Below are 57671 nucleotides of genomic sequence, written 5' to 3' on the forward strand. Positions count from 1 at the left end.
TGCTCTGTCACGGGCGCCGCACCCGCGCCCTGTGCCGGCTGCTGAGCGCCGCCGGATTTCGCGCGCCGCCGCTTGCGCTTACGCGCCTGTGGGTTGGGTTCCTGGTTATGGGGACGTCCGGCAGGTGCAGTCGTATCGACCGCATCCGAATGGCTTGCAGGCGCCGCGTCACGACGTTTGCCGTTCCGCTTCGCCTTCCGACGCCTCGAGGACTTACCCTCTCCGCGCGGTACCTCCGACGCCCCGCCTTCCGGCGGCTTTGCGCCGCTATCGGGGTCCATCACTTTTATGTCCATCTCGCCGCGCAAAGCCTCTTGAAGGTATGCCGCTGGCGTCTGATTGTTTCGTTGGCGCGAAGATAACAGGCAGCGGCGTTTTCGCCAACGGCTTTTTGCCGCTCACGTCAGGGACGTGTCAGCGGGCAGCTTTCCAGCTTTTCCGCAGCGGCGGCGAGAAAGCTTCCACGGCATCGATTTTTTTCGAAATCGGTATTTGCAATCTGCCCGCTTTTGTTTATAAGCGCCGCACACCGGCCCGGGCATTCACCGGCGCGCCCTGCTGGGGAATAGTTCAACGGTAGAACGACGGACTCTGACTCCGTTAATCTTGGTTCGAATCCAGGTTCCCCAGCCAATCCATCTTTTTTGTTATTTTTCAGCCACTTAGCCGACCGTTGCCAAAGGCGACCGGAACAGTTTCCCGCATCACTTTTCCGGATCTTGCCGGCCCTTAGCCAGTGACTAGACACCCTCTCCATCAGCGCCTTCGCCTCTCAGCCTCTTGAGAGTCCCGATCGAGGCGATTTGCGTCCTTGCCCAAGGTTTCTACCATTAATCGTCCTGTTCGGTTCTTTTTCGTGAAATTATCCAACGATGGCGCTTCAATCATCCCGAAGCAGATGCGCGCCTTTCGCTTGCCGGAGCCCAAGACAAGTTGGCCGTCGCCGTCATCAATGGTCAGATATCGCAGCCCGAGGGCGGAAGGCCGATGACACGCCTTCTGAAGCCGTTCATCGAGGACCTCGATGGGGCGGTGGAGAACAAAGTCTTCTGCATGAGCCTCGGACGCAGTGTTGGCATGTTCCTGCGTATCGAAGGGCACGGCCGGCGAGATGGAGATCGATTTCATCATCGGCACCAAGATCCTCGACGTCGGTGTTGACTGCCCGGCGATCGGCCTGGTGCAGCTCGGAGGTGGAATGAAGGCCGATTTTGAACTTCGTCAGCGGATCGGTCGTGGTCTGCGCTATAAGAAGGTTGGGCCGAACGTCACGTTCATCGCGGACTACACGATCAACCTCAATGGCACGCTGCGCGATCACGCACGCCGTCGCGAGGGGATCGTCAGGGGAACGCCTGGCTTCGTTGAAGGCATTCTGCCCGCTAATCAGAACTTCCCTTGGGAAATCTTCGAACGCAAGGCTGCAGCATGAACGTGAACCCTATCCACCTCTTCAATGAACGCGGACATTCCATCATGTCCGCGGATCACCTGCACGCTGAGCTGAAGCGCCTTCAGAATGAGGTCAATCATCTTGAGCGCGTCAACCGCTCGCTTGCCATGCGCTTGGCTCAGTTGGCAGAGTCAGCCGATGACGATTTGGAAGCAATTTAGAGCTAGTAAGGTGCTATTTCCGGTAGAGAGCGCCCGATGAGCATAATGGAAGTTTCAAAAGTCAAAGCCGCCTTCGACAGGCTGAAGGTGATGTCTGACATTGTTGGCGTATTTACACGTCTCGGATTTGTCGGCGCGGGCTGGATTTGGTTCGCCAAACTAGGCGCGCGACTGATGGCAGATGCGTCTCAGCTCTATCAGCAGACCGGCGTTGATCCCGACTCTGTAAGCGTAATGCGCAACATTGTGGCGATCGGGCACATTTCGTTCGGTCTAATTTTCGCGATGCTGTTTATTCCCTTCGTTCGGTTCGTATGGATTCTTTGTGACACCGCGATCTCCGGTTTGACGAGTAAACCTGGAGTCTCCGAGCCTGAGCCGGACGCGTGGTTGCTCACAGGCATGGCGTTCTTGGCTCTGCTCGGAGTCGTCGGTGTGTTTGGTGCAATTCTGTTCCTGCAGATGGACGAGGCAATCTCGTCTCAGCTCAACGGCTCGATACCTAAATAGCCCAGCAGCTGCATAGCTAAATATGCAGCCAGCAATCGTGTCCCGCTATAAGTAAATAAACACTTACGTAGCAACAGGCGCTTATGAGCATTCCCAAGATCATCGCCCTGTGCGGGCATCCGACCAGCGGCAAGACCACCGCTGCCGAAATCATCAATGAGGTCTACGGCCACGAGTTGGCTGACGACGGCCGCCCTCTCCGGCTGATCGAGGGGCTCGACGGCAGGGTGGACAACGCGGTGTTCTGTATGAGCCTCGCACGCCGTCACGGCGTCGATGTCCCTGCTGTATCGAAGGGCGCGGCTGACAAGATCGATTACTTTATGGTCGAGCCTGTGTTTCGGCGTGCAAATTGGGTCTGACTCATTTCTGATGATCTTTGGGATTCGATTGGCACGGTTTCCGAAGGAGATTCAACGCCATGCGAGCCGAGTTCCGCCTTTCCGACCTGATCCCATCCAAATTTGTAGCCGAGACCGTAAGCGAGGACTCGGATACGATCCTCGTCACCGCGCGAGCGGCTTCGCCGAGCGGGTGTTGTCCGCTGTGCGGCACGACGTCATCCCGCGTTCACAGCCGCTACGGCCGAACAGTCTCCGATCTCCCATGCTGTGGGCGGCGGGTCGAATTGCGCGTTGAGGCTCGGCGCTTTGTCTGTACTGCTTCCCACTGTCGCCAGAAGATTTTCTCTGAGCGTTTCGGCGATAGCGTCTTGCCGGCCCGATCGCGCCGAACTGCCCGCCTGGAATATCTCGTCCATCACCTCGGCCTTGCTCTGGGCGGACGCCCCGCTGCGAGCTTCGCCAAACGGCTGATGTTACCGGTCAGCAATGATACACTGCTCCGCGTGGTGCGCCGCCGCGCCAGGTTACCAATCGAGCCGCTGACGGTCGTGGGCATCGACGATTGGGCGTTCCGCCGCAACTGTCGTTACGGCACCATCGTGTGCGATCTTGAGCGGCACCGGATCGTCAAGCTTCTGCCGGATCGCGAGATCGACACCGTGGCGGCATTCCTGGCGGGGCATACGACGATCAAGGTATTGTCGCGCGACCGTGGCGGCGGCTATGGTGAGGCTGGAATCCGGTCGCTGCCCGGTGTCGTCCAAGTCGCCGATCGCTGGCATCTGATGGAGAACGCCAGCGCCGTCTTCCTCGATGCGGTGCGCAAGTCAATGCACTCCATCCGAGTTGCGATCGGCGCAACCATTGTCGATTCCAAACTTCTGAGCGCAGCCGAATGCCTGCAATATGAAGGCTTTATACGGCGCGAGGAGGCCAATGCGGCCATCGTGGCTCTGCACAAGCAAGGTGTGCCGATCAAGGAGATCGTGCGCCGCGTCGGGCACAGCCGGGGTCTTGTACGCAAAGTGATCCGTGGTTTGCGGTCGGAGGTCTTCCGCACACGCGAAAGCACGCTCGACCGCTTCCTGTCCATTCTCGACGAGGAGTGGTGCAGCGGTTGTCGCAACGGTGCCGAACTGTGGCGTCGGTTGAAGACAAGGGGGTTTAGCGGCTCCCTTCGAGTTGTGACCGAATGGGCAACGCGCCGGCGGCGCTCTGAACAAACGACAGGTCCGCATCTGCAGAAGGTCCCATCTGCTCGGACCATTGCACGAATGCTGACGGTCGGGCGAGATCATCTGACCAAAGCAGAGACGGTGACCGTGACGACGATCGAGCGAGACGTGCCGATGCTCAGCTCGGCGCGCGAGATCATCGATGATTTCCATTCCATAATCCGAACTAGGACCGTTGCGAGACTTGATCCATGGGTCGAGGCCGCAAGCAGCAGCCTGGTCGCCTCATTCGCCCGCGGCATCATAAAAGATCACGACGCTGTCCATGCCGCAGTCACCGAACCTTGGTCGAACGGGCAAACCGAAGGCCACATCAACAGGCTCAAGGTCGTGAAACGCCAGATGTATGGTCGCGCCAAAATCGACCTGCTCGAAGCTCGGCTGATTGGCGCAACTTGAGATGGGCAATGTCATCAGAACTGCGTCAGACCCCAATATTGGACGCCGATAAGGGGTCAACATTCCGAGCCGATTGACACAGTGTGAACTGAAGCCCCGATGCTGTCCGAACATGCCTATGCGCAAAGTACCGCGCGATCTCAACGAGGATGCACGCGATGTCGCCAGAGCGATTGCCAAGACACCCGAATATGAGCAGTCACGGCATCGTCGAAAGAAGGTCGAAATGCTTTTCGCTCACCTCAAGCGCATTCTGCGGATGGCACGGTTACGGCTTCGAGGACCATGTGGCGCGAGAGACGAATTCCTGCTTGCGGCAACGGCACAGAACCTGAGGAGGCTGGCCAAACTCAGGCCTCAGATGCCGCCATGCGGTGCCATTGCCGCCTGAGGGCGGCATCGACCTATACCCTGCGCCAAGGTGCGGGGCAGATCACAGCATAGTTCAGCGTCCGAAAGACCAAAGAGGCGTCTGAGCGGATAATCCGTCGAGTTTTTCAACGATATCGGCCAGAAGCGGTCATCTCAATGTCAGCTACTTTTGAACTTTCTGATGGCTCACTCCCGTGTTGGGAATGGACGATTGGTTGCGTTTGCTTGCAGAGAATGTGACGCGACCATTTCGCTCTTTCTCTATCTCTGATTTTAAAGCGGTCGTAAGATATTCCGTTAGCTGCGCTTCGCGTTGTGGGCTATCTGCCAAGCCTAAGATGACTTCCCTGACGCCTCGTGGATCCCGAGAACGCTCCTGATTGAGCCATGAAAAAAGCCGAGCGGCGAAGCTCGGTGTTTCGAGAGGTGACTCGAGAAGTGCCCGGAACAAGATGCCAACATACGCTTCAGGCCATGCGTCTATCCTGTCGAGAAGCGCCTGGGCCGCCCCGTTAACTGTGCGGCGCCGGATTCCTTTGCGAAGAAGATGAATTGCTTTGCTTCGATGTTTTGGGAGCAATCGAGGCATTGCTGCAAAAACTGTTTCGACCGCCCTGGCAAATGCGACTTCCACCGCAGGAAGGAGTATCTTTTGGCTTCCTCCCCCAAGGACATCCGGAGGGCTGAGCAGCACCTCAATGACCGACACAGGATCACTTGTCTTTTCCAACCAGCGCTGGCAAATTCGGGCGCCGAATGGGGCTCTCTCAAGTCGGAGATGTGCCACGACTCGGGAGACTACAGCCGAGTCATTTGGGTAGGCTGATATCAGACCCATCAATATGGGCGCTCGGAAATTTGCTTTGTCTTCGCCTTCCCAAAGTTCTTCCGCGATTTTGCGAATGTGCGGGTGCGCTCCGACGATCGAAAGAAAACCCTCAACGAATGTTCTGCGCTGCTTGTCCGAGCGGCGCTGTGACACCCAAATCAATAGACGGTTCGTGATGTCATTAGCGTTTTTTGCCGTGTAGCATAGCAATCGAGCGACCTGCTCAGCGCCATCGCGGTGACCAAAAGCGTCGAACCAATCGAGCGCCTGTTTCACAACGCGCGACCGCTCCGCCTCACCCATCTTCTCTAAGACCGAGAGAAGCGATTTGATCACCTCGTGCGCGCCGGGGCGATCCTTTGGTGGTTCACCGAGCCAGTCGAGCACCCGGTTGACAATGCCTGGCCGTTCCGCCTCGCCTATAGCGCCCAACATTGCAAGTAGCACTGCGAGCACTTGATGTGCACCGGAGCGGTCTTTTTGCGGGTCGCAGTACAAGTCGAGCGCCTGGTTGACGACGCGCGACCGTTCCGCTTCATTGATCTTGTCCAATACCGCGAGCAGCGCTGTGAGCACGTGATGTGCACCGGGGCGGTCTGTTTGCGGATCGCAGTACGAGTTGAGCGCCTGGTTGACGACGCGCGACCGTTCCGCTTCATTGATCTTGTCCAATACCGCGAGCAGCGCTGTGAGCACGTGATGTGCACCGGGGCGGTCTGTTTGCGGATCGCAGTACGAGTTGAGCGCCTGGTTGACGACGCGCGACCGTTCCGCTTCATTGATCTTGTCCAATACCGCGATCAGCGCTGCGAGCACTTGGTGTGCACCGGGGTGGTCTTTTGGCGGATCGCCGAACCAGTCGAGCGCCCGTTTGACGACGCGCGATCGTTCCGCTTCAGTGATCTTGTCCAATACCGCGAGCAGGGCTGTGAGCACTTGATCTGCGCCGGGGCGATCTTTTGGCGGGTCGCCAAGCCAGACCAGCGACGGTGCGATAAGGTTCTGATCAAATTGATCATCTCTAGCCAGCCATTGGATAACCAAGGGAAGTGACGACGCGTCCGGGAAGCAATTTAAGAAATCCCGGGGCCATTTAGTCCATTCTTCCTTCATTCCGTCTTTTCGGGTCGCGAGGTATACGACCTCGGTGCCGGCATAGTCTTGCTGCTCCCGATCGAACAATACGTGAAGCACATCATGAACAATGTCGGGCGTTTCCGGGACACGATCTCTACAAGACATATAGAGCAGTTTTGCAGCGAGCGAGCATTTTCGCGCGCTTGGCCCGTCAGACTGCCGCAAAAGCAGCCGCGCACGCGTCAGCAGGTCAGCCGGTAAGGGACCAACAGATTGCTGTGTGCGTAACACAGCTAACCCACTCATCACGGAGACCTCGACATCAGCGTGAGATTTGACGCGGCGGGCGAGGTTTTCCAAGAGTCCGATTGCAGAGCCCTCTCGATTAGACTCCTGAAGCAATGACGGATAGCGCGAATACGCGGCTTGGAGGATGGCACTCATATCAATCAAGCGATCGGCCACCGCCAGGAGACCTGGCGCAAGGGCTTCGGCGAGGCTGTCATTGAGCGGAGTGCGGAGCATCGCCTCATGGGTCCATTCCACGAACAGGCGCCATGCAATCCGTGAATGCGCGAACTTAATCCCCGAGGCCCCAGAAAGCATCTTTGCGTCCAGATCGAAATGCCCCTGATCTTTGTCCGCAAGGCGCTGCAGCCATTTCATGGAATCGCCGCTGGGCACAAGCGAAGGATCGGCCGCTAGGTCGAGCGTGTTGACAGCCAGCACGCGTTTGACGGGCTCAAATGTGCCCTTGCTGTCCAGCCTGTGGCGAAAATTCCGTGCGAAAGCCACAAGTGGCTCGCCAACCTTCAATTCAAACAGGAACTCGACCAGCAAATCGGATTGGAGATCGGCGCCCTGATCCGTGAACTGCAGCCAGGAAATGAACGCCCGGCGCTCATCATCGTCGACAGCAAGCATCGTCCATTTCTCAATTGTAATCGTGTCACGGCAAACGCCACTAAACCTATCCAGTTCGGGGCTTGGTCCGCATGCAAGGATGCCGACGCGCCCGATATCTGAATCCAGCAATCGGGCTAAACGCCCATTGAAGTCATCGAGCGCAAGAGCCTTGTGCAGATCGTCGACCACGAACAGGACAGGCTCCGCCAAGGGCTCCCCGCTCTCGATGCGGTCGAGCAATTGAGCAGGTGAGCAGAGCGCGACGTGAATATTGGAATTTCGACTGATGAATTCTGCAACCAGTTGCAGGAGCAATATGGATTTTCCGTCACCAGACCGACCATCGATCCAGAATGCCGGCAGTCTCGTGTTGTCGAACCAACATTTTCCGAGCCATGTGTCTAGCCTATCGATGGCTTCACGCAGCTTGTCCGGGCGGGGACAATAAACACCCTTTCTGAGAAGGCGCCACGACGGCTCACGCCCCAAAGCGTCGCGCCGCGCCGCCACCGTCATCTCATCGACGATGCCAGGGAGAGATGCGACCAATTCCAGAGGTTGCAGCCAGTCGCCGGCCTTCCTGCCCAAGGCAAGCAAGCGATCGACGTCTCTACGCGGTAGCGAGATGCGCGTCGCTGCGTCGATCAGTACCGGCAAGTCAGCCTTCTTCAGACAGCGGGGCGCTCCCGTTATCGTTGTCTGCAACACTTTCACAATAACGCTTTGCACGAGGCGGGTACCCTCAGCCGCCGGGAGCCTTGATTCATTGAAGCCGAAATGGATGAGCCGGGTTTCAAGCACCTGATGCAATTCGTCGATATTGCCGGTCCCGCAATCCCAATGGATATTGCGGAGCAGATCTGCTCTCAACGCCTCATCATCACGGGCACTCACAAACGCCCTTGCGCGAGAAGAAAGCGTTCCTTCGGCGAGAAGGATATCTCGCAGCGGGGTGACGGGGGCGTCGGAGGCAGCCTTTCGCCAGTATGTCAAGCCCTCAACGCCATCGGGCCGATCCGTAAGCTTCTGCTCCATACCGACTGGCGACGTCGTCAGGAACCGGAGCGTAACGCGTTTATCTTTGTTGCGCTCCACCAGATCGACAAACCCGTCAATGGCCTTTCTCACCGCCTGCGAACGGAGCGTTACCGTTCCGCTTGCAGCCGTATCTTTGACCTGGACGGCACGAATAGCGTTCTGTGCCACCGTTGCGTAGTCCTCGGCGACTTCAAGCCAAAGGGATTCGCCATCCTCCAGTTCGAGCCATGCGATCGCGCTTGCATAGAGCTGGTAAGTATAGCCCCGAAGCGACGCAATAGCTCGTCGTGTTGCGTCTCCGCCCGGCTCGTCTAAAAAAGATAAGTCTACTGCAGAAGGTGGGGTCACAACTGATGGTCTCGTTGCTCACATTATAAATAAATCAGCGGAAAAAGTGTTCATCTTTACTTGTATCCAGACTGCGGCGAAAGACAAGCGAAGAGAATTTCCGCTTGTGGGCAGGTATGGCGAGGATCCCTACGACCGACAAAGAGGTACAGAGCTGCCGGACGCTTTGCGGCCGCCCCACTGCATACTTGACCTCCGAAAGCGGAAATTATTGCCGCCTTACCCGCCCGTTGACTGATGCCCAAAGCCAGGGCACAAGGGTGGCATCCACGGTCGCTCGCGATGGGAAAACAGAGGGAATTTCAAGGATTTTCTTCTAAGCCATTGAAATCATGTGAGAATCCACGGTCCCCAGGCGGCCACATTTCGCCCCCTACAAAACAGCTATAAGACCGGAAACTCTCTTACGAAAATTGTAGCCATTTTCAACTACTTACCGACTTTCGGGGCAAATAGCTCTGCGATTTTATAAGACGGAAAAGATAATCGGATTCGCACGAAAACCGGCTGGGGACCCAATTCTTGCGTTAGTGATCATTCCTTCTTCGTTGCGCGGCAACTCAGTCATTGGCGGTCTTCCAATTTCCCTGTTCGGAACACCAAGAGGCAGTGGCGGATTACGGTTGCAAAAAGTCGGATGATCGACCCATATTTCACGAAGGAGCCCAACGTTGACTCGTCCCACATGTCGAGTGAATAGCGCAGCATCAGTTTTGAACCGAATGCCATCTGGAACGAGCCTCTCACCCTCAGGCGGCGATGTCAAAAGCAACACATCTACCAATGAGAGTCCGGATGGTGCTTTCGCCAATGATCCAGACCATGCTGCGACCCGCTTTAGTTCACCTGGTTCTGATAAGCATCAGACAAGAGAAAACACTCTGAATGGGAATGTCGCTCAAGCTTCCTTAAGACGGGACATCCTCTCCGGTTTCTTTGGAGTTACTCCCAGCATCCTTTACCATCGAGAGTGTTAGCGTCGCCACCGTTTCGCTCGGAGTCCGACCCTACTTCACTCTTTTGAAGATCGCCACTCCGTCCGGCTTTTGCCAGGCGAAGGATAGTTTGCAGCCGACGAATGTCTTATCGACACTATCGAGGCGGAAGGATGCCGAATTCGGAACCTTGAGGCTCCACGATCCGGATGCTGTGAGCGGTCCAGCTAGAATAATGGCAACATGACCATGTGTGTCCCCTGGTTCGATCGCGACGACCGCATCACCTGCCGCCGCGGCATCTGCAGCGCTTTGCAATGTTGCTTGGCTCGATGCATCCCCGATCTTCGTCCAATGTGAACTTGCACCGATCTCCGAAGCAATCGTGTTTGCATCGCGCCAGCCCTGACCTCCTTCTGGCGCGAAGTCGTTGATGTTAAACAAAGCTTGCAGCGCCCTTGCGACGAACCAGTTGCACGCCGTCCTGTCGGATAGCGCGTTTTCGATCTTGTCGCCGTAATCTCTGCACTGCATGAATTGCATCAATTTGTCGTAGGACGAGAGGCGACGAGTCCCCTGCCAGTAAAAGGGATCGGAGTTCATGCAATCCGCATAAGCCACCGCAGTCGTCATTTGAAAAACGCAGGCGGTCACAACGGTAAGAAGAATTTTCTTCATGCTATTCCTCCATGACTTAGCTATTGGATTTGAAGAATTTTTGTGAGCGTCGGTACATCGGCATCCTGCGCTTGCAAAATCGATTTCTCCTCGCCGGCCGCCAGAGTTATGTCCACTACTGACGCGTCACTGCCGACGACTGTCAGCGTAACAGCAAGATCATCGAACACCTCGGCGTTTCCTCTTGGAGCGCTGTCAGCATAGACAAGCGTTAAGCCCCACTCCCCGGAAATTGGTTCGGCGATGGCGAGAGCCCCTTCAAGCGTTCCGTGCTTGGCTTCAGAACCAGGGGCGAGCAGTGTGCAAGCTTCCTGGACCGTCAATTTTGACAGCCGGGCGCATAGGCTGTTCAATTCCGTATCTCCACTGTCTGGCCAAATCATCGTAGGGTCGGTCTTAGGCCCTATTTCCAGCCCGATTATCGAACCCTCAGCCACATTAGCGGACCAATGAACCATCAGGACGTTCTGGTTCCCCGCGGCGGTGCTGCCCGAAGACGAAGCTGGCACAAGGAACATGACAAAAAGCACGGTCGCCGAGATAAAGGCGCAACTCAGCATATCGATCGCAGCAACTCCGAGCGTGATGAAAAAAGAGATTTTGCCCGGTGCGGTCATTGCCGCTCCTCGCAGATTGGGTCCTGTTTCAATGGGTGGTAGTCGTACCCGTGTGCCCACCGGTCTACCGGGACTGCGCATGTATCCAGTCTGGAACTATCATTATCTTGATAGCAACCATACGCCTCGCTCGGAGCCTGCTCATTCGCCGCGATAAATTTCGTCCAATATGTTGTTTCTGCCTCAGCCAGTTCTTCGCCGAAAAGGCACTGGGTTACCTCCGAGCAACTCAATTTGATCGGTTCGTCTGCCTCAGGATCAATGGCAATCTGTCCCTGGCCACCAGTGCCGCAACGGACATCTTGCGTGACGAGATGGCTGTTTACCGCCAAAGCGATGCGAGCCGAGAATTCCCGGTTTGCCCTGGCCGGTTCCAGAATCAATTTGCCAGGCGAAGCGCTCGTTGAAATGAGAATTGCCGTCGCCTGGTTGAGCGCGGAACCGTGGCCCGAGATTGATCTGTACCCGGATTCATCGCTTTTGGGCTTCAAGAGGTCCCCATAGGCTGACTTTACGATGATCATCGTTGGTGCGAGTTGACTGCCCGCACCAGCTTGCACGCCGCTATCGCGGCCGTCTTTCAAGCTGCCAATCATCGCGCTGGAGCGGTCGGATCTTTGCGACGGCTGAAACACGATAAAAAGCATGATCCCAGCAGTCAGGCAGCAGAGGAGAAGATCGATAGCGGAGATGATCAGGAGACCAGCTAAGGGTGAACTGCGGCGTGCCATAGGTCAAAGCCCCGGATCCAATAGTCGCTCGCTTTCTTCAATCACCTGCCTTTCCCGAGTTGCCTGCCATAGGTCTAGGGGAGCAAACACAAGGAGAGCACTAAGCGCCATAAACGTGGTCGAGAAACACAAAGAAAGCGTAGAGGTGACATCGGAAACCGCCGTCACTTGCGATATCGCGTCGCGTGCGCGCGGTATGTTATCGGCTAGCGCAAGCGCTTCGATGAGGCTCCGGACCGTGCCGACGAATCCGATCGTCGGTAGCAATGGAAGCCCTGCCAGAAAGAAAAACCTGCTTCGGTCGACGATTTTCAACTCATGCTCAGCGACGCGCCGCACACGATCGTAGTCTACCGTCTTGTTCGACGACTGCTGCTCTGCCACCTCCACGGCGGCTACCATGATCTCGCGCGGTGCGCTTCGTCCGACACGTCGATTGAGCATCGCGGCCAGGATTTTCAATGGCAATGCGGGTGGCATATTCGTTTCAGCGGCTGCCTCCATTACATCGTTTATCTTCCGGAGATGGCGGATATCAAGGATGTTCATGGCCTGTTGCCACAGCAGGCAGAGGCCCAGAAAAACGGTGACGATGAGGATCGCGAGCCGCTCCCATCCGATGAAGAAGTTGACACCGATCCGGGCGTCTCGCACCTCCGGCGCAGAACCTGCCTCAGATGCGATAGCGCGCATGAAGGCGATAACTGCTGCTTGCTGAGCAGTTTCATTGTCGAAGTCACTTGCTTTCCAGTTCGCCCAGCCGAGTGCCACGCTCACGATTTCGGCATCGTTCAAGCGGTCGTTTGGTTTCTCCAGCAAAGGCCAGATTTTTCCGCTAGCCCTGGCGCGATAATCGGCCCCAAGATGGTGCTGCGTAAGCTCGTCATCACCGTAGCAAACTTCCTTCCGGTTCGGGGAACCGGGTGGGGACAAGACATCTATCAATGGCTTGACCCCTGCCGACCCGAGGACTGTTCGCCCGAGCGAACGAGGCTGCGATTGCTCGACACCTCCCTCATGTGCATCGAGCGGCATTTCAAGATAAGGTTGTTGCGCTGCAATCGCCGACAGGCCTGCAACGCGGCAAGCTAAGCTGCTGTTGACTTCGGTTGAGGCGCCTGCCGGGGGTACATCGAAGTTTGCCTTCAACCGGCCAGCCAGTCTCACCAGCAGTTCTGAGGTTGGCATGCCGGGTAGATAGACATCAGGCCGGACAAGGAGCGCCGCGATCAAGCCGTTTCGGGTGCTCCCAACGCCGGTTGTGGTGTACAGATCCGATGCGGACTTCTCCTTGCTGTCCAATAAACCAAGACTTTGCAACAAAAAGAACACATCTTTCCGAGCAAGGGGTTTTGGAGGGTCTTTGTCTTCAAATGGCTTGCACGCGTCATAGGACCGGCTCTCTGCTGTGAAATTTCGGGAGCCGGATTGTTGAGATAAAACGCGCGTCACGGCATCGGACTGGCAGTGCGCGAGATATAGTCTGCGATACGTCTCCGAGACCATCGGAACATAAAGAAAATAGACGGCGACGATGACTGAGAGCAACAGGGCGAAAATACCTCCGCCGAGAGCGATCGCCCAGCCGGGCAGGAACGACAACCATTTCCGATCCTGCGTGCCTTCCAGCTCCTCCGCCGTGAAATAATCACGCAAATTTAGCTTGCCGACGTCCGGAATAGCAGGCGCGGCAGCACCCGCCACTGCGTTCTGCTCCTGAAGCCTTCGAGCGAGATCGACAACCCTTTTGCCGAGGTCTCCGGCCCGTGCCGACGCGATCGGCAGTCTGGAAATCGCAAAAAGTATCACAGAGAGAAGACCGATCACAAAAACCGGCCAAACTATCACTGCAAGAGCGCTGGAAACGGTGTGCATGAAATCACTTTCTGGTCAGTTGCAGGCATTTCCGAAAAGGCCGAAAACGGGATTGCGACGAAACCCGCGCTGTCGCCAATCACTCGACTCTAGCGAAAGGACATCGCCGAGTTTCGACATCAGGGTATTCCCCTTCGCAAGGCTTAGCTCAGCCTGCCCGGAGATCGCTTGCCGCGATGCCCGGCGTCGGCAACTCTCGTCCAAGGTTCGCGTTATGAGGTATGCGTTGACGTCAGACATCAGAAGCAATCGCTCCCCGCCGGAAACATCGCCCAAGAAGTCGATGGCCCAGTCTGTCTCCTCGAGTGAGCTTTCCATAACCTCAACCGCGTCGTTCATGAGCGCGCTAGTGTTACCGGTTTGCCAGGGTCGCTCCCTTGAATATCTGTCGAGGCGCAACGCGGTGATCGAGACCAGCTTGTTCTCCCTGGTCCGTAGTTTCAACGTGTCGGCGCCATCCGCCTTGCCGCCCTCATGCTCGCTAACAAGCCAGGCATCATCAGTCTCGGCCATCACGAACAGCGAACTTTCCACCGACTTCGTGAGCAAAGATGCGGCGAGGTCGGGAGGGGAGGAGGAGGCGGCCCATTCGATCAGAGAGCCTTGGGAGATTTCGAAGGTAACTCCCGATCTGTCTACGAAGGACACTGGCTTGCCCTGGTCGTCCCAACCCACCGCTATCTGGCAAACCTCGTTTTCGAGCACGGCGCAACGCCACTCGGAAACGGTTGGGCCGCGGTCTTCTTCGGAATACAACTGCTGCCGTGCCGTGCCCCTGATGATTGCGTCTTCGAGGTCGGTGGCCTTTGCCGGGCTTTCGACAAGGGTCCTGGCACTGGACCAGTTGAGCTTCGTGAGATCGAGCATCGCGGATTTCACGTGACCATCGGCCAGGTTGATGGCGCAGAGTTTTCCCGCCTCGCAGTAGGGTACCGATGTTCCGCATCTCGGTCGCGTGCCGAAGATCATTGCACCCGCATCGACTGACCGAGAGAGAAAATTGGGGCGGTCTGGGCCTGTTGCCCATCCGACCCAGCCGAAGCATTCGTTTCCAAACAAGGCAACGACCTCGGGCGATACTGCATGCGATGACGTTTCGACAGTTCCCGTTTTGATGTTCGTGGCGACGATGTGCCGCCCGCCGTCGAAGGAAATTCGGATTGGCCCGGTTTTGCCGAGAACGCTGGTTGACGATGATATGCCGAGCTGATCCTCGGTTTTCCGAGAGCCGGCTTGCTGATCCGGGGGCGACGCGACTTCGGGCTGCCTTTCTGCAGGCTGGCTTTTCGGATCGGTCCCCTGTGTCGGATGATTGTCTTCAGCGGGTTTCACCTGGCCGATCTGCCCACCCTCTGTCAGTTTTTCTGGTTGACTGGATCCTCCTGAATTGGAGTTGTCAGCTACCTTTTGTCCGACCTTGACCGCACTGCCGCCATCGGAAGACAACTCGTTGGCCTCGGCATTCGCGTCAGAACCATCGTCGTCGCTGACGTCGACACTACCCTTTGCCCCACCCGAAATTTCGAAATTAAGCGGCAATTTCAGGTTGGGCTGTTTCAGCGCGTCAACAATCCCGTTAATGATATCTCTCGCGATCGCGTCCGTGCCACGGTTTGGGTTCTTTATAACAAAGCCGAACTTTGCGATGTTGGGAACGCGGGCCGATATTCTGAGCTGCCGCTCGCTTGCGGCTATCTTCAGTTTAACGGGCAGGATCAGACGGAGTTCAGTCTGCATCGCTACGCTGAGCTTCAAATCGAAGCCGCCAGTGAATGACGCTTCGGCATTCCCCAGAGCCCCGGCGCTGGCGGCAGCTTTAAGACACACGCCTCCTGCACTTGTTAGGCCGCACGATGAGGTTTTCTGTGGCAGTGGGCTGTTGCAGAGAGACGGAGGCACTTGAATTAGAAGACTGCCGGATGCTTTGAAGAAGAGAAACGATAGGTCTTGGTCCTGCGAAACCAGGCAGTCGGCCCCGGAGATCCGGATTTCGCTGCTCTGATGGATGATGTCGTCGAGAAAGCCTGCCGTGGTCGATTTGGCGACGCCCTCTTTCGCCTTGAAATCGATAGATCCATCTACAGTGTAGAGTGGGACACTGACGAGAGATGCCTTACCCGCGATTGATACTTTTTGCGCCTCCGGATTGGCCGAGAGCGTTCCATCTATATTGAACAGATATTGGACAGCACTCTGGCCGATGGTAATACGCGTGGTTACCTGGACCTGTCCGTCCTCGCGCTTCTTAAGTGGTATCCTGACCTGAGACAGATTGAGCCATGGTGGGATGGGAACGTCGGTCGGTATGACGATTTCGTTCGGAGAGGTCAGTTCCAGCTTCCCGTTCGCCGTCGAATAGCGGAATGGGATATCGGGGATCGCGATCACGTCGAAGAGCGCGTTCATCTTGATTTTCCCAGTGACGACGACGGGGCTGAACTGAGTGAGAGCGTCGAACTCAACCGGGCCTGTGCGGAAGATGCCAGCAATGCTTCCAAACGCGCCGGTTTCTTTCACCATCAGGTTCTCGATCCTGATGGATGGATAAATCTTCAGCGTCACGGTGCCTTCGAACAGATCGGCAATCTTGACATCGGCGCTTGTGACGATGTCTCCGTTTTTACAAAACCCACCCGTGGCACCATCCGGGCAAAGCTGAACATCGCTTAGCGTCAACCCGGCGAATTCGACCCGCCTTCCAGATATTGTTTTTTGTATTGCGGTGACCATCTCCTGCCGAAGGTTCGGAAGTGACAACCGGACATCGCTCTCGCTCACAACGACGGGCGCGGAAAACGGTGTGCCGAGAAACACGCCGGCCAACGCCCCTTCGAGCCTTCCATCGGCGAGTTTCAGCCCGCTTATCCTAAGCGAAAGGTCACCAGCACTCAGACTAGATTGTCTTAGCAATTCATCTGCGAGCCTATCCAAGCCGCTGAACGTTGCAGCCTTCCAATCGAAAACGGGGCGGCCATCCTCAACGAGAAGGCCCACATTCGAGATCACGACGCCAAGAGCGGGAGACGACAGCACGGCAATCGGTTTCGATGGAAGTTCAGTATCGGTTGGAGGCACGAGGGCAATCGACACGGGAATTCCGAAGACTGTGAACGTCCCGTTCGCGTTCTTAGAAACGAAGTCCGCCACCTGGGTATACAGGGTCTGTTCGACCGTCTTCGTCGCGTATTTTTTTAGACTTTCCCTAGCCGCCTGCGCGATCGCTTCAGAGACTCTCGCAAAGGCGGCGCCATTTGAGGGCAGATGCGCTTCCAGACCAACCCATTGGCTGGGTTCGTCGTCGATCGCGAACGCGACCTCTGCCGTCAACCGCGTCTCGCTAATCGAAACATTGCGTAGCCGCAGCCAACCCAGTGGAAGGTCTTGCAATGTTTTGCCGCCCCAGCGTTGAATCATTTTCTCTAAGGAGGCAAGATCCACGAATTGGCTCATCCGTGTCGAGAGATAGCCTTTGAGCTTATCTGTGTTCAGATTGGATAGCCGAACCTGAGGTCGACCGTCTGGGGCGATCCGGAACTCTGCTGCCGATGGCAGGACCGCCGCGAGCTCTGTATCGGTGCCGATCCATTCGACGTCGGCTGACAAGACTTGATCCCCGTGGTCCCAACGATCCCAATCCACCTGGAAATTATTGAGCCGCACCGCGCCAACATCGGTAGACTTCGCGTTCAGCACGGCGCCGAGCCTTACCCGGAACACCCGATCGAGGATTTCGAGTGATGCCTTCTGCCCCGCATCCAGCGATTCTTGTATGCCAAGTGCTGCCGCTAAGGACCTCAAGCCAAAGTCCGGTTTGTGTCTATCCGGCTTCCAATCTCCTTGAAGAATCGTGCCAAAAGCTCCTGGTGCGACCACGCTGATAGTCAGAGGAATATCGTCGATTGAAGTCGGCATCCGGGTCAGAGTGGCCTGATACCGAAAACCTTTCGGAAGCGGAAGGACAATTGCCAGCGTCGCTTCGAGCCGCTCCGGATCGAATGAGAGGTTCGCGATACCGACGCTTGTCGAAAGGGTGATCGCCTGCACATTGTCGACCAGAAAAGTCGCACCCTGAAAGCTCAGACCTAAGGGGTATAAAATCTGATCACAGCCGTCCTGCTGCATCGTCAGATCGAGTGCCAGCGTCGTGGCAACCCGGTTATCGGTTCGCACCGGATCCAAGAACTCGTAAACGAGATCGCCGACCAGCGACTGTGCAGGGTTTACAAGAACCGTTCTTGCCGGGATACCTCCGGCCGGAATTAACTCGTTCGAACAGCCGGTTTGAGCCTGCGCGCTGCCGCATGTCAGGAATATTAGAAAAGCTAGTATAAGGCTGAATCGATACCTAACCAAGACCGTTCCCCTCGATCCAGCTACTACCTAGGGTACTTATTCAGCGATGATTTAATCCTGTCGAATCTTTTTGAAAGTTATCCCCATCGGAGTGGAGAGGCCGCCAGATCAACCCTCCCTTTCGTCGCTCAGGGAGGACAGAAGTTTAGCCAAAGCGACATCAGGCGCTTCCGCAATTTGGTCAACTACGCTCGTGACTCGCCGATTTGTCGGCGCCCTCAATTGCCGCGATGCAGCGAACACTCAGTCCGCAACGATCGGCCGGTCCTCCCTTGTCAAATTAACGACCGAAATAAGCGCGCGAAGCAGCCGTGGGTGGGGTCGGCTTCTCGAGGGCAAATCTGCCTCCATGTCGGAAATGATTTCCGCGAACGCCCCAATGTTGACTGATGCCCAAAGCCAGGGCACAAAGGTGGCATCCATGGTCGCTCGCGATGGGAAAACAGAGGGATTTTCAAGGCGCTTCCGCTAAGCCATTGAAATCATGTGAGAATCTAGGTTCCCCAGCCAATTCTTTCTAAAATTCCCTTTCCGGATATCGTTTTGGCATCATTGGCGACCTGATGCCAAGAAGTGGTGCCCACAGGTGATGTCCACGCGCGAAATCGCGCGGCGGCGTCGCTCCCGGCCGCCGGCTTCTACTCAGCCCTTATTGTTCGGACCATAAGAAGGCACAGATCACGCGGAGGAAGCGGATAAACGCGCTTATTCCGCCGCCGCCTTCGCGCTATCCTTCCGGCTTTCCCATTCCTGCGGGGTCAGTGTCTTGATGTCGAATTGGTCGCGGGTCCGGGCATAGGTGTGCCCGCCCATGCGCCCCACTGCGTCCATGAGCTGCTGGTCGATATGCAGGTTCGACGGGTTGACCGCGTCGCTGCGGACATAGACGCCGAGCACCTGGCCTAGGATGATTTCCCGCGCCGGGCCGACCTGCAGGGTCGTGTGACGGCGGCATTCGAGCGCTGCCGGTGCCGCGAGAATGCGCGGGCTGCGCACCATCTGGCCGGGGACGGTCGCAAGGCCTGCCTCCTCCATCTCGTCGACCTCGGGGCCGAACTTGATGGCGCAGACCTCCATCTGGTCGACCAGCGCGTTATCGCAGATGTGCACCGTGAACTCTCCGGTCTCGCGGATGTTGCGGGCGGTATCTTTGAAGCGCATGTCCGAATAGTTTTCGACGCCGATGGCGACGATGGCCGGATCATGGGTCAGCACATTGAAGAAGCTGAACGGACCCGCATTGGGCTGCCCTTGCCTGCTGACCGTCGTCACCAGGGCGATGGGGCGCGGGATCACGGTGCCGATCAGAAGCTTGTAGCGCTCGCGCTCGTTAAGCTTGGCGAAGTCGAAATGAGTATGGTCGGTCATGTGTCAAGCCTCGGCAGCGATACGATGGGTTTCAAGCGGGGTGTGGCGGGAGAGGTTCTCGAACCCGTCCTTGGTGACGACGTACATGTTGCCGACATTGCAGCCGGCGGAGAGCGGTTCCAGCCACTGTGTGTGCATCACGAACACCATGCCTTCTTCCATCCGGTCGTAGTTGTGGGAGGAGATGTTGAAACTGTTCTGGCTGCCAGCCATGCCGACGGAATGGCCGAGATTGGGGTTATGCGGGCCTTCCGTCGCCGGATAGACATGCATGAGCTTGCGGCCCTGGGCCTCCCAGTCGATGTTCTTGACATACTGGCGTGGGATCAGGCGCGCGCTGCCGTCATCCATCGGCGCCCAGTTATAGGGCATGGTGCGGGCTTCCGGGGAGGTCAACATGCCACGCTCAATCATCGGCTCGAAGGCGGCATTGTTGACGTCGCGCATCAGCGCACCCGGACGGATCAGCTTTTCGGCGCGCTTGACGCCCTCAGTGCAGACGGCGAGCACCTCCTCCTGCCGCTTGGTAATCTCACCGATTGCGATCATGCGGGCGGTCTGGGCCGTGTAGCCGCGGTAGGTGATGTTGGAGACATAGAGATTGATCAGGTCGCCCGGACGCACGACATGGCCATAGGGTTTGCCGCAATGGGTGCCGAATTCGTTGATGCCGATCTGGTAGCCGTCGCCGGTCTCACCGCCGAAGGCTAGCTGGGCCTGCGTGAAGGCGGCATAGATTTCGTGGTCGGTCACGCCGGGTCTGGCAACGTGATGGGCGGCCTGGGTCGCGATGCTGACCAGTTGGGCGGCAGCCCGGAACATCTCGATCTCGCGCGGTGAACGCAGCTTCTGCATCCGGTCGAGAATGGCGTTGTCGGCGATGAACTTGCTCTTTGGCATGAATTCGTCGAGCGCCACCCAGAATGTCAGCGAGGTACGGTCGCCGATCCGGCCGATCTGGGCCTTTGCCAGCCCGAGGCTGGCCAGCACTTCGGCACATTTCTCGGCAGTCTTGATCACCGAGTCGCCCGGGCGGTCGGCGTATTCGCGGCCGATCGGGCCGATCTGCCAGATATCCTCGACCAATACCGGTTCACCGCCCGGCGGCAGGAGCACGGACTGGGTGAAGAAGGAGAGAAGGGTCAGCGGCTTGTCGGTGTCTGTCGGGATGACCAGAACGCCTTCGCGCATCCAGTCGCAGATATAGCGGAGATAGTGGTTCGACGTGTGAAACCAGCCGACACCGCCGGTGTGGACGATCAGCGCGTCATGCCCCGCTTCGACCGCCTGACGGCGGATGCGGCGCAGGCGATCCTCGAATTCCTCGACCGGCAGCGGCAAGGGTGCTGCAAAATCGAAGTCCGGCTGGAAATCGGCGAGCAGCGATCCGACACGATAAGAGCCCGCCTTGGTTGCACGCATGTTCATTGGGTATTCCTTCCAGAATTCTAAAATAGGTCAGGTCTGCTTCTGCGGTGCCAGCACCCGTCTTGCGACAAGCAGCACCACGAGCGTGAGAGCGATCAGAACTCCCGACATCGCGGCAACGCGGACGTCGAGCGACTCTTCGATGAGAGCGAACATTCTGAGCGGCAGCACCGTCGTTCGGGCATCGGCGAGGAAGAGCGAGACGGACACGTTGTCGAGCGACTGGATGAAGACGAGAAACGCACCGGCAAGAATGCCCGGCAACAGGAGCGGCAAGATTACCCGTCGCAGCGTCGTGAACCACCTCGCCCCCATCACCGTCGAAGCCTCCGCCAGCGATGGATTGATGCCCTGGGCAACGACGGATGCGGCTCTGTACATCAGCGGTCCGAAGACGACCACATGGCCGGTCACTGTCAGCCAGAGCGAAGGCTGGAAGCCGACGAAGTTGGCGACGATCAGTGCCGCGAGACCGTAGACCAGGCTCGGCAGGACGAGCGGCGCGAGCAGAAGAGGTTCGATGGAACTCACGGTGCTGCGTTTCATCCGCGCCATGCCGATGGTGGCGGGAACCGCAAACAGCAGGGACCCTAGAACCGCGAGAGCGGCAATCTTCAACGAGTTTCCGGCCGCAATGTGCTCGGTTCCTGAACGGATCGGGTCGAACAAGGCCTCGTACCAGCGGATCGAGAAGCCCTGCGGCGGGTATTTCAGGCTCTGTCCTGACGTAAACGACATGGTGATCGCGATGATGATCGGGGCGACCAGATAGATCAGGCTGAGGCCACCGAAGCCGAAGACAAATGCCTTATAGAGGAAAGCGGGGATAGGATTTTCACGCTTGTTATGCATGGCCAACGAGCCTCCTGTGACGGGAAATCATGGTCATTGCGACCAGCAGAATTCCGGTCGAGAGCAGCAAGACGACAGCAATCGCCGATGCCATGGACCAGTCGAACAGCGTGCCGACCTCGCGATAGATCAATTGTGGGACATATACATTGCGGGCGCCGCCGATGACTGCCTGCGTCACGAAGGAACTGCTGGTACTCGCAAAGACCAGGATCCACCCCGCCAGCAGGCCCGGCAGCATCATCGGTAGCAGCACCGTCACGAAGATCCGCCAGGGTCCGGCCCCGGAGACCTGCGCGGCCTCCGTGAATTGGACGGGGGTCCGCGACAGGATCGCGATCAGCGGCAGGATGATAAGGGGCAGATCGATCTGGCACATGGCCAGCACCAGCCCGAGTTCGGTGGACATCAGCGAGAACGGTTGTCCTGCAAGACCGAGAGCCACGAAGGTCTCGCTGATCGGCCCCTGCCGCCCGAGAATGACGATCCAGGCAAAGGTTCGCACCACGTTGCTGGTCAGCATGGGAATCAGCGTCAGAAAGATAATGACCTGACGCGCCGTCTTGCCGCTGTGCCAGTACAGGAGCGCGATCGGAATCCCGAGAAGAGTCGTGCTCGCCACGGTTTGCAGACCGAGTTTTGCGGTATTCATCAGCACGCGATAATTGAACGCATCGCCGAGGAAGCGTCCGTAATTGTTGAGTGTCAGTCCGTCCGGGCCGATGAAACTGAACCCAACGAGAACGGCGAGCGGCGTCGCAAAGAACGCCACCGACAACAGGAGCATCGGGATAACGTATGGGAAGCCGCTCGCCTTCATCATCTCACCTCAACCAGCAACGAGGGCGTCGAACTTGCGTATCCATTCCGCACGGTTCTTGTTGATCGAAGCCCAGTCCGGATAGACCATGTTGGCAAGCTGGTCGCGCTTGACGAAGGCCTCAATGCCCGGCGTGAGGGAGACGTTCTTGTTGGTCGGGAACATCTCCTGCGGCGGCATCTTCAGCTTGTCCTGTGCCGCCTTGGAGATGGCTGCATCCATGTAGGCATAGGCGGCCTCGACGTTTTTCGAACCCTTGGTCAGGTGGATGTTGACCGGGGCTGCGGGAGAGCCGGTTTCCGGCTGGACGAACTCGGCCTTGAGGCCAAGGCTCTTCAGGCGGGCGACATTGCCGGTGGAGCACATGAAGACCGCGATCTCGCCCTGCTGGAAGAGCGTCATCTGGTGGTTGGTGCTGGCGACGACGCCCTTGATCTGCTCCGGATTGTCCTTGAACAGCTTGAAGACGGCATCCATGTCCGTGGTACTGGTCCCGAAGATCTTGGCGATCTGGCTGTAGGCCATGACGCCGGTGTTCGAGCCGAAGCCGGTCCAGGATACCTTACCCTTGTAGGCTGGGTTTTCGAACAGGTCGCGATAGCCCTTAGGGGCAGGCACGAGATCAGGATTGTAGGCGATGCCGTTGACTTCGATTGTCACGGTCGGGCCATACTCGCCCCGGAAGGCCGGGTCGAGCATGCTCCAGTTCTTGAGCTTGCTCGGATCGATCTTCTGGATCAGGTCGTTGTCGATGGCGGTCGCCATCTGGCCGGGCGACATCAGCAGCGTGTCGTACGGCGGGTTGCCGGGGCTCGCCATCACCTTGGCGAGTTGGTCCTGCGCCAGAGCCGGGGCGACCGTCAGATCGAAACCGGCTTGCCTGACGAGCGGCGTCAGGACCGTGCGGTAGCCATCTTCCCAGTTGCCGGGGAAGGTTGCGGCGACGACGCTGCCGCTGGCGGCGCGGGCGGAAAACGGCATGGTTGCGGCTGCGGCTGCGGCCGCACCGGCAGCGAGCAGGCCAAAGTTACGACGAGTCATATTGAAATTGGTCATGCGATCACCTCTGTTGGTTGTTGATTGACGGCTTTCATTCACTGGCTTCATTCACTGGGAGACTTCCGGTTCGCCCGGAAAGACATGGGCTCGTGCGGTGTCGATCTCGGCAAAAACCTGCGTCCCGGTTTCGGGGACGAAGGTCGAAGGGCCGCGCACCTCGGACGCACGCAGATTAGTGCCGTCGTCGAGAACGAGGTCGTGGACCAGCGTCGGACCGAGCGGCACGGATACGGTCACGCGTGCCGCAAGCGAATTTTCGCCTGGCTGGCTTGTCAGCCGAACCTCCTCCGGTCGGAAGGTGACGGTGACCTTCGATCCGGCGGTGAAATTCAGGCGGCGCGGCAACTGGAGGGTTTTGCCACTCGGCAAGCAGATCACCGTGGCTTCAGGATCCAGACGCGCAACCGTTCCATGGAGAATATTGGCCTGCCCGATGAAAGTGTTGACGAACAGCGTGTTGGGCCGGTCATAGACGGCCATCGGCGTATCGATCTGCTCGACATTACCCTTGCTCATCAGGACAAGACGGTTTGCCAAGCTCTGGGCTTCTTCCTGGTCGTGGGTGACGATCAGCGTTGTGATCCCGAGCGTTTTCTGAAGATGCAGAAGCTCGACCTGCAGGTCGAAGCGAAGCGCCCGGTCCAGTGCGCCGAACGGCTCATCGAGCAGAAGCAGCGAAGGGCGTCCTGCTATGGCGCGGGCAACCGCGACGCGTTGCTGCTGGCCGCCGGACAGTTCGCGTGGAAGCCGATTGCCGTAACCGTCGAGACGAACGAGGGACAACATTTCCTCGACGCGCGCCTTTCGTACGGCACGCGGAACCTGCTGGCAGGCGAGTGGATAGGCGATGTTCTCGGCCACGGTCAGATGCGGGAACAGCGCATAGTTCTGGAAGACCATGCCGATGCCACGAGCTCGGGCTGATACGTTGGCAAGGTCGGCCCCACCGAGCACCATTCGGCCAGACTTTGGGTGGATCAAGCCTGCAATAGCCCTGAGTACCGTAGATTTGCCGCAGCCGCTTGGCCCGAGGAGTGCGACGATTTCTCCAGCGTTGACCTCAAAGGACACATCGCTGACGGCATTCTGTCCGCCATAACTGTGCGTGAGGTCTTTGACACTGAGCTGCTTTCCTTCAATCGAGTTCGCAATATGAGGCATGCAAATTCCCCCATGATCTGCCGCAACGATGGGACGCGAGTAGCGACCGGGAGCTAAGCGGATATGTCGTTGGCTAAAAAATCTGGTCAGGGTCTGGTTCATGCCCATCGAATTGCAAGCACCATGCCAGTTCCAAACTGTCACCTGAAGAATCGAAGCAAGGTGATGTTTTAAATATGTTATTTTTTACGAGATTAAATTCGCAAGTTTATTATCACAGATTTTTGCATCTGAATAAATCAGTACGGCTGCATATAATTTGGCCTCGATAGTTTAGTTCTTGAGCAGAGACCTGGTAGCCGGCGGGGAGAATTCACGCCACGTTTTATCGGAAACGCGCCCATTGCAGAGCTTTCGTCTTCAAAACTAGGAAAATATCCCCACAATTGGAGCTAAATTGGGTTTGAGCCGGCGTTTTCCATGACAGCAACGTTGAGCTCGATGAAATTTTATGCACTTACATTCGTATTAACTCTCGAATCTATCTTCGAAAAAATATGCGCATATCGACGATGAGAAATATCTGGCTTCATTCTCAATAACTTAGGAATCAGTCTGTCAACTTGGCACGGCGATTGCTTCAAAATCCCCGAGAATTCAAACACAGCAAAACAACGAAAGGGGATCCCATGAACAGCATCAACGGAATTCTGAGAAGCGGACTTGCCGGCACATTCGCAGCCTTGCTCTCCCTGTCGGCACAGGCAGCCGAAGGTCCGGCAGTCAAGATGGTGCCGGAGGCGGACGTGGCGAAGTTGCCGGGCGTGGCCTTCAACCAAAAACTGGCAGACGGCCTGCCGCCTGCCATCAAGGCGTCGAAGGTCCTCAAGGTCGCAACCGACCTCACCCCGCCGATCAGCTTCCGCGCAGAGGATGGAAAGCTGATCGGCATCGATGCCGATATCGCCGCGGCCCTCGGCGTTGTTCTCGGCATCGACGTGCAGATGACCGACGTTGGTGCCGGGGCCGCGATCGTTCCTGCTATCCTGTCGAAGCGTTTCGACATGACCGTCTCCGGCATCAACGATGATCCGGAACTGGAAAAGCAGGTCGATGTCATCGACTACATGTATGACGCGACCACGATCATGACCATCAAGGACAACCCGCTCGGCATCAAGAGCATGGCGGATCTCTGCGGCAAGAAGGTCGCCGTGCCGGTCGGCACTTTCCAGGGGCGCATGGTGGAGGCCGCGTCTGCCAAGTGCGCCACGCCGATCAACATCATGTCCATCCCGAAAATGCCTGACGTATTGCAGGCAGTGCGCACCGGCCGCGCCGATGCGACCGTCAACGGTTATGCCACGAGCGTCTACACCACGACAAACCAGACCGGCAGAGGCGTCGGCCTGCAGGCTCTTCCGGATGTCCGCCTCGCAGTGGGATATCTCGGCATGCTGGTATCGAAGGACAACCCACAGCTTCGCGACACGGTCGTGGCGAGCCTTCAGCACATGGTCGATAGCGGCGCCTATGAAACCATCATGAAAAAATGGAGCCTTGGTCCGCTCGCCGTGAAGACGGTCAAAGTCAACGACGCCGCCAGCATGCCGGTGGATTGAGCCCATGTCCCTTTTTGCTCAACCCGTCAGCATCGCCATGGCACCTCCCGTCGGCAAGCCGATACGGTGGGGGCAAATCACGACCGGTACCAGCGCGATCCTCGCGCTGGCCCTCCTTATGATGATCATCGGCCGTAGCCAGAGCGTTCAATGGAGCGAAATCCCTCGCTTCATGATCGATCCGATGATCCTAGGCGGCGTCGTCCTGACGCTCCAACTGACGGCAGGAGCAATGGTGGCCGGGATTGCCGTCGGCTGCATCGTGGCCATCATGGCCACCAGCCAGAATATCGTGCTGAAAACGATGGCCGTCGGCTTCGTCTGGTGGTTTCGGGGCGTGCCGCTGATCGTCCAGATCTTCTTCTGGTTCAACATCGCACTTTTTATCCCCGAGGTTGGTCTTGGCGCCTATACGATATCGATCAACGATCTGGTCACTCCCGCGGTCGCCGGGTTCCTAGCGCTCGGTCTGCACGAGGCCGCCAATATGAGCGAGATCATTCGCGGCGGCCTGACGGCGGTGGATCGTGGACAGCGTGAAGCGGCATCGTCTCTGGGCTTGAGGCCACTGCAAACCTTGCGGACAGTCATTCTGCCGCAGGCGGTCCGCCTCGTCGTTCCACCGACCGGCAACCAAGCCATCGGCATGCTGAAGGCCAGTGCCATCGTCTCCGTCATCGGCATGCAGGACCTGCTGACCCAGGCGCAGGCGATCTATGCGCGCAACTTTCTGGTCATCGAACTGCTGTGCGTTGCATCGCTCTGGTATCTCGCGATCACCACAGTCGCCTCGATCGGCCAGCATTTTCTCGAAAAGCAACTCGTGCCCAAAGGCCCGTCTGGCGGCTCGCAAAAGGAGACCCGGCAACGGGCCTGACAGGTCGCCGGCATCGTTCAACCCAACCAAGCAAGGATCGCCAGCGCAGCGTATCCGATCAGGAAATCCCAAGGAGCAAACCATGAAACTCGGCATTGATGCACAGAAACTTCCCGAAGCCGTAAAGCGCGGGCCGCTTGCAAGCCTCGACCATGTCAGGGAACTCGGTCTCGGCGGTCTTTTCTTCACCACGGTTCTCGATATGAGCCCGACGCTGGACAAAGTCGAACTGCGCGACATCAGGGCGAAGGCCGATGAACTCGGCCTTTATCTCGAAAGCGGCGTCGGCAAGATCAATCCCTATTGCAGCGCCGAGGCTCCGGAGTTCCGGGCAATCGGCGACGGCGACATCATTCTCGGCTTCTCCCGGATGATCGAGGCAGGCGCTGCCATCGGCTGCCGTGAACTCTGGGTATCGCCCGGCAATTTCAAATCCGAATATCGTGGCAGGTTGGCGAACGACCGGTTCCGGACCGACGTCACCTGGGAAGAGCAGTTGCTCGCCATCGAAAAGGTTCTGCTGAAGCTGGCACCTGTGGCCCGCGCCAATGGCGTTCACCTCAACATGGAGACCCATGACGAGATCACCTCCTTCGAAATTCTTCGGCTGATCGAAAAGATCGGCGAGGATTGCATGGGCGTGGTCTTCGACACGGCCAACGGTCTGCAGCACGCCGAACATCCGGTCTTTGCCGCAAAACGCGTCGCACCCCATGTCCGCCAAACCCACGTGAAGGACGCCTATGTCGGACGAGCACCCGGTGGCCTCGATTTCCAGACCCGTCCGGTCGGCGGCGGTATCGTCGATTTCGGCTCGATCCTTCCCATCCTCGCAACAGCGAACCCAGATCTGAATTTTTCGCTGGAAGTTGCCGCATCCGTCGAAGACAAGCCCCGGAAAGCCAATCCGCGCCAGTGCATCCAGATCGACGATCCGATCTGGCGCGCCGGCCACCCGGATCTCAACGCCGAAGAGCTGGATGCTTATATCGCCATGGTGGACGCCTATGAGAAGCGCGTCACCTCGGGGGAAATTCCGGATTGGGAAGCGTACGAAGCCAGCCAGTACGGCTACCCCACCTATGAGAAGCAGTCCTACGGCTACAAGGAATCTGTGATCTTCATCAAGGACTCGGCTCGCTATGTCGAAAGCATTTGCGCCGAAAACGGCATCTCCCTTTCTTCGCCGGCGACAAAGCGGCAGGCGGCCTGAACGACCGGTCCGTCAGCATCGGCGGCATGCGCTGCCGATGCCCTTTAAAATCATGGGAAAGTCTGGATTTTTGTCGAGATAGGCATATACGCAGGAATATTCTCATGGAAAAAATAATGCTGCCGTAAGGGCATTTGGAGCAGGAAATGAAAAGGACGCGCCGTCAAAGCGCCAAGGCAGTACCGAAAGCGCATAGCGCAGCGGAAACCACTGAGACCAACAACGACGATGTTTCAGAGCGCATCCGGACAACGCTTGGCACCGCAATCGGTGAAGGCGCGCTGAAGCCGGGAACCAAGATTCTGGAGGATGCGATCGCCGAACATTTCGGTGTCAGCAGGACGGTCGTCCGAGGAGCCCTCGGCGTACTGGAGAGCGACCATCTTCTGGAGCGAAAGAAAAATCGCGGCACTTTCGTTGCAGAACCTGGGATCGAAGAAGCCAGGGCTCTTTTCGAATCACGCCGGAAGCTGGAGCACGTCATCCTCGAACTGGTCATGAACCGCGCCGAAGCGGAGCAGCTGGACGCTCTCGAAAAGCTGGCGGACGAGGAAGAGCAGATCCATCATCACGGCGACGAGAAATCGAAGACTGTCCTTTCCGGCAAGTTTCACATCGTGCTCGCCGAACTCGGCGGCAACGCGGTCATGACCGAAATGCTGTCGAAGATCGTTGCCCGCCTCTCGCTCGTGATGGCCCTCTACGAGGAAGAGAAGCAGGACGACTGCGGCGCCGATCACCATCGTCTGATCGTGACCGCATTGAAAGCCAAGGACCTAATGAAGGCGCAGCAATTGATGGACCATCATCTTGCTGACATCGAAGGCCGTGTGCGGCTCACTGAGGGCCAGGGTGACCGGCATACGTTCATGGCTGTGCTGGAGAACTTTTCGTAAACTGGATCGGCGCCCAACGTCTGTCCGAGCGGAAATTATTGCCGCTCGACACGTCCTGTTGGCTGATGCCCATAGCCAGGGCACAAAGGTGGCATCCACGGTCGCTCGCGACAGGAAAACAGAGGGAATTTCGCGGCTCTTCAACCGTTTGCCGTAAGATGCAGACCTAAATAATCCTGCCCCCGCCGATGGGTGGGAGGCAGGGCAAATCGCGCCCCGGGCCTACCGGGCAATTAGCACCGGCAGCTTGCTTTTCTCCAGGATCGAAGCGGTCACGCCGCCGAATACCCGCTCCCGCAGGCGGGAATGTCCGTAGGCGCCCATGACGATGAGGTCGGCGTTGATCTCGAGCGCGTGCCGTTCGAGCACATCCTCCACTGGCCGGCCGCCGCTTGCCAGTTGTTCGACGACGACATTTATCCCGTGGCGGGCGAGATAGGCAGCGACATCGGCGCCGGGTTCGCCGCCGCTGACCCAGTAGGAGCTGTCCGGATCGACCAGCACGACATGCACCTCCTCGGCCCAGGTCATCATCTCCAGGGCCTCGCGTGCGGCCCGAGCCGCCTCAGTGCGGGAATTCCAGGCGAGCAGAACCCGCCGTGGCTTCAGGGTCGTCCTGAGGTTCTTCGGCGCCAGAAGAAGGGGGCGGCCCGCTTCGAACACGCCGCCGTCGACGATTTTCCGGGTGAGAACGCTATCGCCGCGCACGCCGTCTCCGATCACCAGCACATCGGCGTAAAGTGCGCGGCGATGAATTTCCTCGCCTACGAAAACGCCTTCAGAGTAGATGACGTCGATGTCGAACGACAGACCATTCGTCGTGCAGGCGGCTGCCGCCTGTTTCCGGATGCCGTCGAGCAATCTCAAGTCCTCGTCCCGCTGGTCGAGCCACACCGTGCCGGCCGGAAAATCACCCATGGTTGCCGGAACCGCGAGGCCGATGACCACGACGGAAAGATGCGCTTCGAGTTCGATCGCGGTCTCCATGGCACGGGCGAGATCAGCAGTTGGATCCGTATTGCCGATCATCGCGAGCACTGTCTTAAATGACATTGTCTGTCTCCTCTGCATAACGCCTTGATTGGCCTATGGAAGGAAAGCCTAGAACCGGCACCGGCCCGAGCCATGATCTTCGTCAATCGAAAGCGGAATTTCAGATTGCTGCGCACTATCTGAGGATCAATTAGGATCATAAACCCCGCTTCTGCCTCCAAGATGAAAGCTCTCGCCATGCCGAAACGCAGCGCAGGTCTTTTGATATTCCGCCACGCCGCCGGAGATCGGCAAGTGTTTCTGGTTCATCCCGGCGGGCCGTTCTGGGCACGCAAGGACGAAGGGGCCTGGTCCATTCCCAAGGGCCTTGTCGATGAAGGAGAAGACGAACTGGCGGCCGCGAAACGAGAGGTTTTCGAGGAGGTAGGAGCGAGAATTAACGGCAACTTCGAATGGCTCGGCGAATACCGCCAGCCGGGCGGCAAGCGGGTGCTCGCCTGGTCGATCGAGGCCGATATCGACGTCGAGAAGATCGTCAGCAACACGTTCCGGATCGAGTGGCCGCCGAAATCGGGGCTGATGAAGGAGTTTCCGGAAGTCGACCGGGCCGGTTGGTTCAGCCTCGACGAGGCGGAGCGCAAGATATTGAAGGGGCAGCAGCCGATCCTCGTCGATTTCGCGGCACGACGACAGCCATAAAGCAGGAGCCCAAATCCGGCTTTGCATGTCGAAGTGCCGGGCGCCGGCGAAACCCCTCCACGGCTTGACTTAGATCACCGCAAAGCCCGTGATGGACAGATACGAGAACTGCCTGACATCAGCGTTCATGGAGCCTCCCTTTGAACCGTATCGCAAAAGCCGCCATCATTGTCGCAGTCGTAGGTGCCGCCGGTTATTTCGGCTGGCGGTATCAGCAGGACCTTCGGGCCGAGCGAGCCATGCAGGGAATTGCCAGTGGAAACGGCCGCATCGAGGCAGTCGAAATCGATGTCGCGGCGAGAACCGCGGGACGCCTTTCCGATATTCTGGTGAAGGAAGGCAACTTCGTCAAAGCCGGCGCGATCGTCGCCCGCATGGATATCGAACAGCTCGTCGCCCAGAAGCGGGAAGCGGAGGCCCAGCTTGCAAGGGCGAAGATCGCCATCGAAACAGCGAAAAGCCTTGTCGTCCAGCGCCAGGCGGAAAAGGAAGCCGCGGCCGCAACAGTCTCCCAGAACGAGGTCCAGCTGCAATCGGCTCGCAAGCGGCTGACCCGCAGCGAGCAGATGAGCCGCAGCGGATCCGTTTCCGAACAATTGCTGGACGACGACCGCGCCAGGGTCGAGGGAGGAGTGGCGACCGTCTCGGCAGCCAAAGCCAACCTTGCGGCGACCGATGCGGCGATCGGTGCGGCGCAGTCTCAGGTCGTGGATGCCGGGGCCTCGGTCGAGGCCGTGCAGGCGACTGTCGCGCGGATCGATGCCGATCTGCGCGATTCGGAACTCAAAGCCCCGCGCGACGGACGGGTGCAATATCTCGTGGCTCAGCCGGGCGAAGTGGTCGCTGCCGGCGGCCGTGTGCTCAACATCCTCGATGTCGGCGATGTCTACATGACGTTCTTCCTACCGACCGGGGAAGCCGGGCGCACCCCGATCGGCGGCGAGGCCCGGATCGTTCTCGACGCAGCTCCCCAATATGTCATTCCGGCCCGGATATCCTTCGTGTCCGATGTCGCGCAATTCACGCCGAAGACGGTGGAGACCGAGGAGGAACGACAGAAACTGATGTTCCGCCTGCGGGCGCGCGTCTCTCCGGAACTGCTCCAGAAATATATCGCGCAGGTCAAGACCGGGCTGCCGGGCCGGACCTATGTGAAGCTCGATCCCGCCGCAGAGTGGCCGGCGGCGCTGTCACGGCCGATCACCCCATGAGCCCCGTGCAGCAGGCGAAGGGCATCCAGGTAGAACCTGCCTATGTGGCGCGGTTGACGGATGTCGGCCATTCCTACGGCAAGACGCGCGCCATCGACGGCATAAGCCTCGACGTGCCGTCCGGGCGTATGATCGGCCTGATCGGCCCGGACGGGGTGGGCAAATCCTCGCTGCTTTCGCTGATCTCCGGCGCACGACAGATCCAGACGGGCGAGGTCGAAGTGCTTGGCGGCGACATGCGCAGCGCCCGTCACCGGGACCGTACCTGCCCGGCCATCGCCTATATGCCGCAGGGGCTCGGCAAAAACCTCTATCCGACGTTATCGGTGTTCGAGAATGCCGATTTCTTTGCCCGCCTGTTCGGCCAGGGCCGCGAGGAGCGGGAATACCGCATCGCTAACCTTCTGAAACGCACCGGCCTGTCGGGCTTCGAGGATCGCCCCGCCGGCAAGCTTTCGGGCGGCATGAAACAGAAGCTCGGCCTTTGCTGCGCCCTCATTCACGATCCGGACCTTTTGATCCTCGACGAGCCGACGACCGGCGTCGACCCGCTGTCGCGCCGGCAGTTCTGGAGCCTCGTCGACGATATCCGGAGAGAGCGACCGGAGATGAGCGTGATCGTTGCGACCGCCTATATGGAGGAAGCGGCGCGCTTCGACTGGTTGGCGGCCATGGATGCCGGCAAGGTGCTGGCGACCGGCACACCACGCGAGATCCTTGCTCATACCGGCGCCGCCACGCTCGACGATGCCTTCATTGCGCTGATGCCGGAGGAGAGGCGCGCCACACACAAAGCCATTCCGCTTCATCCGCCGGCAGATTTCGACGAGGCCGAATTTGCCATCGAGGCGGAAGGCCTGACCATGCGCTTCGGCGATTTCACGGCGGTGGACGATGTCAGCTTCCGCATCCGCCGCGGCGAGATCTTTGGTTTCCTCGGCTCGAACGGCTGCGGCAAGTCCACGACGATGAAGATGCTGACCGGCCTGCTGCCGGCAAGCGAGGGCACGGCGAAGTTGTTCGGCAAGACGGTCGATCCGAAGGACATGGATGTCCGGCGGCGCGTCGGCTACATGAGCCAGGCCTTTTCGCTCTATACGGAACTGACGGTCCGGCAGAACCTCGACCTGCATGCGCGGCTGTTCCAGCTGCCTGCCGACACCATCCCGGCACGGATCGAGGACATGGGCCGGCGTTTCGAGCTTGCGGACGTCATGGACGCGCTGCCCGATGCCCTGCCGCTCGGTGTCCGGCAGCGGCTTTCGCTGGCGGTGGCGCTGATCCATTCGCCGGAAGTGCTGATCCTCGACGAACCGACTTCGGGCGTAGACCCGATCGCCCGTGACCAGTTGTGGGCGGCGCTGATCGAGCTCTCCCGCAAAGACCATGTCACCATATTTATCTCCACCCATTTCATGAATGAAGCGGAGCGCTGCGACCGCATCTCGCTGATGCATGCCGGCAAGGTGCTGGTGAGCGATACGCCCGATGCGATCCGCAAAAGCCGCCATGCCACAACGCTGGAGGAAGCGTTCATCGCCTATCTCGAAGATGCGATCGGCGAGACGACTGCCTCATCCGCATCGGCACCCTCGACGGCAGACGACGGGCGCAAGTTCGCCGGAGCACGGCCGCACCGCTCCTTCGACCCGCTTCGCATCTGGAGCTATAGTCTTCGCGAGACGCTGGAGATCCGCCGCGATCCCATTCGGGCCACCCTGGCGCTAATCGGCAGCGTCATCCTGATGTTCGTGATCGGCTACGGCATCAACATGGACGTCAAGGACCTGACATTCGCGGTTCTCGACCGGGACGACACGGTCGCCAGCCGCGACTATATCGCCGACATCGCCGGTTCCCGCTATTTCGTCGAGCAGCCGCCGCTCGGCGATTATGCCGATCTCGACCGGCGCACGCGCGACGGCTCGCTGAAGCTGGCGATCGAAATCCCGGCGGGTTTCGCCGAACATGTCGCCCGCGGCCACGATGTCGAGATCGGCGCCTGGATTGACGGCGCCATGCCGCAACGGGCGGAAACGACGCGCGGCTACGTGCAGGGCATGCACGCCCACTGGCTGGCGCAAAAGGCGCGCGAGATCTACGGCGATGCCGCCAAGGGGCAGTTCTCGATCGAGACCCGCTTCCGCTACAATCCCGGCATCGAAAGCCTGGTGGCGATGGTGCCGGCCGTCATTCCGCTGATGCTTCTGCTGATCCCGGCGATGCTCGCGGCGCTGTCGGTGGTGCGGGAGAAGGAACTCGGCTCGATCGTCAATTTCTACGTGACGCCGGTGACGCGGCTGGAATTCCTCATCGGCAAGCAGCTTCCCTACCTGGCGCTCGGCATGATGAACGCCGTGCTCCTGTGGCTGTTTGCGATCCTGGTGTTCCAGGTGCCGTTCACCGGCAGCTTAGCTGCCTTCACCGCGGCAGCACTTCTCTATGTCGCTTTCGCGACCGCCTTCGGCCTGCTTGTTTCGACCTTCATGTCGAGCCAGATCGCCGCGATCTTCGGGACGACGCTGATGACGATCATACCGGCGGTGCAGTTTGCCGGCATGATCGATCCGGTCTCCTCGCTGCAGGGCATCGGGGCGGTCATCGGCCAGATCTATCCGACGACCTATTTCAACATCATTTCGCGAGGGACCTTCTCGAAGGGCCTCGGCTTCGAAAACCTCTTCGAGGCTTTCCTGCCGCTCATTGTTGCCGGGCCGCTGCTGATTGCGGCGAGCGCCGTCTTTCTCAAGAAACAGGCACGGTGACGGATGCGGCTCGCCAATATCGTCCACCTCGGGATCAAGGAATTGCGCGGGCTGATGCGCGATCCGATATTGCTCGGACTGATCGTCTATTCCTTCACGATCGCCGTTTATACGGAAGCAAAAGCCGTTCCCGAAACATTGAACAATGCGCCGATCGCGATCGTCGATGAGGACAATTCGCCGCTCTCGCGCCAGATCGCCGACTCTTTCCTGCAGCCCTATTTCAAACCGCCGGCGATGATCACGGCGGGCGAGATGGATGCTCGCATGGATGCCGGCACCGACACGTTCGCACTCGATATTCCGCCGAACTTCCAGAGCGACCTGATCGCCGGCAAATCCCCCGTCGTCCAACTCAATGTCGATGCGACCCGCATGACCCAGGCGTTTTCCGGATCCGGCTATGTGCAGAATATCGTCTCGACCGAAGTCGCCGGTTTTGCCGCCGCGGATATCGACGGTCGAACGCCGACCGTGAACCTCGCATTACGCGCCCGGTTCAATCCCGAACTCAACCAGATGTGGTTCGCGTCGGTGATGAACGTCATCAACAACGTCACCATGCTGGCGATCATCCTGACAGGCACCGCCCTCATCCGCGAGCGGGAGCACGGCACGGTCGAGCATCTTCTGGTGATGCCGCTGACGCCGTTCGAAATCATGGCTGCAAAAGTGTGGTCAATGGGGCTGGTGGTGTTCGTCGCCACCCTGCTTTCGCTGATCTTCGTGGTGCAGGGATTGCTGAAGGTTCCGGTCGAGGGATCGATCGTGCTGTTCATGGCGGGGGCGGCGCTCCATCTTCTCGCTGCAACCGCGATGGGGATCGCGCTCGCGACGCTTGCGGGCTCGATGCCGCAGTTCGGCCTGCTGCTGATGCTGGTGCTGCTGCCGCTGCAGATCCTCTCCGGCGCGACCACGCCCCGCGAGAGCATGCCGGAAGTGATCCAGACGATCATGCTCGCTGCGCCGAACACACATTTCATCCTGCTCGCCCAGGCGATCCTTTACCGCGGCGCCGGGTTCTCGGTGGTCTGGCCGCAATTTGCGTGGCTGTTCGTCATCGCAACGGTGTTGTTTGCCTTCTCGCTGCGCGGCTTCCGCAGGTCGTTGCGATAAGGCCTACCTGAACATGCCGGTGCTTATTCCTGCTTCTGCCGGCGAAGAAACGGGAGTAGAATTACGGGGTCGATCAATGAGGAAGCTCTAAAATGGGAAAAGAGAGGCCTTCACCCGGAACGTCCGCCAAAGATATCGCCAAGGAGCAGGACGATTACCTGGAAGAGTCGCTCGAAGAGACTTTTCCGGCAAGCGATCCCATCGCACCGGGCCATCCCCGAAAGCCGGAGAAACAGCCGGTTGCTCCCAAGCGCAAGTAAAAACGGGCCGAAGTGCTCCTCGGCCCGCATAATGTGATGCTTAGTTCTTGCCGCCGGCCTTGCGGCCTTTGTCGGCCTTGCCCTTTGCGGAAGAGGTCTTGGCGTCATAGCCCTGGCCGTGGTTGGTGCCGCCGAGATGGCCGCCGCCGCTGGTATTGACGACCTGGCGCTGGGCCCGCTTTATCTGCTGTTCTGCATCTGTCTTTTTCATGGAAATTCTTTCGTTATTCGAAGAGAAAGGCCGAGCGGGGCTAGCCACCCGACTCGCTTCAACGGTCCGTGCCGGTACATCCGTGGTCAAAGACCGGAGTCGGTTTTGGCTTTAGGCGATCTGCAGGTTTTCAGCTGCATTCTTGCCGGTGCGGTTGTCCCGCACGACATCGAAGCTCACCTTCTGACCTTCAGCCAGATAGGTCATTCCCGAACGTTCGACGGCCGAGATGTGGACGAACACGTCCGTCGATCCGTCGGCGGGCTGGATAAAGCCGAAACCCTTGGAGGTGTTAAAAAATTTTACGATTCCGTTGCTCATGAAGATGATCCTTCCGATCGAACACAGGTCGCCGTCCGGCAAAATGCCAGCGACAAAAGAGATCGATTTTGAAAGGAAAGATCAGCTCGAACGCAAAAGGCGTGAAAACGAAGCTCGACAACCAATTTCGATGGTAACCCCTATCGGTCAACTATGTCTTGAGCAAGGCATTTCTCGCAACCCCGCACATTGCCTTTGGCGCAAGTCCGGCGCATGATGACGACTTCAGCAGCTATATAAAGGGCGCTGCTGCTTCAGGATTTTCACGCCCTGGCCCCAATGAAAGGAGGACGTCATGTCTTCCGAATTCTCTCAGACCACCTCCCGCAACCTGGTCCGCGTCAGCGGCCCCGGATACCGGGAAAATATCGAACTTCACCAATTCAGTGAGCGTACGCAGCCAAGCGGAATGCTTGTCGGCGGTCGGGCAGACACGACGGGAGCAGCCATGATGCTTGCCCGTTTTGGCGATCATCCCGAAAAGAGCTTTGGGGCCGCAATATCGGCTTCTTTGAGCAAACACAGAGATACCGTAACACCGCAGCTTTGATAGTTCGGCTGGCAAAGGCAGGATTTCGCAGATCCGTCATTTCACGCTTTGCATGCCTGTCTGCCGAACAACGGTTTCACTCTCCACTATCCATCGCCGCCCAAGGAGGACAAAATGGCTAAAGGCCAGGTACGAAGTAACCGCGAAACTCGCAAACCAAAAAAAGACAAGACTGCAGCCGTGACGGCCGCGCCCGCAGGCGCACAGGTCAAGCTCGCCGGCAGCGGTCTCACCTTGGGCAAAAAGCCGAAATAATGTTTCGGGCAGGAGGCGCCGTACCACGGCGCCTCCGACGCCGGCCCCCTTCGAAATTCGCAGGCTCAAGCAGGCGACAGGGATGATTGCCATCCGGTCGCTGCTGGATCGTTTGCGTTTCGCTTTCTCGGGAAATGTGTTCTTCAACCATTCGCTCCCATCGGGCGCGGAGATGTGATCCTATTTCCAATCCCTGCGTCGGCGGAAAGCGTTGCCGGCTAGCGCAATCCGGGAGGCTTCTTCGAAACGCGGGTGGCGCGGATGCCACCAAGCCAAATCTCCGAACCCGTCAGCGGCGGTCCCTGGATCGGCATACCCCGGAAGATGGCATGCAGGCTCGATGCGTCGGGGCAGCTTTCTGCGGATTGTTCAGCCTGCGGCTGGTTGTTCGTCAGCATTTTCTCGAAATAAAGCTGGAAATTCGGATGCGAGGATCGTGAGGACATCGTGCCCCTCCTTGGTCGTCGGGGCTAGGGCTCGCATCGGGTCCCTCAGGCGGCTGCGCCCTTGCCAGTTGCAGCCGACCAGCCACGATGGGCCTCATTCCCGCCCATGGCAAGCACCGCCTATCCGTTTTGAGACAAGACTTGAAACTGACGCATTATTTCGCCATATATGATTCACGTTTTCAGCCTTTTCGGCTACCTGATCCTCCCGGCTCCGCCGGTTGCTTGGCGACACCCTTGATTTTGCGAACGTCGAACTCCGCCCCGTCGGCTGGAGAATTCTTGCGTTGGCCGTTGTCGCGTCCCGCAGTCTATCCTTTAAGGTTACATCAATGATCGATACTGTCCGCCATGCCGCCCAGAATCTGTTTCGCAAACCCGATGCAGAAGAAGGCTCCAATGCAGCGAAGCTGCAGGAATTTCGCCAGAGACAAGCGCTGAGAAGCCGGGAACTCAAGCTCGCGCAAAAGCAGGAGCGCCTCCAGAGGCGCGCATCGCAATTGCAGCCGGCCTGACGCGGATTGTTCCGACGAGGTTATTCGTTCGGATCATCCCCTCGCACATCTCCTCGACCACAAGGACACCAGCATGGCCGCCTTCAACTACAATGCCGGCGCGGGGCTCTACCCGTGCAAGAACTGGAAGAGAACGAGCAGGCTTGGCTACAAGCGGTTCGAAACCGTGGCCGAAGCCTTGCGTTTTGCAATCGAGGTCATGCCTGCGTCCCTGTTGCGCGGGTCCATTCTCGAGGTCGAAGAAGCCCGGTTCGACAGCACGCAGATACAGAAACTCTACGACGCCGGTGAATATCCGCTGCAGCGTCGAGACCAGTGAGGTAACCCCTCTCGGGGTTCCTATGCAGCGTTCGGGATTATCGTAATTTACCGGGTGCGGCTGGTTTTTCCTATCGCCTTGGCATGGCGGCTGTTATAGCGGTGATTAAGCAGGGTTCGATGAAAGCCCCCGCGCCAGCGCGTGCCGACCTTACTGCTCTTGGGGTGAATTGGATGACGATATTTTCCGTCCGGCATGTCACCTCCTATCGGTATACGAGGCCGGTGGAGTTCGGCGAACACAGGCTGATGTTCAGGCCGCGGGATAGTTTCGACCAGACTTTACTGAGTTCCCAGCTCAACGTTTATCCAAAACCGGACTATGTCCGGTGGATCCATGATGTCTTCGGCAATTGCGTCGCGCTGGTCGGAATATCGAAGGCGTCTTCCGAACTACGGTTCGAAACCAATATCCGCCTCGACCACACGCCGCAGGTGGCGATGGACTTCCAGATCGACGAAGAGGCACTCACCTATCCGTTCGTATACGATCCGGAAGAAGCCTTCGATCTGGAGAGGACGATCCAGCGCCACTATCCCGATCCAGAGGACCGGGTTGGCAAATGGGCACGGCAATTCGTCAGGGTCGGCCATGCCACCGAAACGGGCCATCTGCTGATGACCATGTGCTTCGCGCTCCACGAGGGTTTCATCTACGCCAGGCGCTCCGAACACGGGACGCAACCGCCGCTCGAAACCTTGCAGCTGCGCCGCGGCACCTGCCGCGATTTCGCACTGCTGATGATGGAAGCGGCGCGGTCGCTCGGCTTGGCGGCGCGTTTCGTGACCGGCTATATCTACGTGCCCGACCGCGACGGCTCGATAACGCTCGGCGGCGGATCGACCCACGCCTGGTGCCAAGTCTATCTTCCCGGCGCCGGGTGGGTGGAATTCGATCCCACCAACGGTATCGTCGGCAATCGCGACCTGATACGCGTGGGTGTCGCTCGCGATCCGCGACAGGCGATCCCGCTATCGGGAAGTTACGATGGCGACGATACCGATTTCGACAGCATGTCCGTGCAGGTTAACGTGACGACCGATGACCAAAGCGTGAAACTCCACGGGTAACCGGAACACCCGGATTATTCGAGCGTTGCCGCTGAACTGCCATTTCGGCCAGAGTTTCTCCATAGGGATACGATCATGAAGATACGCGCAGGGTTTCGCATAGGGTATGAATGCCAGCACGATACGGCGATGCTACTGGTTCTGAATATCCATCCCTCGCGTCGCGCGGACCTTTTGAGCGACCAAGTGCTGAGCTTCGACCGCCCGATCGAGGCCTGGAGCTATCTCGATAGCTTCGGAAACGCCTGCAGCCGGATCGTGGCACCGCCGGGGCTGACGACGATCTCGACCGAATTCGAAATCTACGACGACGGCATGCCTGACCCGGTGCCGCAAAATGCCTTCCAGCACGACATCAAGGATCTGCCGGACGACGTGCTGGTCTTCCTGCTCGGCAGCCGCTACTGCGACACCGACCGCCTGGCGGATTTTGCCTGGAAGACATTTTCCGCGACGCCTCTCGGCTGGCCGCGGGTGCAGGCGATCCTCGACTTCGCCCACAACCACATCACTTTCAACTACCAGAACGCGGATCCGCTGCGGACAGCTTTTGGAGGCTTTACCGATCGCACGGGCGTCTGCCGCGATTTCGCGCATCTCGCCATCACGCTTTGCCGCTGCATGAACATTCCGGCGCGTTACTGCACCGGCTATCTCGGCGATATCGGCGTCCCGGTGGATATCAACCCGATGGATTTCAGCGCCTGGTTCCAGGTCTATCTCGGCGGGCGCTGGAATACCGTCGATGCCCGTCATAACAAACCCCGCATCGGGCGCATTCTGATGGCGACCGGGCGGGACGCGACGGACGTGGCGCTTTCGACCGCCTTCGGCCCGGCGATCCTGGCTTCTTTCCAGGTGACGACCGAAGAAATACCGGCCTCCGCCTAAATCTTCAAACTGCCGGCCCTTTGGCGCTCAAGCCCGAAAGGGGGTACCGTTGATATTCTTCGGCCATCAACAAAAACTACTCATGGTTGCGCGCCTCATGATTTTCAAAACAAAAAGTTGACACTTCGGTCATGATGCATTAGGTAGGGGATATCGATACTTTGTTTGCCGATATTTGTTTTTGCTGCGCATTGCGCTTCTTGACGAAGTTTCCCTCTCAAAAGTCGAAACACCCGCCGTGCGTCGCCCGGCGGATTATCAATGTTGCTATGAAAGGGTTCGTTATGGCCACTGGCACAGTTAAATGGTTCAATGCCACCAAGGGCTTCGGCTTCATTCAGCCTGACGACGGCAGCGCCGACGTCTTCGTTCACATCTCGGCCGTCGAACGCGCCGGCATGAGCTCGATCGTTGAAGGCCAGAAGCTCGGCTTTGAACTTGAGCGTGACCGCAAGTCGGGCAAGATGTCCGCAGGCCAGCTTCAGGCTGCCTAAAACTTTAGCCTCCCATGACCACGGATGTACTGGCATGGCGGCAAAAGATATGTGAAGGCCAGGCATATGTCTGGCCTTTTTCCGTTGAGGCATTTGGCTGACGCGAACATCCACATAACTTCCCGTTAAGCGCGATATTCGTTTTCAACCGCCACATTCAAGATCTGACAAGGAAGATACATTGAGACACCCGAGCGACAACAGCTTTGCCGAGCGCCGCAAGACAGCGGCGGATGCCAAGCGAGAGCTTTTGGCGAAGTTTGCGTCCGCCCCTAAACCGACCGATCCCGCTGTGCAGGAACGACGCGCCGAACGCGAGGCTCTTGCCGCCGCGAGAGAAGCCCGCCGTGCCGAGCGCGAAGCGCTGAAGGCGGCGGAGAACGAACGCCAGCTGCAGGAAGCTGCCGCATTGGCCGCAGCCGCGGAAGCCCATGAAAAGGCCGCAGCCGAGGCACAGCAAGCGGAAACCAACGCCCGGGTTGCCCGGGTCGTTGCCGATGAAGCCGCCCGCAAGGCGGAGCGCGATCGTCGTTACGCGGCACGCAAGGCCCGTCAGGGCTGATATTCGAGGCATGTGCCTGAAACCATGCAGGCACATCCCGCTTCGGGCCCGCCGCATGCCGAGGCAAAAAAGGTGGATCGATTTCCATGAACGCCAGAGCCTATGCGCCAGCGCCCGATACCGAAGACGATATCGGCGCGTGGCTGAAGATTCTTTCTAAATATCGGCAGCCGCGTTTCGGACGCAGCAGCTTCGAACTGCTTGTCACGGTGCTGCCGTTCGCCGTCCTCTGGGCCGGCGCCTATATTTCCGTATTCCTGGGATTCCCGATCGGGCTGATCCTCGTCCTTCCCGCCGCCGCTTTTCTGCTGCGGCTGTTCATGATCCAGCACGATTGCGGGCACGGCTCGTTCTTCGCACGTCGGCGCCTCGACAATTGGACCGGACGCGTACTGGGTGTCCTGACCTTGACGCCTTATGACTACTGGCGCCGGGCACATGCCGCCCACCACGCCTCGGCCGGCAACCTCGACGAACGCGGCGTCGGCGATATCACCACGCTGACGATCGCCGAATATCAGGCTCTTCCCTGGTCGCGCCGGCTGGCCTATCGCCTTTACCGCCATCCGCTGGTAATGTTCGGCATCGGACCCGCCTGGCTTTTCCTCTTCAAGCAGCGCCTGCCCTTTGGAATGATGGGGTCCGGCGCCCTGCCCTGGATTTCCACGATGGCGACCAATCTCGCGATCGCTGTTCTTGCGGCCTTGATGATATGGGCGATCGGGCTCGTGCCCTTTCTGCTCGTCCACCTGCCGATCGTGCTGATCGCAGGAGCTGCCGGCGTCTGGCTTTTCTACGTTCAGCACCAGTTCGAGGAGACCCATTGGTCGAAGACCGAGGACTGGCAGTTTCCGGAATCCGCCCTTCACGGCGCCTCCCATTACGACCTCCCACTGGTGCTTCGGTGGCTGACCGGCAATATCGGCATCCACCACGTCCATCACCTGTCGAGCAGGATCCCCTACTACCGGCTGCCCGAGGTGTTGCGCGATCACCCCGAACTGGCCGGCATCGGCCGCATAACACTTTGGCAGAGCATCCAATGCGTCAAACTCGTGCTCTGGGACGAAAAGAGCCGAAAGCTCCTGTCGTTTCGCGATGCCGCCAAGGCGGCGAAGACTTCTTAACCGCTGCAATCGGCGAGGCTGAAACCACCGCCTGAGCACCGATGCACAAAGACTACCTCCCTACCGATCAAGGACTGTACATTGAACACGACCGAGAACACCAAAACGACCACCGCCCCGACGCCGGCGGCGCATGCGCTGACTGTCGAGCTGACGCCGACCCAGGTCAGGGGCCTCAAGCTGGCGAAGGATGGCGACCTGTTCCCGCAGGAAGCCAAGAAGTGGACGCATCTGAACGCGGTCGTGACTTACGCGCGGAACGACCGGTTCAAGGAACGGCCGCAGAAGATCAAGTTCCTGACGACGACGACGCTGAACGAACTGCGGGAACACGGCCTTCTGCGTGTCCTCAACGAGGACGTCTCGGTGGAAGAATCGGCGCATGGAATCACCATGGCCGGCAAGATATGGCTTCTGAAGAACAAATAACCGATATGCGGTCATACCGTGCGATATGCAGCAGCCGGATCATTTGAAATACGGCTGCAGCAGATCTCTCTTCTCTTGAGAAGCAGAGAGAAATACCCTTGTATTTGTCCGTTTTCGACCCATATTAGCCGCAGGTAGCAGATTCAGAACGGGCGCTGCGATCAAGGGCGCGAGCCCTGGCCCCAAGGAGGAGGACGGCATGTCTTCCATCAGGCGAATCCAACCTTCTTCCCAGACAGGCCCGCAGTTACATCGGGTGGGCTATGCACACCTGTTCCGCATCGCGGTGCCGGCTGTTTGCATGGCATTCATTCTCTTCATCCTGCTTCGCGACCTATTCTGACCTGGCAATGCGCATCATCAGAAACCCGGAACGCCGCCCCCAGAGAACGCGTTCCATCTCGAATTGAAACCATCATGACCCTGATATTTCCGAATAGAAGCCGCAGTTTCGACGAAGCGCGCAAGGTCGTTCGCTTCCTGGGCTATGACGGCATGTTCGAAGTCAGGTTTTTCGTGGAAGCCGAAGCACTCGCCAGCAGAACGGCGACAGGCATGTCGGAGAACGATTACCTTCAGGCCTTTGATGCGGCCAGATCCAGCATCCAGGATGCTGCAATGAGGGCATATCGCCCCAATCGAGGCACTACCTATACGCTGACGGCGGCCGATCTCGGCTAATTCGGATGGAAATCTGATCGCCTACCGAGAGGCGGCCCGCTGCCTTCGAGGCTCCGGGCGCTCAACGCGGTCAATGAACCGTGGCCCGGTCAGTGCCCATATCATAGACCAATCCATCGTCCCAAGGTCCCGCGTCCCTGAGTGTATCGAGGCTGCCCCAGTCTCTCGATGCGGAGGACCAGAAATGGACCTTCTCACACCCGTCCAGTTTTGCCCTTAGCTTGGCGAATTCGAAAAGACGTTTTGCAACGCGCTGGTCATCGAGAAGGCTGACGGATGCAAAGATCGGGATTTCGAGCTGACGCCCGTAGACCGGGTGCTCGCGGGCAAAGACGTGGCAAAGGCCTCGAACATACCCTTGCGCATCCGTCACCGCCAGCCAATCACGGCGCAATGAGGCCGAAGCGGTCAGCCGCTTCCATCGCTGCAGATCCAGCCCCGACATGACCAGCTGGGCGACCGCGTAAGCACGATAGACATCCGCAGCGTTGAGGACACCCACGTCGTAATCCATCTTCATATCCTCGCTCCAGGAAGGCCCATGCAGATCGCCCGGGCCGGCTCTCCAAACCCTATTTCTGAGTGCTATCGGCGCCATGAACATTGACGCGCATCAACGGACGCAGGGTTGAACCGTCGGCGTCGGCCCCGCGCTTGCGCTGGGTCAATGAAGCGGCCCGCGTCAGAGATAATCGTTGCGGCATTCATGCTTCCCACAACAAGGAGACGAACATGACGCGAACGATGAAAGCCGCTGTCGTGCACCAATTCGGCAAGCCACTTGCGATCGAATGCGTCCCGGTGCCCGTGCCGGGTCCAGGCGAAATCCTCGTCAAGGTCATGGCCTGCGGCGTCTGCCACACCGACCTTCACGCCGCCGATGGCGACTGGCCCGTCAAGCCCAACCCGCCGTTCATCCCCGGACATGAGGCGGCCGGCATCGTCGTCGAGCTCGGCCCGGGTGTCACAGGATTGAAAGAAGGCGACGCCGTCGGCGTTGCCTGGCTGCACGACGCATGCCTTGCCTGCGAATATTGCGAGACCGGCTGGGAGACGCTTTGCGAGCACCAGCACAATACCGGCTATAGCTGCAATGGCGGATTTGCCGAATATGTCATCGCATCCGCCGCCTTTGCCGCAAGACTGCCGCAGAATGTCGATTTCGCGGCAATCTCGCCGATCCTCTGCGCCGGCGTGACCACCTACAAAGGCCTGAAGGAGACCGAAGCGAGGCCCGGCGAATGGGTGGCGATTTCCGGTATCGGCGGGCTTGGCCATGTCGCTATCCAATATGCCAAGGCAATGGGTTTTCATGTTGTGGCACTCGATGTCAGCCCGGAAAAGCTGGAGCTTGCCCGCAACCTCGGCGCCGATCTCGCCGTCGACGCCCGCTCGCTGACCGCCGTCGAGGATACGCTGAAGGCAACCGGCGGCGGTGCGCATGGCGTTCTGGTCACCGCCGTCTCGCCGCCGGCTTTCTCCCAGGCGATCCGGATGGTGAGACGCAAGGGAACTGTCAGCCTGGTCGGCCTACCGCCCGGCGAGTTCCCGACGCCGATCTTTGACGTCGTACTCAAACGTATCACGGTGCGCGGCTCGATTGTCGGGACACGACGCGATCTCGACGAGGCGATCGCCTTTGCCACGGAAGGCAAGGTCAAGGCGGAGATCCACAAGGCGCCGCTCGAAGAGATCAACGACATCTTCGCACGCCTGAAGGCCGGCAAGATTGACGGACGCATGGTGCTGGATTTTTCGTAAATACCCTTGTGATCATTCAGCGTCGGGCGATACACGTCCGGCGCCGAAATCATTCGTGCAGGATCGCGGCGGCAACCGCATCGGGCTCTTTCGAGGCATCGAGATGCCGCCAGGTTATATCCGTGGGCTTGCGGGCCAATTGCCCGGACAGCACGTCCGTGGTGGCATCCGAGGGGCCTCCTGCCCGTTCGCGGACCCGCTGCCAGAGCAGTTCCGGATCTGCCTCGAGCCAGATGCCCTGGAAGCTGGCATCGGTCTTTGCAGCCGCAGCCTCCATGAGGTGCCGGTTGTCCGGATCGTCGAAGACTGCGTCGGCGACGACCGATCCTCCCTGAGCCAGGATCAGTTCCGCATGCCTCGCCATCTCGTGATAGACCTTCCTCGATACATCGGGTTGATAGGCGGAGATGGGAAGTCTTGTCTCGGCCGAGACGCCATGCAGGGCTTTCCGGATACGATCGCTTTCGACGATCCTCGCTCCCGGCGGCGCGCCGACCATGGCGGCCAAGCAATCCGCGACCGTCGTCTTGCCGGAACCGCTGAGGCCGCCGATCGCGATCAGGCGCGGCGACGTTTCCCTCAGAAGACCATGGGCGAGATCGAAATAGGACTTCGCTTCCTGCCCCAGTCTGGCGGCATCCTGGCCTGGCTCTTCGGCCTGGGTCGCCGTCACATGCGCGCGGACCGCGGCCCTGATCGCCATCAGGAAAGACAGGAGGCAGAACCCGTCCTCGTCGTCCGTTTCATCGAGATAGCGGTTCATCACCAGATTGGCGAGATCGGGGAAACCGCGGTGCCAGAGATCCATCAGCAGAAAGGCAAGGTCATAGAGGACATCGACGGTGGCGATCCCGAGATTGAATTCGATGCAGTCGAACAGGCATGGCTTGCCGCCCAGCAGGCAGATATTGCGCAAGTGAAGATCGCCATGGCAACGGCGGACCTTGCCCGCCAGCGCCCGCCGGTCGAGAAGTTCGCTATGCCGCACGAGCCGGGACCGGAAGATCTCGCTGAGTTTCGCCACCTCTCCCGCACCGAAGACATGGCTGGTCGCAAACCCGGCATCGTTGATGTCGAGGACAGCCTCGATATTGGCCGCCCCGCCTCCTTTCGAAACAGCCGGTGCACGGCGATGATAGAACGCTATCATCCGGGCGGTCTGCGTCATCAGCTCCTGCGTCAGATGGCCAGCGATCGCCATCCGGTCAAAGAGGTGGCCCTGTTCGAACCGGGTCATTTCGACGACGGCATCGACGAGCGGCCCGTCGCCATCGAACTCCAAAGTGCCGGCGTCCGAGCGGGTGATCCGCCGCGCGCCGATATAGAGACCGGGAGCAGTCTCGCTGTTCAGCGCGACTTCCTTGCGGCAGGCATCCTCACGGATCGCGGCACTCGAGAAATCGAGATAGGGAAGTTTGAGCGCTTTCTTCAGCTTGTAGACCCGGTCGCCGACGAGGAAAATCAATGAGATATGCGTCTCCATCCGTTCGACGGGGACTGCGATCCCATAGGATGCCGGGTTGGCCAGAAAGGCTGCCGTCTTGCTCTGATCGTCTGTCATCATAGCTGCACCTTATGCTGAACGGCACCGGCCCGACAGTCCACGGATCGCGGCGTCGGCACATTGAGCTGTGTCAAGGAAAGCGGCTCCGTTCCGGGCGACACAGGTCATCGTAGGCGCCCCCTCATGCGCTCTCAGCGAGAGGAACAGGTCGATTCCCGTGGACATCATGCTCAGACATCACGGCCGTTACGAGGCCATCATCCGCCAAGCGATTTCGCTGCCGGCGATGCGGACGGCAGTCGTGCATCCTGCTGGTTCCCGATCTCGAAGCCGGGAACATGCTCGCCAAGCAGCTCATTTATTTCGCCGGTGCAGACGCCGCAGGACTGGTCCTCGGCGCCCGGGTTCCTATCATACTGACAAGCCGCGCAGACCCGGCCAAGGTTCGAACCGCGTCGGCCGCTCTTGCGAGGCTCACCGCTGCGAAACGACTTGAAGCAAGGATGCCTCTATGACGGACAACCTTCTCCTGACGTTCAATGCCGGCTCTTCGACGGTGAAGATCGGCATCTTCAAGGTGGACGGCGACAGGCCGGAACGGATCGGCAAGGCCGTCGTCGATTTCGGGACCTACCCGCTGACGCTGCATCTGAAGGAAGGCCCGGAACAGTTCGAGCTGCCGCTGAAGGGCGAGGCCGGCGACGATCTCGCCGAGTTGATGGACGAGGTGTTCGGGGAACTCGGCAAACATTTCGACCTCGACGCCGTCACGTCCGCCGGCCACCGGATCGTCCATGGCGGCGACGTGTTCGGTGGCCCGGTGGAACTGGCGGCCGAGACGATCGCCAAGGTCCAGTCGTTGACGGAACTGGCGCCGCTTCACCAGCCGCAGGCGCTACGGATGATCAGGGCCATCAGGCACCTGCGGCCGGCGCTTTTCCAGACCGGCTCCTTCGACACCACCTTCCATGCGACGCAGGCAGACCTCGTGCGGCGTCTCGCCATCCCCCGCGCCTATCACGACCAGGGCATCAAACGGTACGGCTTCCACGGACTTTCCTACCGGTATGTGGCTGGTGCACTCGTCCGGGAGGCCCCGGACATCGCGAACGGCAAAGTCGTCATCGCCCATCTCGGCAGCGGCGCCAGCCTCTGCGCCATCGAGAACGGAGAGAGCCGCGATTCCAGCATGGGATTTTCGACGCTCGACGGCATTCCGATGGCGACGAGGCCGGGCTGGCTCGATCCCGGCGTGGTGCTGCATTTCCTGGGTCCGCTCGGGAAATCGGTCGAGGAGGTGGAGGACATGCTCTACCACAAGTCCGGCCTGCTCGGCGTCTCGGGCCTCAGCGGTGATACCCGCGAACTGATCGCGGACGGCGGCAGCCAGGCCCGGGAGGCAATCGATCTCTTCGCGCTCAGGATCGCCGGCGAGGTCGGAAGGCTTGCCTCGACGCTCGGCGGTCTCGATGCGCTGGTCTTCACCGCTGGCATCGGGGAGAACCAGCCGGAGGTCCGGAAGCGCATCGCCGAACGCCTGCTCTGGCTCGGCGTCGAACTGGATACGGCGGCAAACCACAGCAACGCCCTGAAGATCAGCACGCCCGCGGCCTGCGTCGCGGTTTATGTCATCCCGACCGACGAGGAACGGATGATCGCCGAGGAATGCCTCGCCATCCTCAATTCGCAGCCTTGATCCATGTCATGAGCCCGGGTGGAAACCCGCGGTAGATGTGGTCGACCTATCGAAGGAGAATGAGATGCAACTCAAGACCATCGAGCCGGAAAACCATGAGACGACGGCGGAGGAACTGGCGCTCATCGACCGCTACTGGCGGGCGGCGAACTATCTCTCCGTCGGACAGATCTATCTGCTCGACAATCCGCTCCTCAAGGAGCCGCTGAAGCCGGAGCATATCAAGCCGCGGCTGCTCGGCCACTGGGGCACCACCCCCGGCCTCAACTTCATCTATGCGCATCTCAACCGGATCATCCGCAACCGCGATCTCAGCATGATCTACGTCTGCGGTCCCGGCCACGGTGGGCCGGGCATGGTCGCCAGCACCTATCTCGAAGGCACCTATAGCGAGATCTATCCGGAGATTGGCGAGGACGCGGCCGGCATGCGAAGACTGTTCCGGCAGTTCTCCTTCCCCGGCGGCATTCCGAGCCACGCGGCACCGGAAACGCCAGGCTCCGTCCATGAAGGCGGCGAACTTGGCTATGCGCTGGTGCACGCCTTCGGCGCGGCCTTCGACAATCCGGATCTGGTGGTCGCCTGCGTCGTCGGCGATGGCGAGGCCGAAACCGGTCCGCTTGCCGCGAGCTGGCATTCGAACAAGTTCCTCAACCCTGCCCGCGACGGTGCCGTGCTGCCGATCCTGCATCTCAACGGCTACAAGATCGCCAACCCGACGCTGCTCGGCCGCATGGCCGACGAGGATATCGACCATCTTTTCCGCGGCTACGGCTATGAACCGTTCTTCGTGGAAGGTCACGAACCGGACAAGATGCACCGGCAGATGGCCGCCACCCTGGACAAGGTCTTCGACCGTATACGCGCAATCCAGGCTCAGGCGCGCGAAGGCAAGGTACCAGATACCTGCCCACGCTGGCCGATGATCGTGCTGCGCAGCCCGAAAGGCTGGACCGGCCCGAAGGAAGTCGACGGCAAGAAGGTCGAAGGTTTCTGGCGCGCCCATCAGGTGCCGGTCTCCGGCTGCCGCGAGGATGACGGCCACCGCAAGATCCTCGAGGACTGGATGCGGAGCTACGACCCGGAAGACCTTTTCGACGGCAATGGCCGGCTGAAGGAGGAGTTGCGCGCACTTTCGCCCGGGGGCGAACGACGCATGGGGGCTAACCCGCATGCCAATGGCGGCCTCATTCGCAAAGAACTCGTCGTGCCCGACATCCGCGACTATGCGGTGCCGGTGAAGGCGCCGGGCAGCGAAATGGTTCAGACGACGGAGATACTCGGCAGATACCTGCGCGACGTGCTGAAGCTCAACGATAACAGTTCCAACTTCCGGATCTTTGGCCCGGACGAAACGGAATCGAACCGGCTCGGCAATGTCTTCGAGGCCACCTCCCGCGTCTGGATGGAGCGGATCGAGCCCTACGACGTGCACCTGTCGCGCGACGGCCGGGTGATGGAGGTGCTGTCCGAGCATCTCTGCCAGGGCTGGCTGGAAGGTTATCTGCTGACCGGCCGGCACGGTTTCTTCTCGTGCTACGAGGCCTTCATCCACATCGTCGACTCGATGTTCAACCAGCATGCAAAGTGGTTGAAAGTGTCGCGCGAACTGCCGTGGCGCAAGCCCGTTTCCTCGCTCAACTACCTGCTGACCTCGCATGTCTGGCGGCAGGACCACAACGGCTTTTCCCATCAGGACCCCGGCTTCGTCGACCTCGTCGCCAACAAGAAGGCGGATATCGTGCGTATCTACCTGCCGCCGGATGCCAATACGCTTCTATGGATCGGCGACCACTGCCTGAAGACCTGGGACCGCGTCAACGTCATCGTCGCCGGCAAGCAGCCCGAGCCGCAATGGCTGACGATGGACGAGGCGATCCGGCACTGCGAGGCAGGCATCGGCATCTGGGACTGGGCAAGCAACGAGGGCGGGGCGGTCGAGCCGGACGTGGTGATGGCCTGCGCCGGGGACGTGCCGACGCTCGAGACGCTTGCGGCAGTCTCCCTGTTGCGCGAAGCGATCCCCGACTTGAGGATCCGCGTCGTCAATATCGTCGACCTGCTCGCCCTGCAATCTCAGGACCAGCATCCGCACGGACTGCCGGACGCGGAATTCGACCGGCTGTTCACCACCGACCGGCCGGTGATCTTCGCCTATCACGGCTATCCCTACCTCATCCACCGGCTGACCTACAAACGCACCAATCACCAGAACATCCATGTGCGCGGCTTCATCGAGGAAGGCACGACGACAACGCCCTTCGACATGACGGTGCTGAACGAACTCGACCGGTTCCACCTCGCTATCGAGGCAATCGCGCGCGTTCCCGGACTGAAGGAAAAGGCGGCTGATGTGGTCGACATGCTGAAGAGCAAGCTTGGCGAACACACCCGTTATGTTCGCGAACATGGCGAAGACATGCCGGAAATCCAGAACTGGAAATGGCCGGCGCGCTGATGTCGTATTCATGAAGGTCCTGGCCTCCGGGTCGGGGCCTTACCCGTTCGGGAAACTTGCGCCAGATCACGTTTCGGTGTTTCCCGGCGATGTGTGTAACCAACATCACGCCTCTTCCGTAATCATGCAGGAAAGCAGATTATGGACCGGGAGGTTCCGCCATGATGAACAGACGCATATTCCTGGCCGGCAGCGCGCTGACGCTGGCCGCAGTCCCTCTGGCCGCGAGCATCCGCTCGACGTTCGCGGCGGCCGGAAACAGTTTCCCCGTGACCCATACGGCGGACGAGTGGCGCAAGCTTTTGACGCCGGAGCAGTACAATATCCTGCGCGAGGAAGGCACCGAATATCCCGGCAGCAGCGCGCTCCTCAATGAGCATCGCAAGGGCACGTTCGCCTGCGTCGGCTGTGACCAGGCGCTTTTCTCGTCGGAGACGAAATTCGAAAGCGGCACCGGCTGGCCGAGCTTCTGGGCGCCCCTTAAGGACGCCGTCGGCACGGTGAGCGACACGACGCTCGGCATGGTCCGCGTCGCCGTTCATTGCGCCCGTTGCGGCGGCCATCTCGGCCATGTCTTCGACGACGGACCGAAGCCGACCGGCCTGCGCTACTGCATGAATGGCGCAGTCATGAAATTCCGTGCCGTATCGGCCTGATCCGCCGCCCTATCCTTCATTCACTTCGGTTGAGGAGACCGCCATGAAAAACAGAACGAAAACACCCTATACCCTCACCGCCTTTGCCGGCACTGCGCTGGTTTTGGCAGGCCTGACGTTTGGCGCGGCCAGCAGCGCTACGGCCGAGGAAGGAATTGCCATCCCCGCTCCCGCGATCGACCAGGCGGCGAGCACGGCTGCGACCGAAACCGCCATCTTCGCCGGCGGCTGTTTCTGGGGTGTCCAGGGCGTGTTCCAGCATGTCGAAGGCGTCAAGAACGCCGTCTCCGGATATGCCGGCGGCGCCAAGGATACCGCCGCCTACGAGACGGTCGGTTACGGCAAGACGGGCCACGCGGAATCGGTCCGGGTCACCTTCGATCCGAAAAAGGTCACCTACGGGCACCTGCTGCAGATCTATTTCTCGGTCGCGCATGATCCGACCCAGCTCAACCGCCAGGGGCCGGATACGGGTACGCAGTATCGCTCGACGGTCTTCCCGACCAGCGAGGAACAGGCCCGCGTCGCAAAAGCCTATATCGACCAGCTCAACAAGGCCAAAATCTTCCATGCGGCGATTGCCACGACGATCGAGCCGGGCAAGGCCTTCTATCCGGCGGAAGCCTACCATCAGGACTTCCTGACCCAGAACCCGACCTATCCCTATATCGTCTATAACGACCTGCCGAAGATCGAGAACCTGAAGAAGCTGTTCCCGAGCGACTACCGCGACAAGCCGGTCCTGGTCGCACAGGCCGGTATCGGCAACTGAGCCCGTAACATACGGCTCCCGTACTGCTTTAGTCCAAACGATATCGCCGCCCGTCCGGCGATATCGGCCGTCTCGAAGGCCTCAGCCTTCCTGCGCCGCCTCGGTACGCCGTGCAACGCCCGGAACGCAGAGGCAGGCGACGATGATGAGCGCAGTGATCAGGAACATCGCGATGAAGGTCATGTGCAGCGCGTGCTGAAGCGCGGACCTGATGGGCGAACCGGCCGCAAGTCCGCCGCCGACGCCCTGCAGCAGATCGCGCAACTGATCGGACGTGATCGGCCCCGTAATGGAATTGGCAAGCCCGTAGGTCAGGACGGCGCCGAGAAGCGCTGCACCGAGCGTGCTGCCGAGATTGCGGGAAAAGACGTTGGAGGCCGTCGCGCTGCCGCGTTCGGACCAGCCGACATTGTCCTGGATGATCACCAGGCCAGAGATATTGAGCAGGCCCATGCCGAAGCCCATCAGCAGCGAGCCGGCGCCTGCCTGGACGGGCGAGCTTTCCGGCGTCAGCAGCACCAGGAGAAACGCCCCGACCGGAACGAAGAGGCTGCCGGCGATCATCAGCGGCCGCAGTCCGAAGCGCGGGAACATCCGCGAGGCGAAGGTCCCGCCGCTCGGCCAGCCGACCAGCAGCATGGTCAGCGTGAACCCGGCCACCAGCGGCGAGCGGTTGAGCACCGTCTGCACGTACATCGGCAGGAAGGTCGTCAGCCCCATGATCGCCATGCTGGAGAGAAAGACCGCCGTATTGGCAAAAGCGATCGGCCGCTTCAGCCAGAGTTCCAGAGAAACCATCGGAGCCGAGGCGCGCCGCTCCTGCCAGATGAACAGCAGGAAGCTGACGAGGAAGATCGCCAGCGAAACGAACAGATAGCCGGTGGCACCTTCGGTTTCGGTGAGCGCGATCATCAGCGCGGAGATGGCCACGGCGAAGAGGCCTGCCCCCAGAAAGTCAATTGATGCCGTCCGGGTCTGCTTTTCTTCTTGCAGGTACACGATGAAGCCAATCGCCGACATGATACCGATCGGCACGTTGATCCAGAACACCCAGGCCCAAGGCAGGCTGTGGACGATGATGCTGCCGAGTAGCGGCCCGACGACCGCAGAAAGCGCCCAGACGCTGGCCAGATATCCCTGGACCTTGCCACGTTCCGCCCCCGGATAAAGATCACCGACGACCGTCATGATGACCGGCTGGATCGCACCGGCACCGATGCCCTGCAACAGCCTAAAGGCGATCATCGACGGCATCGACCAGGCAAAACCTGCCAGAACGGAGGCGATCAGGAAGATTGCCGTACCGAACAGAATAATCGGCTTGCGACCGTAGATGTCGGAAAGCTTGCCGAACACCACGGTCATAGCGGTCTGTGCCAGCAGGAAGGAGGAGAAGACCCAGCTATAGAGGTTCAATTGACCGAGTTGGGCGGCGATCTGCGGCATGGCCGTCGAGACGATCGTCGCCTCGATTGCGATCATCGCCATACTTGCCATGACGGCCGCAATGACGAGCGCCCGGTTCGAGCTTGGATTGGTCATGGGTTCACCTGGGAACGCCGCGGGGCGAACACGATAGGGATGGATGTTCGGCGGTCAAACGGCCGTCGGTGGGGGATGTTTCTTAGTATTCCCCTCCGGGCCGACGTCAAGCGCGAAATCTGGCATTTATCAAGGATATAACGGGCCCATGAACGTGGCAGGCGGTCAGACGGACTTGATTTCCGGCCGGACGGTGGTCCTGGCCGCCTCGTCCCCGCCAGCCGCGACCTGATTGCGACCGCTGTTTTTCGCCCGGTAAAGCGCATGGTCGGCGCGCTCGAACAGTTCCGCAGTTGTCAGCTTGACGCCTCCTGCGGGATAGAAGGTCGCGGTGCCTATGCTGATCGTCACGTGCCCCCAGGGAAGGTTCTTCTCGTGTGGCAATTGAAGGCCGGCGACGCGCTGGCGGATGTTTTCCGCTGCCTTCAACGCACCGGCGCCATTCGTATCCGGCAACAGGACCGCAAGTTCCTCGCCGCCATAACGGGCGGCGAGATCCTTCGACCGACGGATCGAACCGCGCACGACAGTGGCAACCGCTCGCAGACAGTCGTCGCCGGAGGCGTGGCCATAGGTATCGTTGAACAGCTTGAAGTGGTCCGCGTCGATCATCAGAAGGGAGAGCGGCGCGTATTGCTGTGCCGCCTGCAACACCATGTCCTCGAAATGGACATTGAAGGAGCGGCGATTGGCGAGCTGGGTAAGTTCGTCGGTATTGGCGAGCGCATCCAGCTCTTCCTGGAGGCTCTTCTGACGCGTGACGTCGCGTGTGACGGCAACAATGCGGATATCGGTACCGCCGGTGCCGCCCGGCAGCCTGTTCAAAGTGGTCTCGAGCCAGATCTGCTTGCCGTCGGCCCGTTTGCGCCGGACGATCATGTTTTCCCTGGTAGACCCTTCCCGCAACCGGGCCATGACCTCGGTGACGGCACCGTGATCGTCCTCATGCAGGTTCTCGAGAATATGAGTGCCAAGCATCGCCTCGGCGTCGACACCGAGTATCTCCCTGACCGATGGCGAGAGATATTCCCTGATCCCATGGCCGTTGAAGCGCTGGATCAGGTCGCCCGAACCTTCCGCAAGCAGCCGGAATTCCGCTTCGCGCGCCACCAGCAGTGCTTCGCTCGCCCGCCGCAACATCACCTGGCGCCGCCAGCGCCAAACCAGGAAGCCGGTGATCGCCACTAGGATAAGGCACGCGACCCATCGTATCCGCGCGCCCTTCATCCAGGTCGCCAGCGCTTCGGACTGGGATACCGCAGCAAGTCCGACCAGGCCGCTGCGCTCGCTCTGATAAAAGCCGCCTATGCGTTGCAGGCCATCAATCGGGGAGACGTAGTGATAGGAGCCGGAATGCCGTTGGCGGAGATGGTCCGTGAACAGATCGTAGGACGAGATGCTCGATCCAAGCAGCGTCTGGAGGAATGGCGCACGCGCCAGCACGACGCCGTCGCGGCGAACCAACAGGAACGAGCCCTCGCTGCCCAGGCTGAAGCCCTGAAAGAAGTTGGTCAATTCGGTGAGGATGAATGCCGCCAGCGCAACGCCGCCGAAACTTCCGTCCGGATTGCTGATCCTCTGCGTGACCGGCAATATCCACTGACCGTTCAACTTGTTCTTCAACGGCCTGCCCAATACGGGCTCGCGCGTGTCTGAGGATTGGTGGAATACAAAATACTCCCTATCCGAAAAATTCATGCCGCTGGCGTCGATCGAAGACGATGTTGCGACCATTCTGCCATCGGCATCGAAGACGGCGAGGGCGTCGAGCCAAGGGGTGGTCTCGACCTGGCGTTTCATCACCTGGGTGATCTTTGCCGGCATGTCCACCACGTCGCGTTCCTGCTCGATGCGGGTGATCAGGGCCGCCAGCGGAAACCTCGCCATGTCGACCGTGTCGTCGGCATGCTGCACCAGCGCCTTGGCCGTCTGGGCCAGGCCCGCCTCGATGCCGGCGACCTGGGACCTCCAGCTGGAATATTCTCCCCAGGCGATCAGGCCGACGAAGCCGGAGACAGCAAATGCAACGGCAGCAAACGTCCTGGCGGGCAGGAATTTGATTGCACCTATCATCTCTCTCTCCCAAACCGACGCAACAGGGCGCCCCAGGAGTTGCGATCCGCCGGTCAAGGACATTAGGAAGAAGTCGTTTACGTTCGCCTAATCCAACTTACCCGCATTTTAATCATAGATTTGCTGGGCAAAGACGCGAATGAACGTCCTGGACGCCGGCAGCTCGCCGAATGGCTGCAGCCACCTCCTCCTCACGCACGCGCCGCGCGATGCAGGACAGAATATTCAAGTGGTCCGAACGGTTCTGCGGATTGAGAAGCAGGAATACGAGATCGACCGGCTCGTCGTCCACCGCCTCGAAATCGACCGGCTTCGCCAGCCGCGCGAAAAGGCAGAAATGCCGATCGAGGCCCTGCACGTTTGCATGCGGAATGGCAATGCCGGCACCGATCCCTGTCGAACCCAGGGCTTCGCGGTTGGTCAGCACCCGGACGGTCTCGCCGGCATCGAGCGCCAGCCTTTCGGCGGCCAGCGCGGCGAGTTGCCGGATCAGGATCGCCTTCGACGGCGGCGCCAGATCCAGCACGATATTCTCCGGCGGGAGATAATCCCGAAGTTTCATGGGGGTCATGTCCATTGATGAAAATAGCAGCGCCTATTGGCCTTCCTGCAGCCGATAACCGACGCCGGTTTCGGTCAGGATATATTGCGGCTGATCGGGCGCTTTCTCGATCTTCTGGCGAAGCTGGCGCACATAGACGCGCAGGTATTGCACGTCGGTCAGGCCGTCCCAGACATGTTCGAGGAGGAACCGGTGGGTCAGGACCTTACCCGCATGCTGCACCAGGATACGCAGGATGTCGTATTCCTTCGGCGACAGCTTGATCTCCCGGTCGGCAACCTTGACGATGCGCTTGACGAGGTCGACCGAAAGCTCACCGGTCTGGAAGACGGGTTTTTCGCCCTGTGTCTGCAGCCGATGGCGCAGTGCCACCCGGATGCGGGCGACGAGTTCGTTCATGCCGAAGGGTTTCGCCACATAGTCGTCGGCGCCGAGTTCGAGCGCCTTGACGATGCCGGCCTCGTCGGTGCGACTGGAGAGGATGACAATCGGCAAATCCAGCCCCTCGCCCCGCCATCTGGCGAGCAGATCGTGACCCGGCATATCCGGCAGGCCGAGATCGAGGATGATCAGGTCCGGCTTTTCTGATCTTACGAGATCGATCGCGACCTTGGCATTCATCGCCTCGCTGACGG

At 59.4% G+C, this 57671-nt stretch carries 53 protein-coding genes, 1 tRNA gene and 3 pseudogenes (1 of these 57 running past the window's edge); 33 read left to right on the top strand and 24 right to left on the bottom strand.

The annotated features are described in order from the left end of the window. Positions 1–284, bottom strand: a pseudogene (locus tag MOV61_RS08075) (exopolyphosphatase); the annotation flags it as partial. Between the two features lie 275 nt (positions 285–559). On the opposite strand from MOV61_RS08075, the gene MOV61_RS08080 reads away from it, so the two are divergent. Continuing rightward, positions 560–633, top strand: a tRNA-Gln gene (locus tag MOV61_RS08080). 123 nt (positions 634–756) lie between these two features. Here the strand turns inward: MOV61_RS08080 and MOV61_RS08085 are convergent. After that, positions 757–1131, bottom strand: coding sequence for a hypothetical protein (locus MOV61_RS08085; protein WP_247136200.1), 375 nt, complete (start codon positions 1129–1131; stop codon positions 757–759). On the opposite strand from MOV61_RS08085, the gene MOV61_RS08090 reads away from it, so the two are divergent. The 6 genes and pseudogenes from MOV61_RS08090 to MOV61_RS08115 form a co-directional block, all read left to right on the top strand. Continuing rightward, positions 1112–1432, top strand: a complete 321-nt coding sequence (locus tag MOV61_RS08090; protein WP_247136201.1) for a hypothetical protein — start codon at positions 1112–1114, stop codon at positions 1430–1432. The genes MOV61_RS08085 and MOV61_RS08090 overlap by 20 nt on opposite strands. After that, the gene (locus MOV61_RS08095; protein WP_247136202.1) at positions 1429–1614 is read left to right on the top strand and encodes a hypothetical protein; all 186 of its coding nucleotides are present in this window, start codon (positions 1429–1431) and stop codon (positions 1612–1614) included. The genes MOV61_RS08090 and MOV61_RS08095 overlap by 4 nt, the downstream gene beginning before the upstream one ends. 36 nt (positions 1615–1650) lie before the next feature. Next, on the top strand, positions 1651–2124 hold the full coding sequence (locus tag MOV61_RS08100) for a hypothetical protein (protein WP_247136203.1): 474 nt from the start codon (positions 1651–1653) through the stop codon (positions 2122–2124). Positions 2125–2207: 83 nt separating this feature from the next. After that, a complete protein-coding gene (locus tag MOV61_RS08105; protein WP_247136204.1) occupies positions 2208–2486 on the top strand; it encodes a hypothetical protein in 279 nt (92 codons plus the stop codon). Between the two features lie 59 nt (positions 2487–2545). Next, positions 2546–4102: an ISL3 family transposase gene (locus MOV61_RS08110; RefSeq protein WP_247136205.1), complete on the top strand. Its 1557-nt coding sequence runs from the start codon at positions 2546–2548 to the stop codon at positions 4100–4102. 82 nt (positions 4103–4184) lie between these two features. Further along, positions 4185–4493: pseudogene (locus MOV61_RS08115) on the top strand (transposase); the annotation flags it as partial. A 144-nt stretch (positions 4494–4637) separates the two neighbouring features. Here MOV61_RS08115 and MOV61_RS08120 read toward each other — a convergent pair. The 12 genes from MOV61_RS08120 to MOV61_RS08175 form a co-directional block, all read right to left on the bottom strand. Next, entirely contained in the window at positions 4638–8672 is a 4035-nt protein-coding gene (locus tag MOV61_RS08120) for a hypothetical protein (RefSeq protein WP_247136206.1), read from the bottom strand. Between the two features lie 1007 nt (positions 8673–9679). Continuing rightward, positions 9680–10285, bottom strand: a complete 606-nt coding sequence (locus MOV61_RS08125; RefSeq protein ID WP_247136207.1) for a hypothetical protein — start codon at positions 10283–10285, stop codon at positions 9680–9682. A gap of 20 nt (positions 10286–10305) precedes the next feature. Continuing rightward, on the bottom strand, positions 10306–10902 hold the full coding sequence (locus MOV61_RS08130; RefSeq protein WP_247136208.1) for a hypothetical protein: 597 nt from the start codon (positions 10900–10902) through the stop codon (positions 10306–10308). After that, entirely contained in the window at positions 10899–11633 is a 735-nt protein-coding gene (locus tag MOV61_RS08135) for a hypothetical protein (RefSeq protein WP_247136209.1), read from the bottom strand. Before MOV61_RS08135 ends, MOV61_RS08130 begins: the two co-directional genes overlap by 4 nt. A gap of 3 nt (positions 11634–11636) precedes the next feature. Then, positions 11637–13508, bottom strand: coding sequence for a hypothetical protein (locus MOV61_RS08140; protein ID WP_247136210.1), 1872 nt, complete (start codon positions 13506–13508; stop codon positions 11637–11639). A gap of 15 nt (positions 13509–13523) precedes the next feature. Continuing rightward, positions 13524–17861 (bottom strand): hypothetical protein, encoded by a 4338-nt coding sequence (locus tag MOV61_RS08145; protein ID WP_247136211.1) that lies wholly within the window; start codon positions 17859–17861, stop codon positions 13524–13526. A gap of 705 nt (positions 17862–18566) precedes the next feature. Next, positions 18567–19229 (bottom strand): flavin reductase family protein, encoded by a 663-nt coding sequence (locus MOV61_RS08150; protein ID WP_247136212.1) that lies wholly within the window; start codon positions 19227–19229, stop codon positions 18567–18569. 3 nt (positions 19230–19232) lie between these two features. Then, positions 19233–20657: a Xaa-Pro peptidase family protein gene (locus MOV61_RS08155; protein WP_247136213.1), complete on the bottom strand. Its 1425-nt coding sequence runs from the start codon at positions 20655–20657 to the stop codon at positions 19233–19235. A gap of 30 nt (positions 20658–20687) precedes the next feature. Beyond that, positions 20688–21509 carry an ABC transporter permease gene (locus tag MOV61_RS08160; RefSeq protein WP_247136214.1) on the bottom strand — a complete coding sequence of 274 codons (822 nt, stop codon included), beginning with the start codon at positions 21507–21509 and terminating at the stop codon, positions 20688–20690. After that, positions 21502–22329 (bottom strand): ABC transporter permease, encoded by an 828-nt coding sequence (locus MOV61_RS08165; protein WP_038548749.1) that lies wholly within the window; start codon positions 22327–22329, stop codon positions 21502–21504. Before MOV61_RS08165 ends, MOV61_RS08160 begins: the two co-directional genes overlap by 8 nt. 9 nt (positions 22330–22338) lie before the next feature. Next, the gene (locus MOV61_RS08170) at positions 22339–23385 is read right to left on the bottom strand and encodes an extracellular solute-binding protein (RefSeq protein WP_247136215.1); all 1047 of its coding nucleotides are present in this window, start codon (positions 23383–23385) and stop codon (positions 22339–22341) included. A 51-nt stretch (positions 23386–23436) separates the two neighbouring features. Beyond that, the gene (locus tag MOV61_RS08175; protein ID WP_408962361.1) at positions 23437–24549 is read right to left on the bottom strand and encodes an ABC transporter ATP-binding protein; all 1113 of its coding nucleotides are present in this window, start codon (positions 24547–24549) and stop codon (positions 23437–23439) included. Positions 24550–25178: 629 nt separating this feature from the next. Between MOV61_RS08175 and MOV61_RS08180 the strand changes: the two genes are divergently transcribed. The 4 genes from MOV61_RS08180 to MOV61_RS08195 all read left to right on the top strand — a co-directional run bounded on the left by MOV61_RS08180 (position 25179) and on the right by MOV61_RS08195 (position 29097). Next, positions 25179–26111 (top strand): ABC transporter substrate-binding protein, encoded by a 933-nt coding sequence (locus tag MOV61_RS08180; protein WP_247136217.1) that lies wholly within the window; start codon positions 25179–25181, stop codon positions 26109–26111. Between the two features lie 4 nt (positions 26112–26115). After that, positions 26116–26988: an amino acid ABC transporter permease gene (locus MOV61_RS08185; protein ID WP_247136218.1), complete on the top strand. Its 873-nt coding sequence runs from the start codon at positions 26116–26118 to the stop codon at positions 26986–26988. Positions 26989–27070: 82 nt separating this feature from the next. Further along, positions 27071–28201, top strand: a complete 1131-nt coding sequence (locus MOV61_RS08190; protein WP_247136219.1) for a sugar phosphate isomerase/epimerase family protein — start codon at positions 27071–27073, stop codon at positions 28199–28201. A 146-nt stretch (positions 28202–28347) separates the two neighbouring features. Further along, positions 28348–29097 (top strand): GntR family transcriptional regulator, encoded by a 750-nt coding sequence (locus MOV61_RS08195; RefSeq protein ID WP_038540060.1) that lies wholly within the window; start codon positions 28348–28350, stop codon positions 29095–29097. A 222-nt stretch (positions 29098–29319) separates the two neighbouring features. Here the strand turns inward: MOV61_RS08195 and MOV61_RS08200 are convergent, their stop codons facing one another. Then, positions 29320–30150, bottom strand: coding sequence for a universal stress protein (locus tag MOV61_RS08200; protein WP_247136220.1), 831 nt, complete (start codon positions 30148–30150; stop codon positions 29320–29322). Positions 30151–30327: 177 nt separating this feature from the next. Between MOV61_RS08200 and MOV61_RS08205 the strand changes: the two genes are divergently transcribed. The 5 genes from MOV61_RS08205 (at position 30328) to MOV61_RS08225 (ending at position 36141) form a co-directional block, all read left to right on the top strand. Then, positions 30328–30789: an NUDIX domain-containing protein gene (locus MOV61_RS08205; RefSeq protein ID WP_247136221.1), complete on the top strand. Its 462-nt coding sequence runs from the start codon at positions 30328–30330 to the stop codon at positions 30787–30789. Positions 30790–30929: 140 nt separating this feature from the next. Further along, a complete protein-coding gene (locus MOV61_RS08210) occupies positions 30930–32000 on the top strand; it encodes an HlyD family secretion protein (protein ID WP_247136222.1) in 1071 nt (356 codons plus the stop codon). Next, the gene (gene rbbA / locus MOV61_RS08215; RefSeq protein WP_247136223.1) at positions 31997–34765 is read left to right on the top strand and encodes a ribosome-associated ATPase/putative transporter RbbA; all 2769 of its coding nucleotides are present in this window, start codon (positions 31997–31999) and stop codon (positions 34763–34765) included. The genes MOV61_RS08210 and rbbA overlap by 4 nt, the downstream gene beginning before the upstream one ends. Positions 34766–34768: 3 nt before the next feature. Further along, the gene (locus MOV61_RS08220; protein WP_247136224.1) at positions 34769–35881 is read left to right on the top strand and encodes an ABC transporter permease; all 1113 of its coding nucleotides are present in this window, start codon (positions 34769–34771) and stop codon (positions 35879–35881) included. 92 nt (positions 35882–35973) lie between these two features. Beyond that, complete coding sequence (locus MOV61_RS08225; protein WP_167551669.1) at positions 35974–36141, top strand: hypothetical protein; 168 nt, start codon at positions 35974–35976, stop codon at positions 36139–36141. A gap of 40 nt (positions 36142–36181) precedes the next feature. Here the strand turns inward: MOV61_RS08225 and MOV61_RS08230 are convergent, their stop codons facing one another. Continuing rightward, complete coding sequence (locus MOV61_RS08230) at positions 36182–36352, bottom strand: hypothetical protein (protein WP_167551668.1); 171 nt, start codon at positions 36350–36352, stop codon at positions 36182–36184. A 111-nt stretch (positions 36353–36463) separates the two neighbouring features. Continuing rightward, positions 36464–36673, bottom strand: coding sequence for a cold-shock protein (locus MOV61_RS08235; protein ID WP_038592822.1), 210 nt, complete (start codon positions 36671–36673; stop codon positions 36464–36466). A gap of 295 nt (positions 36674–36968) precedes the next feature. Between MOV61_RS08235 and MOV61_RS08240 the strand changes: the two genes are divergently transcribed. Then, positions 36969–37223: a hypothetical protein gene (locus tag MOV61_RS08240; protein ID WP_038540046.1), complete on the top strand. Its 255-nt coding sequence runs from the start codon at positions 36969–36971 to the stop codon at positions 37221–37223. A 114-nt stretch (positions 37224–37337) separates the two neighbouring features. Further along, positions 37338–37478, top strand: a complete 141-nt coding sequence (locus MOV61_RS08245; RefSeq protein ID WP_167551667.1) for a hypothetical protein — start codon at positions 37338–37340, stop codon at positions 37476–37478. Positions 37479–37696: 218 nt separating this feature from the next. On the opposite strand, the gene MOV61_RS08250 is transcribed toward MOV61_RS08245, so the two are convergent. Then, the gene (locus tag MOV61_RS08250; protein ID WP_247037980.1) at positions 37697–37924 is read right to left on the bottom strand and encodes a hypothetical protein; all 228 of its coding nucleotides are present in this window, start codon (positions 37922–37924) and stop codon (positions 37697–37699) included. 221 nt (positions 37925–38145) lie between these two features. Here MOV61_RS08250 and MOV61_RS08255 point away from each other — a divergent pair, with 221 nt between their 5' ends. From MOV61_RS08255 to MOV61_RS08295, 9 genes are all read left to right on the top strand, one after another. Continuing rightward, positions 38146–38439, top strand: coding sequence for a hypothetical protein (locus MOV61_RS08255; RefSeq protein ID WP_247136225.1), 294 nt, complete (start codon positions 38146–38148; stop codon positions 38437–38439). A 73-nt stretch (positions 38440–38512) separates the two neighbouring features. Then, positions 38513–38758: a hypothetical protein gene (locus MOV61_RS08260; RefSeq protein WP_038540034.1), complete on the top strand. Its 246-nt coding sequence runs from the start codon at positions 38513–38515 to the stop codon at positions 38756–38758. Positions 38759–38931: 173 nt separating this feature from the next. Beyond that, positions 38932–39828, top strand: a complete 897-nt coding sequence (locus MOV61_RS08265) for a transglutaminase family protein (RefSeq protein WP_038540031.1) — start codon at positions 38932–38934, stop codon at positions 39826–39828. A 75-nt stretch (positions 39829–39903) separates the two neighbouring features. Then, the gene (locus MOV61_RS08270; RefSeq protein ID WP_038540029.1) at positions 39904–40719 is read left to right on the top strand and encodes a transglutaminase family protein; all 816 of its coding nucleotides are present in this window, start codon (positions 39904–39906) and stop codon (positions 40717–40719) included. A gap of 284 nt (positions 40720–41003) precedes the next feature. Continuing rightward, complete coding sequence (locus MOV61_RS08275) at positions 41004–41213, top strand: cold-shock protein (RefSeq protein ID WP_037085395.1); 210 nt, start codon at positions 41004–41006, stop codon at positions 41211–41213. A gap of 181 nt (positions 41214–41394) precedes the next feature. After that, entirely contained in the window at positions 41395–41775 is a 381-nt protein-coding gene (locus MOV61_RS08280) for a DUF6481 family protein (RefSeq protein ID WP_038540025.1), read from the top strand. 86 nt (positions 41776–41861) lie between these two features. After that, positions 41862–42902, top strand: coding sequence for a fatty acid desaturase (locus MOV61_RS08285; RefSeq protein ID WP_247136226.1), 1041 nt, complete (start codon positions 41862–41864; stop codon positions 42900–42902). Positions 42903–43040: 138 nt separating this feature from the next. After that, on the top strand, positions 43041–43331 hold the full coding sequence (locus MOV61_RS08290; protein ID WP_038548735.1) for a hypothetical protein: 291 nt from the start codon (positions 43041–43043) through the stop codon (positions 43329–43331). 417 nt (positions 43332–43748) lie between these two features. Then, the gene (locus MOV61_RS08295) at positions 43749–44012 is read left to right on the top strand and encodes a DUF1488 domain-containing protein (RefSeq protein WP_038540019.1); all 264 of its coding nucleotides are present in this window, start codon (positions 43749–43751) and stop codon (positions 44010–44012) included. Between the two features lie 70 nt (positions 44013–44082). Here MOV61_RS08295 and MOV61_RS08300 read toward each other — a convergent pair whose 3' ends face one another. Next, positions 44083–44526, bottom strand: a complete 444-nt coding sequence (locus tag MOV61_RS08300) for a hypothetical protein (protein ID WP_247136227.1) — start codon at positions 44524–44526, stop codon at positions 44083–44085. A gap of 218 nt (positions 44527–44744) precedes the next feature. Between MOV61_RS08300 and adhP the strand changes: the two genes are divergently transcribed. Beyond that, positions 44745–45773, top strand: coding sequence for an alcohol dehydrogenase AdhP (gene adhP / locus MOV61_RS08305; protein WP_247136228.1), 1029 nt, complete (start codon positions 44745–44747; stop codon positions 45771–45773). Between the two features lie 49 nt (positions 45774–45822). Here the strand turns inward: adhP and MOV61_RS08310 are convergent, their stop codons facing one another. After that, complete coding sequence (locus tag MOV61_RS08310) at positions 45823–47337, bottom strand: bifunctional aminoglycoside phosphotransferase/ATP-binding protein (protein ID WP_247136229.1); 1515 nt, start codon at positions 47335–47337, stop codon at positions 45823–45825. A 245-nt stretch (positions 47338–47582) separates the two neighbouring features. Between MOV61_RS08310 and MOV61_RS08315 the strand changes: the two are divergent. From MOV61_RS08315 to msrA, 5 genes and pseudogenes are all read left to right on the top strand, one after another. Next, positions 47583–47792: pseudogene (locus MOV61_RS08315) on the top strand (phosphate acetyltransferase); the annotation flags it as partial. Continuing rightward, positions 47789–48973, top strand: coding sequence for an acetate/propionate family kinase (locus tag MOV61_RS08320; RefSeq protein ID WP_247136230.1), 1185 nt, complete (start codon positions 47789–47791; stop codon positions 48971–48973). The pseudogene MOV61_RS08315 and the gene MOV61_RS08320, both read left to right, overlap by 4 nt. Before the next feature lie 64 nt (positions 48974–49037). Beyond that, positions 49038–51431 carry a phosphoketolase gene (locus MOV61_RS08325; RefSeq protein WP_247136231.1) on the top strand — a complete coding sequence of 798 codons (2394 nt, stop codon included), beginning with the start codon at positions 49038–49040 and terminating at the stop codon, positions 51429–51431. A 161-nt stretch (positions 51432–51592) separates the two neighbouring features. Next, positions 51593–52087, top strand: coding sequence for a peptide-methionine (R)-S-oxide reductase MsrB (gene msrB / locus MOV61_RS08330; RefSeq protein ID WP_247136232.1), 495 nt, complete (start codon positions 51593–51595; stop codon positions 52085–52087). A gap of 43 nt (positions 52088–52130) precedes the next feature. After that, positions 52131–52859 (top strand): peptide-methionine (S)-S-oxide reductase MsrA, encoded by a 729-nt coding sequence (gene msrA / locus MOV61_RS08335; protein WP_247136233.1) that lies wholly within the window; start codon positions 52131–52133, stop codon positions 52857–52859. 81 nt (positions 52860–52940) lie between these two features. On the opposite strand, the gene MOV61_RS08340 is transcribed toward msrA, so the two are convergent. The 4 genes from MOV61_RS08340 to MOV61_RS08355 form a co-directional block, all read right to left on the bottom strand. Continuing rightward, positions 52941–54401 (bottom strand): MFS transporter, encoded by a 1461-nt coding sequence (locus tag MOV61_RS08340; protein ID WP_247136234.1) that lies wholly within the window; start codon positions 54399–54401, stop codon positions 52941–52943. A gap of 165 nt (positions 54402–54566) precedes the next feature. Then, entirely contained in the window at positions 54567–56474 is a 1908-nt protein-coding gene (locus MOV61_RS08345; RefSeq protein ID WP_247136235.1) for a diguanylate cyclase, read from the bottom strand. Between the two features lie 112 nt (positions 56475–56586). Beyond that, a complete protein-coding gene (locus MOV61_RS08350; RefSeq protein WP_247136236.1) occupies positions 56587–57036 on the bottom strand; it encodes a PTS sugar transporter subunit IIA in 450 nt (149 codons plus the stop codon). A gap of 33 nt (positions 57037–57069) precedes the next feature. After that, positions 57070–57671, bottom strand: partial view of a response regulator transcription factor gene (locus MOV61_RS08355; protein ID WP_247136237.1) — the 3' portion only. It continues 91 nt past the right edge of the window; the window shows 602 of its 693 coding nt (coding positions 92–693); the start codon falls outside the window, past its right edge; its stop codon occupies positions 57070–57072.

The organism is Neorhizobium sp. BETTINA12A (genome assembly GCF_023006485.1).
Taxonomy (GTDB): domain Bacteria; phylum Pseudomonadota; class Alphaproteobacteria; order Rhizobiales; family Rhizobiaceae; genus Neorhizobium.

Excerpts from the sequence above, each read along its gene's own strand:
- MOV61_RS08190 (WP_247136219.1), top strand. The coding sequence starts at position 27,071 with ATGAAACTCGGCATTGATGCACAGAAACTTCCCGAAGCCGTAAAGCGC.
- MOV61_RS08150 (WP_247136212.1), bottom strand. The coding sequence starts at position 19,229 with ATGACCGACCATACTCATTTCGACTTCGCCAAGCTTAACGAGCGCGAG.
- MOV61_RS08265 (WP_038540031.1), top strand. The coding sequence starts at position 38,932 with ATGACGATATTTTCCGTCCGGCATGTCACCTCCTATCGGTATACGAGG.
- MOV61_RS08325 (WP_247136231.1), top strand. The coding sequence starts at position 49,038 with ATGCAACTCAAGACCATCGAGCCGGAAAACCATGAGACGACGGCGGAG.
- MOV61_RS08180 (WP_247136217.1), top strand. The coding sequence starts at position 25,179 with ATGAACAGCATCAACGGAATTCTGAGAAGCGGACTTGCCGGCACATTC.
- MOV61_RS08135 (WP_247136209.1), bottom strand. The coding sequence starts at position 11,633 with ATGGCACGCCGCAGTTCACCCTTAGCTGGTCTCCTGATCATCTCCGCT.
- MOV61_RS08220 (WP_247136224.1), top strand. The coding sequence starts at position 34,769 with ATGCGGCTCGCCAATATCGTCCACCTCGGGATCAAGGAATTGCGCGGG.
- msrA (WP_247136233.1), top strand. The coding sequence starts at position 52,131 with ATGAAAAACAGAACGAAAACACCCTATACCCTCACCGCCTTTGCCGGC.
- MOV61_RS08245 (WP_167551667.1), top strand. The coding sequence starts at position 37,338 with ATGGCTAAAGGCCAGGTACGAAGTAACCGCGAAACTCGCAAACCAAAA.
- MOV61_RS08140 (WP_247136210.1), bottom strand. The coding sequence starts at position 13,508 with ATGCACACCGTTTCCAGCGCTCTTGCAGTGATAGTTTGGCCGGTTTTT.
- MOV61_RS08295 (WP_038540019.1), top strand. The coding sequence starts at position 43,749 with ATGACCCTGATATTTCCGAATAGAAGCCGCAGTTTCGACGAAGCGCGC.
- MOV61_RS08105 (WP_247136204.1), top strand. The coding sequence starts at position 2,208 with ATGAGCATTCCCAAGATCATCGCCCTGTGCGGGCATCCGACCAGCGGC.
- MOV61_RS08260 (WP_038540034.1), top strand. The coding sequence starts at position 38,513 with ATGGCCGCCTTCAACTACAATGCCGGCGCGGGGCTCTACCCGTGCAAG.
- MOV61_RS08170 (WP_247136215.1), bottom strand. The coding sequence starts at position 23,385 with ATGACCAATTTCAATATGACTCGTCGTAACTTTGGCCTGCTCGCTGCC.
- MOV61_RS08110 (WP_247136205.1), top strand. The coding sequence starts at position 2,546 with ATGCGAGCCGAGTTCCGCCTTTCCGACCTGATCCCATCCAAATTTGTA.
- MOV61_RS08275 (WP_037085395.1), top strand. The coding sequence starts at position 41,004 with ATGGCCACTGGCACAGTTAAATGGTTCAATGCCACCAAGGGCTTCGGC.
- MOV61_RS08130 (WP_247136208.1), bottom strand. The coding sequence starts at position 10,902 with ATGACCGCACCGGGCAAAATCTCTTTTTTCATCACGCTCGGAGTTGCT.
- MOV61_RS08230 (WP_167551668.1), bottom strand. The coding sequence starts at position 36,352 with ATGAAAAAGACAGATGCAGAACAGCAGATAAAGCGGGCCCAGCGCCAG.
- MOV61_RS08185 (WP_247136218.1), top strand. The coding sequence starts at position 26,116 with ATGTCCCTTTTTGCTCAACCCGTCAGCATCGCCATGGCACCTCCCGTC.
- MOV61_RS08090 (WP_247136201.1), top strand. The coding sequence starts at position 1,112 with ATGGAGATCGATTTCATCATCGGCACCAAGATCCTCGACGTCGGTGTT.
- MOV61_RS08320 (WP_247136230.1), top strand. The coding sequence starts at position 47,789 with ATGACGGACAACCTTCTCCTGACGTTCAATGCCGGCTCTTCGACGGTG.
- MOV61_RS08225 (WP_167551669.1), top strand. The coding sequence starts at position 35,974 with ATGGGAAAAGAGAGGCCTTCACCCGGAACGTCCGCCAAAGATATCGCC.
- MOV61_RS08125 (WP_247136207.1), bottom strand. The coding sequence starts at position 10,285 with ATGAAGAAAATTCTTCTTACCGTTGTGACCGCCTGCGTTTTTCAAATG.
- MOV61_RS08310 (WP_247136229.1), bottom strand. The coding sequence starts at position 47,337 with ATGATGACAGACGATCAGAGCAAGACGGCAGCCTTTCTGGCCAACCCG.
- MOV61_RS08300 (WP_247136227.1), bottom strand. The coding sequence starts at position 44,526 with ATGGATTACGACGTGGGTGTCCTCAACGCTGCGGATGTCTATCGTGCT.
- MOV61_RS08160 (WP_247136214.1), bottom strand. The coding sequence starts at position 21,509 with ATGCATAACAAGCGTGAAAATCCTATCCCCGCTTTCCTCTATAAGGCA.
- adhP (WP_247136228.1), top strand. The coding sequence starts at position 44,745 with ATGACGCGAACGATGAAAGCCGCTGTCGTGCACCAATTCGGCAAGCCA.
- MOV61_RS08165 (WP_038548749.1), bottom strand. The coding sequence starts at position 22,329 with ATGAAGGCGAGCGGCTTCCCATACGTTATCCCGATGCTCCTGTTGTCG.
- MOV61_RS08340 (WP_247136234.1), bottom strand. The coding sequence starts at position 54,401 with ATGACCAATCCAAGCTCGAACCGGGCGCTCGTCATTGCGGCCGTCATG.
- MOV61_RS08095 (WP_247136202.1), top strand. The coding sequence starts at position 1,429 with ATGAACGTGAACCCTATCCACCTCTTCAATGAACGCGGACATTCCATC.
- MOV61_RS08205 (WP_247136221.1), top strand. The coding sequence starts at position 30,328 with ATGCCGAAACGCAGCGCAGGTCTTTTGATATTCCGCCACGCCGCCGGA.
- rbbA (WP_247136223.1), top strand. The coding sequence starts at position 31,997 with ATGAGCCCCGTGCAGCAGGCGAAGGGCATCCAGGTAGAACCTGCCTAT.
- MOV61_RS08195 (WP_038540060.1), top strand. The coding sequence starts at position 28,348 with ATGAAAAGGACGCGCCGTCAAAGCGCCAAGGCAGTACCGAAAGCGCAT.
- msrB (WP_247136232.1), top strand. The coding sequence starts at position 51,593 with ATGATGAACAGACGCATATTCCTGGCCGGCAGCGCGCTGACGCTGGCC.
- MOV61_RS08345 (WP_247136235.1), bottom strand. The coding sequence starts at position 56,474 with ATGATAGGTGCAATCAAATTCCTGCCCGCCAGGACGTTTGCTGCCGTT.
- MOV61_RS08270 (WP_038540029.1), top strand. The coding sequence starts at position 39,904 with ATGAAGATACGCGCAGGGTTTCGCATAGGGTATGAATGCCAGCACGAT.
- MOV61_RS08100 (WP_247136203.1), top strand. The coding sequence starts at position 1,651 with ATGAGCATAATGGAAGTTTCAAAAGTCAAAGCCGCCTTCGACAGGCTG.
- MOV61_RS08285 (WP_247136226.1), top strand. The coding sequence starts at position 41,862 with ATGAACGCCAGAGCCTATGCGCCAGCGCCCGATACCGAAGACGATATC.
- MOV61_RS08250 (WP_247037980.1), bottom strand. The coding sequence starts at position 37,924 with ATGTCCTCACGATCCTCGCATCCGAATTTCCAGCTTTATTTCGAGAAA.
- MOV61_RS08240 (WP_038540046.1), top strand. The coding sequence starts at position 36,969 with ATGTCTTCCGAATTCTCTCAGACCACCTCCCGCAACCTGGTCCGCGTC.
- MOV61_RS08235 (WP_038592822.1), bottom strand. The coding sequence starts at position 36,673 with ATGAGCAACGGAATCGTAAAATTTTTTAACACCTCCAAGGGTTTCGGC.
- MOV61_RS08085 (WP_247136200.1), bottom strand. The coding sequence starts at position 1,131 with ATGATGAAATCGATCTCCATCTCGCCGGCCGTGCCCTTCGATACGCAG.
- MOV61_RS08175 (WP_408962361.1), bottom strand. The coding sequence starts at position 24,549 with ATGCCTCATATTGCGAACTCGATTGAAGGAAAGCAGCTCAGTGTCAAA.
- MOV61_RS08350 (WP_247136236.1), bottom strand. The coding sequence starts at position 57,036 with ATGAAACTTCGGGATTATCTCCCGCCGGAGAATATCGTGCTGGATCTG.
- MOV61_RS08155 (WP_247136213.1), bottom strand. The coding sequence starts at position 20,657 with ATGAACATGCGTGCAACCAAGGCGGGCTCTTATCGTGTCGGATCGCTG.
- MOV61_RS08200 (WP_247136220.1), bottom strand. The coding sequence starts at position 30,150 with ATGTCATTTAAGACAGTGCTCGCGATGATCGGCAATACGGATCCAACT.